This is a genomic window from Bacillus silvicola (assembly GCF_050524305.1).
Taxonomy (GTDB): domain Bacteria; phylum Bacillota; class Bacilli; order Bacillales; family Bacillaceae_G; genus Bacillus_A; species Bacillus_A cereus_AT.
The window spans coordinates 1-57671 of the sequence record NZ_JBNGVC010000024.1 but is presented as its reverse complement, the minus strand read 5'-3'; the positions used below and the strand labels follow the sequence as shown (position 1 = coordinate 57671).

The following is a 57671-nucleotide window of genomic DNA, read 5'->3' as shown; positions in this document are numbered from 1 at the left end:
TCATTCCAGATAGAACTATTATAGGTATCCAAAAAGGTGACACAAAGTCGTTAAAAATTATGCAGGATATATATAAAGGGATTAGCGCTCCTTTCCTTTGTACAGGTTTAAATGAAGCAGAGATGATCAAATATACATCTAATGTATTTTTGGCTACCAAAATATCTTTTATAAATGAAATTTCTCGAATTTGTGATGCATATAACATTGATATTGTTGAAGTGGCAAAAGGAATTGGCTATGACTTTCGAATTAACCCTCATTTTCTTCAGGCGGGAATGGGGTATGGAGGATCATGCTTCCCAAAAGATTTACATTCACTCATCTATACAGCAAATGATAGGCACGTAGCAGTTCCTATTTTACAAGCTGTACAATCCATTAACTCCACACAGATAGATCTCTATGTTGAAAAAATTAAAAAAGCTATAAAAGAACCTTCTTCAAAAAAAATAACGGTTTTAGGAATTGCTTTTAAGCCAAATACTGATGATATTCGTAGCTCCCTTGCCGTAATACTTCTTGAAAAGTTAATCCCTCATGGCTATGATCTACATGCTTATGACCCCAAAGCTTTTCTTCCTTCACATTTAAAAAGACAAGTTACACAACATGATAACCTAGAATCTTCAATTACAAATTCTGATTGCATTATTATCGCCACGGAATGGAATGAATTTAAAACACTTAATTGGAAACAAGTCAAACAAGTTATGAAGGGATGCACAATCGTGGATGGACGCAATTGCATTGAAAAGGATGAAGTAGAAAAATACGGATTACAATATATTGGAGTGGGTCGGTCATGAAAATACTTGTAACAGGAGCCGCTGGTTTCATTGGCTCTCATTTGTGTCAAGCGTTACTTAAAAATAGTGCATATCATGTAGTTGGAATTGATCATTTCATCGGTCCTACTCCAGCAGCTTTAAAAACAGACAATATCCAATCTCTCGAATTGAATTCACGTTTTCAATTCATACGAGAAAATATTTTAACTGCAGATTTATCCAAATTATTACAAGATGTAGATGTTATTTATCATTTAGCTGCTATCCCTGGTGTGAGAACAAGCTGGGGAAAAGATTTTCAGCCTTATGTTACAAATAATATAATGGTTACACAGCAGTTACTTGAAGCCTGTAAACACATAAAATTAGATAAATTTATTCATATATCAACGTCTTCTGTATATGGTGAAAAATCTGGTGCAGTTTCTGAAGATTTATTACCTACCCCTCTATCTCCATATGGTGTTACAAAATTAAGTGGTGAACACTTGTGTCAGGTTTATCACAAAAATTTTCACATACCAATTGTTATTTTAAGATATTTCACAGTGTATGGACCAAGGCAACGTCCAGACATGGCATTTCATAGATTAATTAAACAAATGCTAGAAGATAAACCTCTCACAATATTTGGTGACGGAACACAAACACGTGATTTTACCTATATTGATGACTGTATAAGAGGAACGGTGGCCGCTTTAGAAACAAAAAAAAATATAATAGGTGAAGTTATCAATATCGGTGGAAAAGAACAAGCATCCATTTTGGACATCATTTCTATGTTAGAAAAAATATTAGGTAAATCAGCAACCAAAAACTTTCTAAAATCAGTTCCTGGGGAACCGAAGCAAACATGGGCAGATATATCTAAGGCTAGTACATTACTGCAATATTCTCCAACAGTTTCCCTATTCGACGGACTGGAAGCAGAATATCAATATATAAAACAACTATACAAAGGGGATTAGTTTATGAAAATTGCATATATATGTACAGAGAAATTACCATCTCCCGCGATTAAAGGTGGAGCAATTCAAATGATGATTGATGGGGTGTCCCCCTATATAAGTCAAGATTATGAACTTACTATTTTCTCTATTTCAGATCCAAGTCTTCCAAATCAAAAAACACAAGATAATGTCAATTACGTGTATCTTCCTCAAAAAGAATATGAACAGCATGTTATAAGAACACTTCAAACCAATACCTTTGATATTATACATGTATTTAATCGTCCTAAAAATATACCTCTATATAAACAAGCTTCTCCACACAGTAAATTTGTATTAGGTCTTCATAACGATATGTTTGCTGAACATAAACTATCTATTTGTGAAGGCAATCTTATTATTGAAATGGTTACCGCCATTGTGACTGTTAGTAACTATATTAAACAAACTGTGATTGAGAGATTTCCACAAGCTGAAGAAAAGATTTCCATTGTCTACTCTGGTGTTAATTTAAAACAATCTCCCTCCATCTGGACACCAACAGGACAAAAGATAAGAAATGCATTTCGGACAAAATACGGTATCCAAGATAAAAAAGTGATTCTATTTGTTGGCCGATTATGCAAAAATAAAGGTCCAGACTTGCTCATTCAAGCTATGAAGAAGATTATTCAAACGCATAAAGATACGGTACTTGTAATTGTTGGTGGTAAATGGTTTAGTGATAACCGAGTAAATAAATATGTTAAAAAGCTATATAGAATGGCTAGGCCAATTAAAGAACACATAATTTTCACCAAATTTATTCCTGCAGATCAAATTCATAATATATTTCTAATGGGGGATATATTTATATGTAGCTCACAATGGAACGAACCATTGGCACGTGTTCATTATGAAGCAATGGCTGCTGGAATCCCAATTATTACAACAAACCGTGGAGGAAATGCTGAAGTTATAACAGATGAATATAACGGCTTCCTGGTAGAACAATATAATAATCCAATGGAGTTTGCTAGACTTGTCCATGCTTTGTTATCTCAACGAGAATTTGCACAATGGATTGCTGAAAACGGAAGAAAAATTGTGGAAGAAAACTTTACATTTGAGCATACAGCAAAAAAACTAGATCAGGTATATAAACAAGTAGCAGAATCTACTAATCAACCTGCTAGAAATCTAATACGCCCTCTCAAAATTCTAATTGTTTGAACTATCCCCACTTAACGACCCTGCAGTCTGTTTGAAGTGGGAGATTCCTGCGAACACTGATGTATTCACACAGGCTCTGTCCGCAGTTCTTACGGTGAGAACATAAGTATCTTACACGTTGGCTCACCACGCTTCCTACTTGAGCTTGGCTTTCGCAACTTCGGCAAGCGTGGGGTGATTGAACGTTGAAAATTTTACGGTTGCAACGATTTTTCTGCAACCAATCTCATATCTTCAGTTTTCAAAGAGCAATCTGTACAAGTATATGGTAACAAACATTTTGTCTTACGCCAACCGACATTCATCTCCTACCTATTTGCTGGTGCTATCGCACTTTCACGCAAATTGAGGAAGGAGTCTTCTGTCGGAAAATGATAAAGGCTGCCTATTATGTATATGTTGAAGAACAAAAAACGCTTGGAGAACCAAGCGTATTTTAGTGCTAATTATTTTACGCGTCTTCTTCTTCACCATCGTCATCGTCGTCTTCGTCTTCATCTTCATCGTCTTCGTCTTCATCTTCATCGTCTTCATCTACATCATCATCGTCATCATCATCGTCATCATCATCATCATCATCATCATCATCATCATCATCATCATCATCATCATCATCTACATCATCATCGTCATCATCATCGTCATCATCATCATCGTCTTCGTCATCATCATCATCGTCATCATCATCATCATCATCATCGTCTTCGTCATCATCGTCATCATCGTCATCATCGTCATCATCTTCGTCTTCTTCGTCTTCTTCGTCTTCTTCGTCTTCTTCGTCTTCTTCGTCTTCTTCGTCTTCTTCGTCTTCTTCGTCTTCTTCGTCTTCTTCGTCTTCTTCGTCTTCGTCCTCTTCGTCTTCTTCGTCTTCTTCGTCTTCTTCGTCTTCTTCGTCTTCTTCGTCCTCTTCGTCTTCGTCCTCTTCGTCTTCTTCGTCTTCTTCGTCTTCGTCTTCGTCCTCTTCTTCTTCGTCTTCTTCGTCTTCTTCGTCTTCGTCTTCGTCCTCGTCTGTAAAGATAACTTCTGTTTCATCATCATATTGAATTTCAACCTCTACACCATTATGTGTACCAGATTGAATTATTTCAGCTAGAGATTTTAGAACTTCCTGTAAATCATCATCTGAACTAACACTAAAGCCATTCTCAACATCTAGTTTTATTTTTGCTCTTTTCACATCAGCCATTTACCTAACTCCTTCAATATAGATTTATATATACTATGTCGAAAGAATATGAAAAGATTAATATATTTGCGGAAATTTCATTATTCATTTTCCTTAGCGTTCTTTACTAATTTTGCTATCCACGGGGTTTTTAATGGATGATCGGGAGTAATAATTTTGACTTTTACTTTTGGCTTTTCTATTTGAGTTGGAACGACCTCATTTTGTTCCGGATTTTGTTCTTTTAGTTCTATTGCATTTTGAATCTCTTCATCTTTTACTTCATCAATTATTGTAGTTTTTTGTGGGGATTGCTCTTTTAGTTCTATTGTATTTTTCTTCTTCTTCGTTTTCTTCTTCTTCTTCTTCTTCGTTTTCTTCTTCCTCGTCTTCTGAATCTCTTCATCTTTTACTTCATCAATTATTGTAGTTTTTTGTGGGGATTGCTCTTCTAGTTCTATTGCATTTTGAACCTCTTTATCTTTTACTTCATCAATTATTGTAGTTTTTTGTGGGGATTGCTCTTCTAGTTCTATTGCATTTTGAACCTCTTTATCTTTTACTTCATCAATTATTGTAGTTTTTTGTGGGGATTGCTCTTCTAGTTCTATTGCATTTTGAACCTCTTTATCTTTTACTTCATCAATTATTGTAGTTTTTTGTGGGGATTGTTCTTCTAAATCTAGCAATCCGATTTTGGGTAACTCCTCTAATTCTATTTCCTTAATAATCGCTAAATTCTCTAGCACAGAAGATTCATTTAGTACAATATTTTTTTGCTGCTCATACTCTGACAATTCCCATCCCATTGGCCCTGGTGGAGAAAACACAAATTTCTCTAAGTCTAAAATAGGGATTACTATCTCTTCTTGTTCTGAATTCATCTTATTTCCCTCCGCTATTGCTCTTGATTTCGTGGTAAATATCAGAGAAATTTTGTAAAAATTCTTCTTTAGAGTCTTCAAGTGCAATGATATTTTGCAATGCCCAAATATACTTTTCATCAGACCAAGAACGCTTTTGTCCTAAATAGTATTTATGTGCAATTGCACAGAATAAGTGAGGAAACGATAAATCGGTCCAAAGAACACGATATTGTTTTTCTGATAAGGAATTTTCTGAATCATATGCACTCAACATATGAATTGCTAAATTAGTATCCCAAACTGACATTTTTTTCATCACTTTATTTAAAAAGATACGTAGGTCCCTCACGGGTAAATCACTTGTAATAGAATGTAGCTCTTTCATAAACATAGCATCATCTATTTCTGCAAATCTTGCTAAAGTAAAATCTTGCTGACAAAAACTGTTAGATGCAATAACTTCTTTTGTCCATTGGTCAAAATATGGATCATTTATTTCTTGTAATGCTCTCTGACCACGTGCTAACATTTTATCGACGTACTCTAAAAACATAGTTGAAAATACATCATCTGGAAAGGAGAGTGCAATCCTTTTGTTTCCTTCTAATTCTTGTAATTTCCATCTGTATAATTTATGCCATTTACCTAATCGACCCCGAATTTTACTTTCTTGTATCGGAATATATCCTTCGGATGCTTGATGAAATTTACCTGCATATATTAGTACCTTCTCTAATTGTTCTTTATTATAATAAATAACTTCTTTCCCTTGATGCTTATCATATAGTACATACGCATACTCACCAGATCCAATACAAAAGCCCCCTCTTTTTGTGTTATGAATTTTTGTAATTGGCAATCCATTTTGAAGGAGATGTAAATGTGCTCCAGCAATAAAAAGCATCCTTTTGGGGTGCATATGTGCTTGTTTTAATATTTTTAATCCTTCTTCTGTTTCAACTTCCCAAATTGTTCTCCCACTTCTGCTTGACTGTAAAATGATATTACTTACCTCAAATGGATAAAAGCTAAGGACCTTTTTTAAATGTTCACTCTCTAATCCAGTCGTTTCTTCCAACTTTCATCACCCTCCTCTTAAATTTTATAAAACTTCCCCATACACTTTCATTAAATCCGTGGCAACTCGGTTCCAATTAAATTCTTTTTCGACCTTCGCACGTCCATATTTCCCTATCTGTTTTCTTTTATTTTCGTTATTTAAAAGATTAATTATCTTTTCTGCATATGCATCAGGATTCTCAAAGTCATTGACAATATATCCATTTTTTCCTTCTTCAATAACTTCAGGATTACCGCCTCGATTACTTGTAATAATTGGTAACCCCGCTGCCATTGCTTCGTAATGCACCCTAGCAAGAGGCTCTTGCCACTGTGAAGAGCAAACAAAAATATCTGACATAGCATAAAGTGTTGAAATATCCTTTGGCTTAACAAATTTAATAAAGACTACATGTTCTGGAAACATTGCACCTAAGGTATATAAATGTTTTACATAATTATTTACATTGTTATCTCCAAACCATTTTGAACCAATAAAAACCATTACAATGTCTGGATTTTTCTCAATTATTTTAGGAAGAGCTTGTAGCAAAATATGAGGACCTTTTACTTTGCTCAAGCGTCCAACAAACAAAACTATTTTTTTATTTTGTAAATTCAACTGTTTTAGCACATGACTTTTAACTTTTGTACCATTCACGGTCCACGAAGGATAATATTCATTTACATCTACACCAGAATATACTGTTCTTGTCTTTGCTTTTGCAGTTTGAAAGCGCGAGGTAATTGTTTTTCCTATATAATCACTAACTGTTACAATTTTGGAAGCAGCCGCAATACATGCTTCGCCCTCTTTATCACTTATTTTTTCGTATGCAAACATTTCATTATGCACACTTAACACGAATTTGGTCTGTGGTGCCGCCTCACGTAAAATTGTAATCCAATTGGGACGATTACATAGATGAACCACATCATATTTTTCCTGTTTCAAATGTTTAATAATATAAGGCAGATACTCCTCTTCTGGAAAACGTATATACCTTACACCTTGATTTTTTTCTTCTGATTTTAAATTAGGATCTGTTATAGAAATAACTGTCACATTTTTTCCATTTGAAGCAATAATGGAAGCAACAGAATCTATATAAATTTGAATAGCTCCACCTCGTACAGCTGGTACGGGTAGCTTTTCAGTCGATATTATCGCAATTTTCATTAAATCGCCTCCCTGTTTCATAAAATACAACTTTCTTCATATGTTACGAAGAAACCCTTATGTTTGTGAGTTATCAAGCATTTTTTCATCTTTTATAATTAAATTTGGTAAATAGTACTTTTTTTCTTAAAGGCAAATGGCTAGAGCAAAAATGGTCATGCACCATACAGTAATAAGAGAGTATAAAAGGATGGTGGTATATGTGGAGAATCATAATGAAGAAGCGGTGTATACATTATCGCCCGAAGAGGAGCAAAAATTAGTAGCATTGGCAGAGACAATGATTCAACATTGGGACATTCAAGCGACTACAATCGAATTAATACAAGGTGGACAACTAGCCTTAGTATGGAAAATTCATACTACAGATGGACCATTTTGCTTAAAGAGAATTCATCGCCCTGAAAAAAAGGCTTTATTTTCCATTCATGCTCAAGATTATCTTGCCAAAAAAGGCATGCGTGTTCCGAGCATAATTCCAAGCAAAGTGAATCAGTTATATACAAAACACGGTCCATTTTTATTTGTTGTTTATGAGTGGATTGAGGGAAGACCGTTTGAGCTTACAATGCAAGAAGACCTTGAAATGATTATGAAAGGGTTAGCAGATTTTCATGTAGCTTCTATTGGCTACAAACCGCCACCAGGCATACCTATCTTCACAAAACTGGGACGTTGGCCCAATCATTACATTAAAAGATTTCAGCAGATGGAGATTTGGAAAAATTTATCCGCAACTATGCCGGATGACCCATTTTCACAATTGTATTTGGCTGAAATTGATGCTTTCATTTTAGAAGCAAAACATACACACCAAAGACTATTGGAATCTGAATATACAAAATGGACTGATGAATTACAAACATTCCCCAATTTATGTCATCAAGATTATGGAACAGGAAATTCCTTATTAGATCCAAGCAATCAAATTTGGGTAATTGATTTAGATACAGTTTCTTACGATCTCCCTATTCGAGACTTGCGTAAAATGATTATTCCCCTACTAGATACAACTGGTGTTTGGAATGCAGACCAATTTCAAATTATGATTAACGCATATGAGTCAGTTTCCCCTTTAACAGCAGAGCAGAAGAAAATTATGTTTATTGATATGTTATTTCCATATGAATTGTATGATGTGATTCGTGAAAAATACGTCAGAAAATCACCATTACTTGCTAACGAACTTGCTGAAGCTATGGAATATGAAAGGATAAAGTCAAAAGCTTTAAATATATTAATAGAGGAATTTTAATACACAATACAAACAGTTCTAGGGCAAAGATTACTGTTATCTCTTTTCGACAGAAGACTCCCTCCTCAAAAATGTGAAGGTGTGGAATACCAATTTTAGGTGGGAGATGAATGTCGGTAGGCGTAAGCCTACGTTTTTTCATTTTTACTAGAATCAAGAATAAGAAGCTTTAATTACGAGAACCATTGGTTACGGTTGTTTTAAATTTAATCGGTTTTTTGCTATGTGGAATCATACTTATAAAGAAGCGGGGAAAGGATTAACGTATCATTTTTTCTCTGACGAGCTTACTCAATTAAAAAAGAAAATGGTACGGGAAGAAAATTGTTGTTATATCAAAAGCGTTTATTTTTAGTCAGTTATGTTCGAATTGCATTTACCAAAATAAAGACTTTAAAAATCTTAATCATTGTGAATGTGATTACCTTTCTTGCAGTACACATAACGATAGGGATGTTAACGCAGGACTAAACCTTAAAAACGAAGCTATCCCTCTCTTAACTACAGGGATAGCTTAATCAATTAGAACCGTTAGAAGGTTAAGTGGCTTTTAGTTCAGCAAAGTTCTGTTACGAGGATTATTTAATAGAGGCATAGAACTTACACAGACTGTTCAATTCCAAATTATGATACACTTCCAAACAAAATATGTACAAGCTGACTTTATTTTTGGTAGAGTAGCTATTCCTGATTATGAAAGGTATATTCAAAAAAACTTAAGTGTCCTTGAAAGGTTATGAGAATGAATTGAACTACCCCCACTTAACGACCTTGCGGCTCGTTTGAAGTGGGAGATTCCTGCGAACACCGATGTATCCACCAGTTATCTTAGCAGGCTCTGCCCATAGTTCCTACGGTGAGAACTGGAATGTATTGTACGTTGACTCACCACGCCCCCTACTTTAGCTTGGTTTTCGCAACTTTGGCAAGCGTGGGACGATAGAACGTTGAAGATTTTACGATTGCAACGATATTTCTGCAACCAACCTCATATCTTCAGTTTTCAAAGAGCAATCTGTACAAGTATATGGTAGCAAATATTTTGGCTTACGCCAACCGACATTCATCTCCCATTTACTCACTAGGCTGTGGCCCTTCACGTTCCTTGAGGAAGGAGTCTTCTTGGCTAAAATGATAGATAGCTGTATTTTTCCCTTTCACATGACACTACTCTATTGGGGAATACATGTCCCTCTAAAAAAGAGTTTGTAAAATAGCCCCTTCAATATAGTATTTTTAGCAATTTTCTGTGTGCAAATAAAAAGAGCATCCACAATTGCTAGATGCTCCTATATATATAGTGGCTTCCCCCACACTTTAGTATATGCTTGTCATTCTCAAAAGGTGTAGCAAAAAGAAACCTTATTAGGGGCCTTCTAAAAATATAAGGGGTAACTCTAACGTACAGATTAATATTTCACGATGTCGCTGCTATTATGTGCTTGATATTACTTAATATGCATGAATTTAACATTCCGATCCCTAAAGAGGCAAGGAGTGTCAATCTAAAATATATTGGAATTAACAAAGAAGAAAAAGATAATATTCTTGATACATTTTCGATTTAATTTTGCCATATAATATAAATCAACATTAAAAATCACTCTTTACCCTATTGTTTTTTACATTTTAACGAGAAAACTATTTTACATCACCAATTGCTTGAATAGACTCAAGTCTAACATTAATTTTGTTCGGAAAACCTATAATATTACCAGTTGAATTACTTGCTACTTCTACATTGGGTCCAATAACAGTAACTAAATTTTGACTCACATTCATTACAAAACCTTTAATGTGAATTTCTTCTAAAAACAATGCAGTACGTAAATGAAGCAACTGATAGGCATATAAAAGTTCTCTAATCTCATTTGTTAATTCTGCAAAATTATTACTAGAACTATTCACTACTGAATGATTAGAAGAAGATCCCTTTAATTTTAAAGAGGTGTTAGAGGACATTTTTGATTTTAATAAAACATCAGAAGATTTTTCTGATTCTAATAAAGTATCAAAATTCCTTCCTGATTTAAATGGAGCGATAAGAGGAATCGGATTTATATCAATCAATCTAAATTTACGTTTACCATTATCAGAATTAAAACAAAACTGACACACCTATACCCCTCCTATAATAAGTATGTATTATATAGTAAACACATTATACAAAAATGTACTGGGTATTTATAATACCCAGTACATTTTTAATTTATTATGCTCCTCGATCATCACTTACCGCTAAAATGCTAGCAATCATAACACTAATTTGGTTTGGATTTTCAAGAGTTCCACCGTTCGCATTACTTTCTACTTCAATAGCTTCCCCATTACCACGACGAAGAGTAACAAAATTTGTTCCAATTTGTGTAATAATTCCTTCTACGTGAAATGATGGCAAAAATAATACAACTCTTGCCCCAACCAATTGAAATGCTTGTAACAAAGTTAGAATTTCATTATTATCCATTCTCTATCACCTTCCTTTACTTCTAATTTTGACACCTAACAATGTAACTCTATTAAATTAACTTATTATTAGTTATCAAAATAGAATATGTTCGAGCATAAGAATTGAAATAGACAAGTTGGCAAAATTTTTAGTAATACATTATTAGGACATAATGTTTAAGGGATAATACATAAAAAGATCCTTATTAAACAAATTTCAAAATTACATAAAAATTCCACACTTAACTAGACTCATATACTCACACCATCCTTTCTAGACGAGCATAAGATGTACTGACGAACGAAAGGGGGTAATTTTATGGGTTTTGGTTTTGGTGGAGGTTGTGATTTTAACAGATGTGATCATCATAGACGAGAACATCACAGAAAAGAAGAAAGAGAAGACAATAGAAGAGAAATGAATAACAATCCAGAGTTATTACAATTCTTAAGAACATTAACTCCTGGTACTTGTATTGTTATTCAATATGATTGTCAACCACCTACAAGTGCAACATTCCAAGGTTTTCAAGGAAACAACGTAATCATTTTATCTGACTTTGATTGTTTCCCGGGATTAGCACGTATTGCAATTAACAAAATTAACGTAATCTCTATAAATTCACCTGATTGTGATCGTTTCTGTTGTAAACGTCGCAGACATTGTAAAGAACATGAACATGATCATAGAGAAGATTAATAAGTTTTAATTAAAAGAAAAAGCTTTCCCTTAATTTATAAGCCAATTTGCAAAAAAAACACCTATTAAAATGGAGTGACCCCTGTCAAGTAGACAGTATTCAAAAAACACAATTAAGCAACCTGAGTTCTATATTTATATGGACTCAGGTTATTTAGTTTCTTTTGGAACCTGTGGTGATTATAAAAGTATATATATTTGCGCACAGCAAACTTAACCTCATCAGCTGTGCGGAAAGAGTATAGGTGAAAACACTCTGACTTAAAGTGACTGAAGAAGCTTTCTATACAAGCATTGTCCCAACAGTTCCCCTTTCTGGACATACTAGCCTTCATCTGATATTTTTTGAGTAGTTGAGTATATTGACGAGATGTGTACTGGAACCCCTGATCACTATGCAGGAGAATCCCTTTCACGTTTCGTTTTTTTCTTGCCTTTTTAAGTGTGTCTAGTACTAGTTTCAGGTCATTTCTACGGCTAATTTCATAGGCAACAATTTCATTGTTGTATAGGTCTTTAATAGCGGATAAGTACAATCTCTGTCCATTGAAAATCAAATAGGTAATATCTGTTACCCATTTTTCGTTTGGTTTGGAAGCTTGAAAATCCCTGTTCAGATGGTTATCTGAAATCACGTAAGCCTCTTTCTTCCCGTAATAAGGTCGTTTTCTCCTAATAATGGCTTTGATACCTAGTTCACCCATCAACCTTTGTATACGTTTGTGATTAAAATGAAGGTTATAAGTAGCTTTCAGCCAAACTTGTACTCTCCTGTATCCATAAATCCCTTTAAGTTTTTTATGACACTCCAATACCTTCTTTTTTATTTCGGTATCCTCCAATTGTTTTTCAGAAGGCATCAACTGTCGCTTTATCCATTTGTAGTACCCACCTCTAGTTACTCCAGCGATATCACATAGAATGGTAACTGCATAACCTTTTTCTGATAGCCCTTTGATGGCTTCAAACTTCTTCGTTTTTGGTACAGATTCCACTCCTCCTTTTACATCCCTAAGAGCTTTTTTAACATTTCATTCTCCGCTTCTAATCGTTTCATTTTAGCTTCTGGATCTTCTGGATTGGTTTTTGGTCTACCTATACCTGGACCTTTCGTTTTACCACGTTTTTCTTCTAGTCCTTTGATACCTTCAGCTTCAAAGTGTTTCACCCAACGTCTTACTACCGAGTGATCAATTCCTAATTCTTTAGCAACCGTTTTGTATCCCATTCCTTCTTTCAAGTATAAATCTACTGCTTTTTTCTTAAATTCTATATCATAAGTTACTCTAATTTTGCCCATAGAAAAATCCCCTCCATAGTAAACAGATTAATGTGCTTTCTTTTTACTGTCTACTATAAGGGGATCATATCAAAAAATAGGTGTTTTTTTTTTCTAAATTTACTGAACTGAACATAAATAACAAACCATTTCATATAGCGGACATATACTATTGTAAGGTCGGCATCCAAATGACCCAAATAAATACCCATGCCAAGAAATAAAACTACAAAGTATTTCTTGGCACCTTTTACATAAAATAAATAAATGTATTAAAAATGTACAAACCTAATTAAAAACCTACACATATAATGTATTCTACCTTTCTAATTAACTCTTTAAAGGGATTTATCTTATATAAATCCCTTCTTTTTAAGTATTTAAATACTTTATTTAATCTACATAACATAATAATTCCTAAAAAAATAAGATAAGAGCTTTCCCCTATCTTTTACTTATATTTATTTAAAATGCTATTAAATTACTCGTTGAACACTAATAGCATCTAGGCTTGTCATATTAATATTCGCTGTAGCATCCACCCAAATAAGAAATCCAGCCTCTATGCGAATAAAGACTCCTATTCCATCGATCGGATCTCCACCTGAAAAAACTCTAATTTTGTCGCCTTCCCGTAAACCATTTAATCTTCTTCGTCCTTCAAAATTTCTCAATTCTCTTGCTTCCTCACGGTCTCTGTTTCTTCGGTTTCTTTTACATTCATCACATTCACATCTACGTTCAAAAGACATTTAACATAACCCCTTTTTCCTAAAAAGCTTATTTGTACTATATATTATGAAAGAAATAAATTAATGGAGTAGATGTTCTTCCTCTATCAAGTGCCCAATTAACTAATTTATCAAAAAAAAATTACTAATTTCAACAATTGTACAAGCCATTTTGTATTACTTACATACATTAACAATGAGATGATAATCATCTTATACCCCAAAACCCTAAATTACCTGTTCGGTAACTATCTTTAAAAGATAGAAAAAAGGACAGTTGAAAACTGTCCTTTTTTATTATTTACAAAGATATATATTTGGGAAATTAAACACCTCTTACTAATAAATACATATATTAGGTTCTGGTCCAAAATCAGAATGTTTTTATCAACCAGCTGTTTGGATTAACTGCTTAACAGGTGATTCCGTTAGGAATCCTTGATTCTTTTTTATTTATCATCTTTTTGCACCAGACCCAAATATCCTGCTTCACGCGCGATATGATCTACTAATAACAGAAAATTAAAACCCTTCACCTTACAATTAACAATTAAAAGTAAAAGGTTTCTTTTATAATTACGAAAGACATAAACTAGCTGAATACTTTCCTCATTTAATTATCTAACCGCTTGAACAGTTTGAGGAACAGAAAATGCTTTTTGTAAATGGTGGTCAAACAGATGAAAAAATTTCTCTACTTGTTGAATTAAATTTTTATCATTCCGATTAAATCCCTCACTGAGGAAAAGAGCATGTTCCTTCATAATCCTTAACCAAAATCGATTTTCAGTTAAGGACCTTTCAATAAATAGTTGTTCTGTTAATGATTCTGAAGGTGCTGCTTTCAGTTCTGGTGGAAGCAACATAGCCCGTTGTGTATCCATGATAAAGTGTTCAGGAATAGGCTGATATTTAGACATAAAAACCCTTCCTTCCCCCTTAAAACCAACTACTATGCTATGTATAAAAATAAGTCCAATATAGTGTATTTAGAAGGTATAGTAATTTCTTTTAAGGTTTGTAATTATTAAAATAACAAACAAAAAACCTACACCTTAACAACACAAGGTTTTTTCGCATTAACTTTATTTATCACCTGGGGCGGGCTGATCTACCCCCTTAACACGGTGTTTATGCCCATTATCTTCCGTTGTATAGAAATCGTAATAATGAACATGCATCCCATTCCCAACTGGGATTGCTGGTCCAGAGTATGCCTTGTAATAATGCGTATGTCCATCCTCGAAGACAACATATCCTTGCGTATGATGTATATGTCCCCCATCTTGCGCTGGAATTGGTGGAGATGTTACATCTAAACATTGATGTACGTGCCCCGCTTCAACAGATGTATAATCTACTGAACCATGGTTATGCTTTGGTACAAATCCAGAAACAAAATCATCTTTTCCTACTCTGTCCATTGTATCCATTCCCCTTATACACAAAAATGAATTCTATAAACTAATATGCTACCAATATCAAGATTATCACCAACATTATTCTTCATTGATAGGCCCCTTCTTAATTACGTACATTTACAATTCAAAACTTTAATGAACTGATCTTTCTTCATACCACGGATTTAAGTGAATTAATACCTCTTATACTTCCGAATCCTGTTTCATAATAGTTGTTTTTATCTCTCTACAAATATCGTGTCCTTGCTGGATACTTAAATGTGCAGGAACACTAATCCTAACATCAATCAAAATATAGTGACCATGATCACGCGCACGCATTCTATCAATTCTTTTTACAGATTTCGGGATGTGGGAAAGCCCCTATCGGACTTTAGTCCGCCTTTAGGCATGGGATGAAAGCATCGTTTTTTCATAGAAAAACAGTTGTGTTTTGGTTATACTTGAACGCTAGACAAGCACAAGTCTTTAAAACGCCTATGTGTTCCTTGAAAACAAGATATCATATGGAGTTCGATAGCCGAATTCACGCTATCGGTAAAATGATATGTGTCGTCAAGAACAAGACGCTAAAACATATGAACACGCAACGATCTGTACGGTATGGTTATAGTACCGTAGCTCACGAACCTATACGGTCTGTCGTGAGAGTGGTGATGGCACACCGCAATCTTGCACGTCAGCGATACCAGAAATGGACTTCGCCTTTGGTAGCAAGAATCCCACTGACGTTAGTCAGCTTGCCCCTTTAGGGGGGGGAGTGTCAAATAAGGATGTTCTTGAATTATTTTCGGTTCTGGTGCAAGGATTGCATTTATTTGAAAGAGGTATATAGATTCCTAATGGAATCTATTCTTATCCAGCCATTCCGAATAGTTGATAAATAAACTTCATTTCATTTTGGACAGAATTGTCTCGTAAAATAAGTTGGCCTTTTTTAATGATATGCATCGCTTCTATTCCTGAAAGAATAGATTTAGCTGTACGAAAAGATTTCAATCCTAACATTGAACGAACTCTTTTTTTATAAAACGATGATCTTGCTCTACAATGTTATTAAGGTATTTTACCTGCCTTATTTGGATGCCTACAGGTATCTTTTTCTCTTTCTTCAACTCTTCAATCGCTATAGGATGGGCCGGGGTTTTGCCTACTGTAATCACACGGGGGTTTGAAACATGAAAAGACTGCAAATCTTTCTTGAAAAAACGCTTTGTAGCCCTATGATTTCTTGATTTTCATAAATGAAAATCAATTGTATTTCCTTTTGAATCAACAGTACGACATAGGTACATCCATTGACCTTTGACTTTCACATACGTCTCATCGACTCACCAAGAATCATTGGTTGATTTAAGATGACGTCGTACTCGCTTATCTAATTCGGGACCATATTGATGAACCCATCGCATGACAGTTGTATGAGCGAGGGATAGCCCACGTTCTTCCATCATTTCGACTAAATCACGAAAACTGAGGTTGTACCGTAGGTACCATCTCACGGTTAATAAGTTAATATCCGATTGATAATGTTTCCACTTGAATAGATTTCGCTTTTCCATACCAATCACATCCTTTTTTAGAGTACTAGTATCAGTATGTCCAAGTTTGATAGACCTTTTTCATATACTTCAAAGTTTTTGCACCAGAACCCAGTCAAGATATTTGTAAAAAAGACGTGGAGTTTTGAATAAAGCCGCGATGTTTATAAAAACAAAAAGTTAAGGTGAATTAGGAGAATCTCTATTTTGGAATGAAATTGATCAGGTTGTTTTAGTTGTTTATTTAAAGCGTTTAATACGTATTTATCTGAACAACCAATAAATAATTAAAAAGGAATTGTGGTGATGCTACATGTGAAGTTGCTGAATCTTAGCTTTCATGCTGCAAAAGTTCTTTGAGAGTGAGAAGAACTCTCATGGGCAAGGAACGTAGGATAAAAAGCGTAGAATCGATTATATGGAAAGGGTAAGATCCTATCATTAATATAAATGAATGTAAAATAACTAAAAAGAACTTAAATTCTTGACAGATAGAAAATAAGTTCTTTCTTTGTTAGTGGAGTTTTATTTAGCAGTGTGTTGGAGCACTATATAATATATGTATTTATTAGTAAGAGGTGTTTAATTTCCCAAATATATATCTTTGTAAATAAGAAAAAAGGACAGTTTTCGACTGTCCTTTTTTCTATCTTTTAAAGATAGTTAACGAACTGGTAATTTGGGATTTGGAGTATAGTAAGATGATTATCATCTCATTGTTAATGTATGTAAGTAATACAAAATGGCTTGTACAATTGTTACAATTAGTGATTTTTTTTTTGATAAATTAGTTAATTGGATGTTTGATAGAGGAAGAAAGTCTAATCAATTAATTCATTTCTTTCATAATATATAATGCAAATAACAATTTTTAGGAAAAAGGGGGTATATTAAATGTCTTTTGAACGTAGATGTGAATGTGATGAATGTAATAGAAACCGAAGAAGAAGAAGAGAACGTGAGGAAATAAGAGAACTGGTGGATTTTGAAGGACGAAGAAGATTAAACGGTTTACGAGAAGGCGACAAAATTAACGTTTTTTCAGGCGGAGATCAGATTGATGGAAGAGGAGTCTTTGTTCGTATAGAGGATGGATTTCTTATTTGGGTGGATGCTGCTGCTAATATTAATGTGACAAGCCTAGATGTTATTAGTGTTCGACGCGTAGCTTAATAGCATTTTAAATAATGTAAATTGAACATAATAGAATCCGAAAAAAAGTGATCATGAGGAGGTGAGAGAATTGGGTAATTTTGGAGAGCGAAGAAGATTAGATGGTTTACGAGAAGGCGACAGAATTAACGTTTTTTCAGGCGGAGATCAGATCGATGGAACAGGAGTCTTTATTCGTATAGAGGATGGATTTCTTATTTGGGTGGATGCTGCTGCTAATATTAATGTGACAAGCCTAGATGTTATTAGTGTTCGACGCGTAGTTTAATAGTAATTTAAATAACGTGAATGTGTTGAACGTAATAGAAGCCGATGAAGAAAGACTGTGAGGAGGTGGGAGAATTGGGTAATTTTGAAGGACGAAGAAGATTAGATGGTTTACGAGAAGGCGACAGAATTAATGTTTTTTCCGGTGGAGATCAGATCGATGGAACAGGGGTCTTTATTCGTGTAGAGGATGGATTTCTTGTTTGGGTGGATGCTGCTGCAAACATTAACGTGACGAGCCTAGATGTTATTAGTGTTCGACGCGTAGTTTAATAATACCTTAAATAAATATAGGTAAAAGATAAGAGTGGATAGCTCTTATCTTATTTTTTTAGGAATTATTATGTTATGTATATAAGTTGAATTAAAAGATTACAATCGAATGCATAATCGATCGATCACTTTTTCAGGTGTGCGATTTAATTCCTGAATAAAAGCCTGTACATTTTTTTGAATTTCATAAATCGATGAATAAAAAACATTATGAATGATGTCTGATTTGAGCCATTTCCATACCCCTTCAATTAAATTTAAATCGGGACTGTAGGGAGGTAAAAACACTAATTCTAAGCGATGACAGTGTTTCCTTAAAAGTGGTTGGATGAGCTTCGCATGATGAATACGCGCATTATCTAGAATAAGAGCTATTTTCCCGTTGGGATACAGTTCAAGTACATGCTGAAGAAAACGAAGAAATGCTTCGGCATCATACCGCTCCTCTTCTACACAAACTAACTCACCGGTTTCATAATTAAGTGTACCAATAAGTTTAACACCTTGGTGTTTCCCATAAGTAGGAATACTGCGTTGTTTTCCTTTTAAAAACCATGTATGCTGCAGTGCTTGGTAATCGCGGATCATGGACTCATCTTGAAACAGAAGATGGTCAATCTCCTCGTTTAAAAGTTTTTTTATAGGCGGGGAAGGTAACTTCCCTAAACTCTTGTTGTTTCACCGGGTCTGCTTTCGCTAATGTATACGTCGGTTTTGTGTAACTAAGCCCTAAATCATGTAAAAGTCGAGACACCCCGCGAAGTGTGTAACTTACGTTCCATTCTCTTTTAATGAAAGAAGCGATAATGGATAAAGTCCAATTATGTTTAGCTGGAAATCCAACATCAACGGGTAGATGAGATGCAATCACTTGAACTAACTCCTGTTCTTGTTCAGGGGCTAATTTACGTGGTGCTCCTGTTGATTGTCCCATGAGTAAGCCATGCAATCCTTTTTCTTTGTAAGCATTCACATAATTATAGATTGTTTTTTCAGAACGACCAATCATGTTCATTATTTCTTTTATAGAAAAGCCTTGTACATAGAAATAGATCGTTTGATAACGTTCATACATTCGTTTCGTTTTAGTCGTTTTCATTGCTACAAGTAGGCTTTCTTTTTCGTTTTGGTGTACATGTGTCATTTTGCTCCGCTCCATTTGTCAATATATGTTACTTATTATATTTCGACAAACAGTAGCTGTAACCTTTTAATTCAACTTATATAGATAAAATCTTAGAAAGAAGACGTACCATCAGTACGTCTTCTTTGATCTTAAAGGAATGATAGATAATTCCACCTGTAATCATGTTAGGAGACTTCATTCTAGAGTGGCAATCAATGTTGTAGGGTGGAATTACTATTCTTAATATATACCAAATGACATGTTTTTATGCGGAAGTTGGTTTATTGAGTCCACATAGACTCCAGTTATGGTAAAATATAGAGGACATATGTATAGTGAGATTCCAATTCTATTGATGAATTGGAATCATTTTTTACATTTAATTTTTTGTGGAGAGTAATCACGCATAAAAAGATACACGAATTGATCTAATTCTTGGCTACAGGCAAGAACAATGGGGTCTGTATATTCGTATGCCTTTACCAACTGTCGCAGTTGTTTCTTCTTTTCCTCAATTTGTTTTTGTAAGTGGAGAATATCAGATGTAGACATGGAAAACCTCTCTATTTCTACAGATTGAAATAAACTTTTTTATAGTATACGCAGTTTTTAAAAAATGAAAACGGTCACATAAGATGTGAGATATTCTATGTGTACAAAAGGAGGGCATTTCTTATGAAAGCAACAGGTATTGTACGAAAAATGGATGAGCTTGGTCGATTTGTTATACCGAGGGAAACGAGGCGTACACTCAACATTCACAAAAAAGACCCACTAGAAATATTTGTAGAAGGCGAAACGATTGTTCTACAAAAATATAAATCATATGGTACTTGTCCCATAACAGGAGAAATTTCTTCCCAGAATATCAAACTAGCGGATGGAAAGCTGACGTTAAGCCCAGAAGGGGCCAAACAGCTTCTGGAGGAATTAGAACAGTATCTCGAAAGAGCTTGAGAATAAGGGGGGAATCAAACGTTGGAAAGAAAACCACATGCACTTCAAAAGGAAAGACCAAAAGCTATGGTATCGCTTCAAGAACGGTTATTACAAGAAGCGATGCAAGAGAAAAAGAATGTGACGCTGATTTTATTGAAAGGTCTTCATATTAAAGGAACAATACAAGGATATGATGTATATTCGATTTTGATAGAGGCGGAAGGAAAGCAACAGTTTGTATATAAACATGCGATCTCTACAATTCGATTCTAAAATAAAACCGTAGCATGATTCCTACTGGATTCATGCTACGGTTAAAGAAATATTATTTAGCGTTTACAGCTTCTTTTAATGCTTTCCCCGCTTTAAAGGCAGGTGTTTTTCTCGCAGGAATGGTAAGAGCGTCCCCAGTCTGGAGTGACCCCTGTCAAGTAGACAGTATTCAAAAAACACAATTAAGCAACCTGAGTTCTATATTTATATGGACTCAGGTTATTTAGTTTCTTTTGGAACCTGTGGTGATTATAAAAGTATATATATTTGCGCACAGCAAACTTAACCTCATCAGCTGTGCGGAAAGAGTATAGGTGAAAACACTCTGACTTAAAGTGACTGAAGAAGCTTTCTATACAAGCATTGTCCCAACAGTTCCCCTTTCTGGACATACTAGCCTTCATCTGATATTTTTTGAGTAGTTGAGTATATTGACGAGATGTGTACTGGAACCCCTGATCACTATGCAGGAGAATCCCTTTCACGTTTCGTTTTTTTCTTGCCTTTTTAAGTGTGTCTAGTACTAGTTTCAGGTCATTTCTACGGCTAATTTCATAGGCAACAATTTCATTGTTGTATAGGTCTTTAATAGCGGATAAGTACAATCTCTGTCCATTGAAAATCAAATAGGTAATATCTGTTACCCATTTTTCGTTTGGTTTGGAAGCTTGAAAATCCCTGTTCAGATGGTTATCTGAAATCACGTAAGCCTCTTTCTTCCCGTAATAAGGTCGTTTTCTCCTAATAATGGCTTTGATACCTAGTTCACCCATCAACCTTTGTATACGTTTGTGATTAAAATGAAGGTTATAAGTAGCTTTCAGCCAAACTTGTACTCTCCTGTATCCATAAATCCCTTTAAGTTTTTTATGACACTCCAATACCTTCTTTTTTATTTCGGTATCCTCCAATTGTTTTTCAGAAGGCATCAACTGTCGCTTTATCCATTTGTAGTACCCACCTCTAGTTACTCCAGCGATATCACATAGAATGGTAACTGCATAACCTTTTTCTGATAGCCCTTTGATGGCTTCAAACTTCTTCGTTTTTGGTACAGATTCCACTCCTCCTTTTACATCCCTAAGAGCTTTTTTAACATTTCATTCTCCGCTTCTAATCGTTTCATTTTAGCTTCTGGATCTTCTGGATTGGTTTTTGGTCTACCTATACCTGGACCTTTCGTTTTACCACGTTTTTCTTCTAGTCCTTTGATACCTTCAGCTTCAAAGTGTTTCACCCAACGTCTTACTACCGAGTGATCAATTCCTAATTCTTTAGCAACCGTTTTGTATCCCATTCCTTCTTTCAAGTATAAATCTACTGCTTTTTTCTTAAATTCTATATCATAAGTTACTCTAATTTTGCCCATAGAAAAATCCCCTCCATAGTAAACAGATTAATGTGCTTTCTTTTTACTGTCTACTATAAGGGGATCATATCAGTCTGTGGGTTGCGTCCTTCACGTGCAGCACGTTCTCTTACTTCGAATGAACCGAAGCCAAGTAGCTGTACATGTTCCCCATTTTGTAGTGCATGTTGAATGGACTCTAATACTGCATCTACTGCAAGACTCGCTTGTGGTTTTGTTAGTTCGGATTGTATGGCAACTTGTTTGATTAATTCTGATTTGTTCATAAGGCACCTCTTATTGTTCTGTATACTTGTTTCAGTATAAAGGTGTAAATGAAATGGTGCAAGATAGTTTGTGAGATGTAAATTCTATAACAGAAAAATGTATTATATAGAGGGAATACTCTGTATAAAAGGAATGGGAGAGGAAAAAAGATGAAAACTGCCTTTTACACGGATCCAAAGGAATTAGAACGTGTTGCAGAAGTAGTAAGGGCATTAGCACACCCTGTCCGTCTCCAAATTGTACGTCAAATAATAAAGAAAAATTCATTAAATGTTTCTGAATTACAACGGTATCTCGCCATACCACAACCCACTGTTTCACAATATCTTGGCAAGTTAAAATTACATAAAGTCGTAGCATATGAGCGAAAAGGATTAGAAGTATTTTATCGAGTGGACGATGAAAAAGTGAAACAAATGCTGAAGATATTGCTAGGCTAAACAGATAGATTCGTTTATTTGCCTAGTCATGTGCGGATAAAAATAATGACCGAGGAGGGGATTATTCTATGGGCGAGAATTCACATTACAATTATATAACAATAAAAGAACTTATCTTTATTCATTTATATGTAACAGGGGAAGAAATTCCATCTTCACAAGCATTACAAATACTCAAACAGTTTGCTCCTGAAGAAATACCAGGTACAATCAGACAAACGCGTCGGTATCGCATACGGAAAAATGGAGAAGAATTGTTTGGATACTATAGAAAGAAACATCCGAAATTATTTGATAAGCAAAAGTTATACACGTATGAAGAGTTAAAACACCGAGCGGTGTATTACTGTTCGTCTCATTTGACGATTCACATGTAATTCAGGAAGCGCAGGAGAATGCTCTGCTTACTTAAATACTCCTGAAAATGGTTATTATATCCAATTCATTAGTCGAGAGGGATAAAAAACGAACGCCCAGATTCCTCTCTAACGAAAGATAAGGAGATTCTGAATGCGTTTTATTCTTGGAAGGCAAAGAGCTAAAATACAAGGAGATAAGAGGATGAAAAGATGGGTAGTAAATATTTCAGGTAGAAAGGGATATAAATCAGTGAGGATAGGTGCATATACAAGAAATTATATAAAATTTCACGTACCATAATGTTTATAAAAACAAAACACATCAAAAATGACAACAAGGGTTGCTTCTTCTCTCCTTCCTCCGCTACAATAGATATATACTTTCTTTGCCCATTCCCCCGAAAAAGGGGCATAACAAAAAAGATAGAATATGAAATAAGAAAGGTGACTCACTTTATGAATCAACCTTTAGTGAATTTACGAGTGGATTTTGCTTTTAAGCAATTATTTGGTGTACAAGGACAAGAGGAATTATTGGTTTCTTTTTTAAATGCAATCTTGCATGAATCCTTATCTATACCGATAGTATCGCTAAAAATTGAAGACCCACACCTCCATAAAGAATATGAAGAAGATAAATTATCCATACTAGATATATTAGCTACACTTCAAGATGGGACGAAGGTAAATGTAGAAATACAGTTACGAAATACACAAGAGATAGTAAAACGTTCCCTGTATTATTGGAGTAAATTGTATACATCTCAATTAGAGCAAGGGATGCCCTATCGTTCTTTACGAAAAACGATTGCGATTAATCTATTAGATTTTGATCTCTTTCCTCAATATGATGACATGCATACAGTCGGACAATTTTGGAGTCAACAACACAAGGAAGTGTTACTCGAAGATTTAGAAATCCATTTCATTGAAATTTCGAAATTGCTACAGCAATGGAGAGAAGAAAAAATTAATCCGTGGGAAAATGAATTTGCTCGTTGGTTACTTTTACTACCAGCGCATGAAGATGAGCATTTGACCCACACACTGGAGGACATCGCTATGAAACAAGACCCGATGTTACAAAAGGCAATCCACAAATGGGAAAATATGAGTCAGAGTAGCTCTTTCCGTCTCGCATATGAAGCACGGGAAAAAGTGTTATTTGATGAACAAGCAAAATTAGCACATGCTCGTGAGGTTGGTATAGAAGAAGGGAAAATCCAATTAATCCGTGGCATGCATAAAAATGGCATGGATATAGAAGATATTGCGAAGTTTACGAATATGGAACTGTCGGAAATACGCAATATTTTAGACAACTAAAGTGTACGGTACACTTTAGTTGTTCCACTGGAGCTTCTAAGCCTAAAGAACTAATACTTAAAAGTAAATTGAATATTCAGAAATATATAGACCGAATGAACCTTTTTATGCTACACTTAGCGCAACCGATACTGTACTACCTTTTGCTCCCTGATTTGTATAACAAGTTAGGGAGCTTTTCGTATTTTTCATGTTCTACGACTATTCTTTCTACAGTGCAAAAGGTTCCATCGTTACATTTCTAAAGATAAACTTATACTATTTTAGTATGCCATAGAAATTGATTCTTTTCAAACTATTTTCCATGTGAATGCTGATTTGCATATTCTACATAACGCTTTACTGATAAATGAGAAAGGAATCCTGTTCTTTTTATGATTTTCTCTGTAGACATATTCCTTTCTAGACAGCGTAGAATATAGGTATTCCGTAAGTGCTGTGCTGAAATTCCTTTTCTCAGTTGCGCTCTGGCTACTTCTAATCGAATCATCTTTTGTACAGCAATGGCTGTTAGTGCTTTCGGAGCATCATTGTCATACACCCAACGAAATGTCCCTCGTGTAAAATCAAATGCAACCAATAACGGATCTGTACTATGATATCTAGGACGAACAGGTTCAGGTATCGTTTTATAGTACGTAAATAAACGTATCTTATCCTCTTCCTTTAACATGACCCTTCTCTCAGTCCCTTTGTTATGTAAAACAGTAATCATGTTCTTTCCAAAGTGCACCTGTTTCATCTGTAACGATACGAGTTCTTGTAGTGTGAGCCCATAATCCAAAAGAAGTGATAGGATGGATACATTTCGATCTATGAGAAGCGGTCGAACGGAAAGTTGTTCTTCTGACAATCCTTCAGGAGAAGAAAAAATGTTTTTCAGTTTTTTCTCTTCTTCCTTCGTAATAAAGTCCTCCTTGCGTAGGGACCGATTCGGTGGAGTGATTCCCTGCATTTCTACAATAGGACTTGGAATATCCAAGAACTGATACAATTTCTTTAACACGACTGCAATACGATGAATGGTTTTCTCTCCATACTTTCGTTTGTATATGAGTTCCTGAAAATAGGCTTCAAAATCCTCTTTATCTATCTTGTTCCATACGTTCTTTTCTTGAAAACGATTCGATGTTTGCAGCCATCTTCCAAAGTCCTCAATATCATAGACATATCGTTTAATTGTGGATGCCTTTCTTCCACGACTAGATAAGAAAAAAGAAAAATTTTGTAAGGTATCCTCAAATTCTTTTTTATTCATGTACCTATCACCTCGCTTTTTCTGTATGATCTTATTCCTGTACAATTTTCATTTCAGCTTAGCCGGGTATTTCCAATCTCGCTTATCTTGTTTATCAGGTTTTATTTTTGGCTTCTTTCGCTCTATTTTGTTCTTCACCTGATTTTGTTGTTCTAATGTATCTAACTTTGTTTGCATTTTCTCCATCTGTTCTTTTACTTCTTTAAGCTCCAACTTGATTTCTGATAGCAACCTTAAAATTGCATCACCTTTATTCATAAAAATAACCTTCCTTTTTAGGATGAATATTTTCTCAATATAAAAAAGATTTAATTTTCAGTATTTTTCGATATAATAAAGAAGAATAACTGTCATTATTCCCTTCTCAAAGGACGGACTATGCCAATAGAACCGTTCTTTTTTGTGTTAATATTTTTTATTATCTAGAAATTAATTATACTATGAATTTGAGTGACTTTCATTTCATCTTTTATCTATGGGCAGATTATTTCCATAGTCTGTTCTTTTCGTTCGTAAAGGTACACTTTTACAAACATGCGTAATCTTCATAAAAAATATTTGTAAACCTTCAATTAAAAATTTACGGATGTTCATTAATTTCTCATACGTTTACGAATGAAATTAGACTCCCAAAAACGATTATTTTTGGGACAATTTTATATTGATCGTTTTTTGTTATTTTTTTGTCGAAAACTTCTCCCAAAACTCATAACAAAAACTATATCTCTTATACGTACGTTTATGGTACGATATATACATAAAGAGAGAACATTTCTATAAGGCGGTGAGTATAAAAAGTTAAAATTTCACTATTTAACAACAGAGGTGTAGTGGATCATGAAAATAGGATACGCAAGAGTAAGTACACAAGATCAGAACTTAGATATGCAAGTAGACGAATTACAAAAAAATGGATGTGAACGTATCTATCAAGAAAAAGTATCGGGTGCCAAACAGGATCGACAAGAATTAAAAATAGCTTTAGACATGCTTCGTGACGGAGACACTTTTATTATTTATAAACTTGATCGCCTAGCTCGATCTGTTAAACAGCTATATGAGATTATGGATATTATCCGCAAAAAAAACGTCCATTTTATTTCCTTGAAAGATAACATTGATACCTCTACAGCTTCAGGAAGAGCTATGTTCGGTATGTTTGCCGTTTTTGCCGAGTTTGAAAGAGATATTATTCGTGAAAGAACAGTTGCCGGATTAGATGCAGCAAGAGCAAGAGGAAGACAAGGTGGAAGACCTAAAAAGGATGAAAAGAAAATTCAGCAAGCTATCGAATTATATCAATCTAAAAAATTTACAGTTAAAGAAATCAAAGATATGACTGGTGTTTCCAGTTCCACCCTATATAGGGAAATGAAAAACGAAGAAGAATAACGAAAAAAGCCCTCTTCTAAAAATGAAGTGACCCCTAAAAGTTAGACATGGTTATTTCATTAGGCAGCGTTTTGGGCGTGGGTCCGGTATTGTATCGGACTCATACCCTTTAATTTTGCCTTAATTCTCTTATGATTATAGTAAGATATATATTTTGCTAGTTCTTGTTCAAAATGTTCCATATTCTTAAAGTCTTTTCGATATAAAAATTCAGATTTCATAATACCAAAGAAATTTTCGATAACTGCGTTATCGTAACAGTTCCCTTTCCGAGACATACTTTGTGTAATACCACGTTTATGAAGAGAATCACGGTATTTTTTCATTTGATAGTGCCAACCTTGATCGGAATGAATAAGGAGGGCATCCTCATCTGTTAAGCGTTCAAAGGATTGGTCTAACATATTAGAAACAAGGGCGTAGGTTGGCCTTGAACCAATTGTATACGTGATAATTTCACCATTAAACAAGTCCAACATTGGCGATACATATAATTTCTCTCCAAATAATTTAAACTCCGTAATATCCGTGACCCATTTTTCGTTTGGCCTTTCTGCTTTGAAATTACGTTCTAAAATATTAGGGGCAATCTTTCCAACAGTTCCTTTATAAGAGCGATATTTCTTCATACGGACCAAACACTTTAATCCTAATTCTTTCATAATGCGTTGTATCTTTTTGTGATTTATTTTATGTCCACGATTAGTAAGTTCATCACGAATACGGCGATAACCATAACGGCCTTCATGTTCATGATAAACAGCTTGAATTAATACTTTCAAATCTGCATCTGGATCCGGACGTTTGGCATTTTTTAACCAATAATAATATGTGCTACGTGGAATATTGGCAAGCACTAAAAGTGATTGTACCGGAAATTGATGCCTTAATTCATAAACTACTTGCGCTTTGTCTTTTTTTGTGACTTCTGTTTGTTTTGAACTAAGGCATTCAACTTTTTTAAATACGCATTCTCCATACGTAACCTTTCTAACTCCTCTTGGAGTTCTTCAATGGAGCCTTCGACTGGTGATTGCTTTTTCACTATTTTGTGATTTTTATTATTCATAGACGGATGCCTCTTTTCTTAAAGTTGTAGGGCATCCAATCCTTCTGTTTCATAAGCTACTTTCCATTTACGAACCGTTTCATAAGATGGAATATTAAAAATTGCCGCTGTTTCCCTGATAGACGTCCTATTTTCAATCATATAGTTAAGTACGTCTAGTTTAAATTGCGTAGAGTAAGATGTATAGCGTTTTTCAAAAGCTTTTTCACCGGAATATTCATATCGGCTAATCCAGTGATAAAATACCCGCTGATCCACGCCTATAGATTTAGCAATGCTTGTCCCGCCTTCTGGGCCTTCTAAATATCGTTTTACTGCTTGTATTTTTTCTTTTGAAGAAAATTTAGCCATAAAAAAACTGCACCTCCAATTGTTAGTCGTGTCTAACAATTGGGGTGCAGTTCAAAAACAAAGGGGACCTTTTTTCATAACTGCTCCTCATAATATAATGAACAGCTATCTTACATGATCTATTAAGACGCTGGAATCCCGCACTTTTTAATTATAGAAAGGAAAAATATGACTTTATATAATGATGCATAGTTAGAAATTATGCTAATATGAAAGTATAGAATTCTGAAAATATAGAAAGGTGTGATTTTTATTAACTGGGAAAACTTTTATAGAGTTAAAGCAGTTTTAATCCGTATGCTTTTTGAATTATTCGTATTAGGCACGATCATTATAATAACCCATATATTTATGAAAACTATTTATGATGTGAATTTAATGAATTTACTACAACCTTTTTGGAATAACATATCTAAGGATCTTCTTTATACAGCAATAGTCTTACTCTTATCTTTAGAATGCTATAAACGGTATCAATCTTTACGGGATTTTCAAAGTTTAAAAAGACTAAGATATAAATATGAACACTCTATAGAATTAATTGAATTTCATAAATTATGGTTAGAAGGTCGAATAGAAACGCTTAGATTTAAAATGAATACACTAAAATATTTTTCGCTTGTTCCAATTATGTTTTTATTATCCCGTGATTTAATTATCAAGTATATGAACCTTTCTTTAAGTGCATATTCAATCATTTTGTTAGTTACAGTGCTAGTTTATACAGCCTGGTTAATTAGAATTTACAACCAATATGTTACTGTACAAAAAAAATAACTAATTATGAAGAAGAAATATTAATGATTAAAAACCCTGAACTATTTAACCTTAAAAACAAAGAATTAAAAAGAAATATGAAAATGGATAACTGGAAAAATCCATTACCAGTGAGTCCTCGAAGGTCGCAATCAATATCGGAAGAAAATGAGTAATAGCGCATAGAGGCGGAGGTGGAAGATGGAAAAGCATATACAGTTAGAATTGTTTGATATAAAGAAGGATGATGAACAATTTTTTCGTTCAGATGAATTTGCAGAAGCACTTGCAATGGTTTGGGGATTTGGTTCACAGAACACTACATATTTCGTTTTAAGGTCCCCAAATAAAGAAATTTTGAATCGTTTTAAACAAATAGTGAGGAATCCAGTTTCTATGTTTGATAGGGATATAGATAAAGAATACGGAACATATACACAGTGGAATTTAGTTTATAATTCAAATCACCCTTTTATTTTACAAATAAAGAAACTTGGATGGACACCAAAAACACATCAAGTCCGAAATTATCCGGTAGGAAATTTTAATGAAGATGTGTTTGTACAAACTTATATACGTTTACACTATACATTAGATACAATATGCGCACGTAAACAATATATAAGACCAAGAATTAGAATTAATGGTTCTAAAAATGTTTTATATGGTATTAGCACTTTTCTTGAACAGCGTCTTGGTATTGGGAAGAAGAAACCTCAAAAGCATCAAAAATCTACCACTACAAGTACGATTTATATAAGTCCACTATAAAATATCATCATGTATAAATCGTTTCCGGATACCCGATAATGTTTGTAAAAAGCATAAGGGGAGAAAGATACGCTATGCCACATAAAATACAAAAATCACAACCTTTAACAATATCAGATTTACGAAAATTAGAGAAAAAAGAAAAACAAACTTCTCGTCAACGACGTATTACAGCTGTTCGAATGGTAATGGAAGGATATACAATGGTGGACGTAGCGGCCATACTTGGTATGCATCGTCAAAGCGTTGCTCGTTATGTGAAAAAATTCAAAGAACACGCACTAGAAGGATTACTTACTCGCAAACAAATCCCAGGTAAAAAGCCGTATTTAACTAAGCAACAACAGGGAGAATTGAAGCAACTCATTTTAAATACAACTCCAGCGGAGTTGCAATTCGGTCAAGAAGCTTTCTGGAATACACGCAATATCCAATACGTCATCAAAGAGAAATTTGCTATTTGTATGTCGCGTGAAGGCATCCGTAAAATGTTACATCGGATGAATTTTTCCTATACAAATGCTACTTATGTATTGAAAAAAGCGAATAAAGAAAAACAAATACAGTTTCAAAAACAATTAGATATGATAAAAAAAACTTAATTGATGAAAATACTGTACTCTTATATCAAGATGAATGTCACTTTAGAGATAGTCAAACCGTTCATGCTACATGGTTTGCAAAAGGGAAACAAAAGAAAATTGCAGTGTTAGGAAAGCGTATTTCAACGTCTTTATTCGGTACGATTGATGCAATCACTGGTAAATTTCTCTGTACAAAAGCAGAGTGCTGTAATGCTGAAACGGTTCAGCAATTTTTAACATATGTGTTAAAAGAATATAAAAATAAGCACGTTGTTAACAATTCTTTTTCTGGTTGAGTGAGGGAAAAATATTGACAGCGATCTTCATAGGTAAAGTTCGGTATAGAATAAATCGTTTGTATTTCATCTTCATTAAGAATTCTCAACCGTTTTTGGTTCGTTGTATTTTTTTCGATATCCATAATATTTGTCCTCCCTGTGACATAGCATATATAGCTCGTTATATTCCCTAAATTTCAGATTTTAGGGAAATCTTTAGGAACCCCCATTTTCCTAGTCTAGTACGTTCCCTATTTATTCTCCCTAAATGTAAGGTTATAATCAAGAGGAAATCTACAGGAAAGAGGAATTTAAATGGGGAATGTTTATGGATATGCTCGCGTGTCAGCTGCACATCAAGATTTAGAAATGCAAATCGAAGAATTACAACGATATGGTGTCGATAAGCTATTTTGTGAAAAGATATCAGGTAAGAATGTGAATGACCGTACAGAATTTAAGCAGTTACTAGAAGTAGTGCAACCCGGTGATACGGTGGTTGGTTACAAATTAGATCGAATGGGACGATCCATATCTGATGTGTTGAAGACCTACGAATCATTTACTGAGAGGGGGATTCATCTCGTTTGCATATCTGACGGGATTGACACACGCCGGAACAACGATATTATGACCAAAGCAATGGTTACGCTGTTGGGGCTGTTCGCGGAAATGGAACGTAATTTCATTCGTGAGCGGACGATGGCCGGTAAGCTCAGAGCGAGGGAACATGGAGTAAAGTTTGGACGTAAAGGAAAAAACAAGGATTTAGTAGATCATGCCATTGATCTTTGGAAAACGAGAAAATACACGATTAAGCAAATTGAGAAAAAGACGACTGTAACAAAATCAACATTATATCGTGAGATTGAAAAACGTGGGCTAATGAAAGAATCTTAACTTCGCTGTATCTATTCTTACGAATAGAATCACTAAAATGTCTCTGAATCAAATAGGGCAGACTGATTCAGAGACATTTCCTTTTATGGAATAAATCCTTAATGTACCTTTTGGAGGGGATGGGCAAGAAACCCCAATATGGACATGAATAATAAAAACAAGAGCGCCCTTGTTATATAGGATGATTACTATACAAAAGTAACGAGTGTAATTTTATTTTATGTAGTAACATGTTGGAATACGAAAAAAGACACTCTCCTCGTTGAAAGTGTCTTTTCCTATGCGGATTCTCCGATAACATTCTTAATATATATGTGAAAAAATATTATATGACTAAAAAATAAAAAGACGCCTTTTTAAGTTGAAAGCGTCTGTTTTATATAAACTTCTCTCGGTGTCTGTTTTAATATATGCTGTGTTAGGAATAACTATTACATCCTCATAATGGTTTTATAAAAAGCTTCAGCTTGTTCTTCTCCATGATCTAATAAATTTAAATATTCATCAAAAAAATCAAAGATGATAGAAACTTGATGGTCATATAATTTCATGTGGTTGACGACGTACATCGTACCTTCAGCTGCTAGATCATACGTATATGTAGTCCGTTTACTCATCCATTCTTTCCATATGGATAACGCAAGTTCGATACATTCTTTATCTGATGCAAAGCGTTCATACTCCCATTTCATTAACATATAAGTATCCTCCTCTTCATTCTTCGAACATTTCTTCGTAGGTACTCTTGTAAAAATTAAATAGTTCCTGACCTTTTAAATCTTGAATCAACTTGGTTAGTTCTTTTTGTGTAAATTTAGGAGAAAAACCAGTTGCAATATGTGCTAACTCTATTCTCTCCGAATAATAGCAAATATAAGCTAAGTCATATTCTTTGAGTTTACGCATCTATTCTCCTTCCTGATTAGATCAATTTGAATCATTTAGTTATGCTATTGTATTAATTTTATAATGATAGCGCTATATTGAACATCCTTAATGTGAATTATACATTTGATAAACATATGGATAGTACCGCATGCCCATCAACAATTTTTCCTCCGGCGAAAATGTAACAAAAATGAATGTTTATGTTACAAAATCGATTAGTAAGGTTAATCCTTCAGTGGGACTAAGCAAACTCGTTGTTATCATACATAAAGTTGTTTTACCATCACCAAATGGTCCAGATAATCCAAAACGTTAACTACTACTAATTTGGAGTAGTTAACGTTTTGGAGAATGGGCGAAGAGACCCCCTATCTTATGTAATCTTTGCTTATTCTTTGCACCAGAACCAATGAAAAACCAATCATTTTATAAAAAATACAAACCACCAGTGCTTACTTTACATATCTTATTAAAGGAATATGCATCGTCATATACTCCGATTTTTTATCACCAAAATAATTTTAAAGGAGCGAATCACTTTTGAACGAACAAAATTCAATAGAAAGCTATCTACAAGGATTGTTAAAAAAGCGTGCAAATCTACAATCAAATGCGAATTCTCTTCACCCCCCAAAAAACTTGGAGGATATCCTAGAAGAACTCGTAGTTGCGTTTCCATCCGGCTGTTTCTGCCCCCCATCACAGCAAACCATCACCCAAATCGAAAATGCATTAAACGATTTATTAGTATGGAGTACATGTGCACCTATCTGTAATAATTTAAAACTAGAATTACAAGATACAATTAATGCTGTACAAAATCAATTAGATGCGAATCCATTTTCATGCTGTGCTACAATCATGGCATTGCAAGCACTAGAAGTTGTATTAAATCAAGTACTTGCAGCATTACAACTAGGCAGATCTCAACAAACAAATTTATTAACCCTATTACAACAATTACAAGCACTTTTTGCTGGATATATAGCATGTCTTGCTTGTGAACCGGGGGCTACCGGACCAGCTGGAATAACTGGGGCTACTGGAGTTACCGGGCCAACTGGAATAACTGGGGCTACTGGAGTTACCGGGCCAACTGGAATAACTGGGGCTACTGGAGTTACCGGGCCAACTGGAATAACTGGGGCTACTGGAGTTACCGGGCCAACTGGAATAATTGGGGCTACTGGAGTTACCGGACCGACTGGAACAACTGGGGCTACTGGGGTTACCGGACCGACTGGGACATTTCCACCTGCCTATGCTGAGATTGTCTCGAAGGCTCTTCAGACTGTCGCTGATTTAACTCCTATACAATTTCTTTCACCGTTTTCTGTTGTGTCTAATAATGTCACATTTAATGGAATTGATACTTTTACAATTGAAGTACCTGGCACTTATTTTTTTACTGGTGCTATGATGCCCGCGAGTAATCAGGCTGGACCATTTGGTGTCGGGGTAGTATTCAACGGTGTACAATTGGGGCCGACTGGAACAAATTATGGTGAATCCGCAGGGCAAGAAGTCATTTGTTTTGGATTTTCAGTTGAAATCCCAGCAGGTACAAAAATTCAGTTATTTAATTTTAGTGGACAACCGGTTTCAATAGGTGGAACCCTGACCCTAAACCTCAAATTTGATGCAGTACGTTTAGCTTTTTTCCGTGTTTCTTAGATGTTTTTGCAGAATAAAAGTGCAGAGAATTGCAGCGAAGTTTCTTGCAGAAAACTTTATTTAGAGAAGAGGGCATGATAGCCTGATTTGATACGCCAGCCATTGATACGTATGGGTTCTTGTTGAACGATTTATGCCTTTAAAGGCTTCGTGTCAAATTGCTCCCCCCCCCCCGAAAAAGGGTATTAAAATCTCTTAAGTTTATGGGCATGTATAGTGAGGCCTATTGGAAGTTTTGCAGAATCTTATACATCACAAGCTGATCATGGTAGACCGCCTGCACCAGCATACGAATACGTTGATGTTTATACTGATCATGAAGAACATATTTAAATACCTAAAAAGGAGGGTGCTAACAGCGAAGCCACTGAAAATCCTTCGGATTTTTGTGCAGATTAAAAAATGATAATAAAAAAACGACGCTATAGTTCAGAATATGAATTGTAGCGTCGTTTTTTGCATGAATCAGGGCTATCAGTTCATTATTTTAATCCATTAATTTCAATATTCTTTTTAAATTCACTGTAAAAATAGTCATAGCCCCTTGTAATTCCATGCCAATGAGACCCGAGGATTTCGCAACATCATACCCGTGTCTATGTTTTAATTCACTATTTTTAGCCTCTATTTTATAACGTTCTTTGGATTTCCCCTTAAAATAGTTGGTTTCTTGAAATTTGGCTTGTTCTGTATGTTCATTAGATTTAATAGTTACAGAATAAGTCTTACTTTTAGCACCTTTTTTATAGCACCCTTCTTTAAACGGACAGTGTTTACATGTTTCTACATCAAAATAGTATGTGTCAGTTTGGTTAGAACTTACCTTTTTCGGTTCTGGTGCAAAGATAATCAAATATAAAAAGAGAATGACAGACTCCGTTAGGAATCCACTGTTACGCAGTGAGACCGAAGAGATTATTGATGAATTGTATCTGGTTTCGGACAGACTTCTCTCCCTGAAAAGTTTGTCCTTTTTTGATCATATGCATAGCTTCGATTCCAGCTAGCGTCGTTGACGCGGTTTGGAAAGACTGAAATCCGAGCATATACCTGACTCGTTTTTTGATAAATCGATGGTCTTGTTCGACCATATTGTTTAGATATTTTATTTGTCGTAACTGGATTCCTGATGGTAGGTTCCCTGCTTTTTGTGATTGTTTCACGGCTTTTGGATAGGCAGGATTTTTATCAACTGTGAGCACACGAGGTTTTGAGGTATGACAAGAAGCTAAGGCTTTTTTGAAGAAGCGTTTAGCTGATTTTGTTTTTCTATTTTTACTCAAATAAAAATCAACAGTGTTTCCTTCGGAATCCACCGCACGATACAAGTACATCCATTTTCCTTTTACTTTGATATAGGTTTCATCGACACGCCAGGAATCATTTGTTTTCTTCAAATGAGGACGAACACGTTTATCTAGCTCCGATCCATATCGATGAACCCAGCGCATAATCGTTGTATGAGCAATGGACAAACCACGTTCCTCCATCATTTCTACCAAATCTCGATAGCTTAAACTGTACCGGAGGTACCATCTAACTGCTAATAGAATCATTTCCGGCTCATAATGCTTCCATTTAAAATCCACTGGTTTTGTCATCGTCATAACCGTCCTTTATTTATGAATATTTCTAGTGTACACAACGACAGTATTTTTTGCACCAGAACCCGATGTACTGTGTATTCATCTAACACATATGTTTTTTGTTGTGCTGCCAATAGAAGAGTATATTGTTCTTGAGCCTCCTCTAGTTGCCCATCAATCATGTCAGTAATCAGCGACAGGGAACTGATTGGCTGCCAATTGGGTTCAGGTGTCTTTGTCATATTAATTTTGCTCCTTTCTTGTTATGGTGTTGTTTTCATCATAACAAAATTAAAATGAACAGGCTTCATTTCATCTGAAAATCACAGAATAAATCCGTTAATCTTGTAGAATCATGATAAAGATTCTGTGAGTTATGGATTCCCAAACTGTGAATCGTTAAAATAGCGATTGTGCAGCAATCTAATATAAGATATACCCATTCTGGAAGAGCATATTGTAGTACATAAGTGAATGGTTAATAATGTGTGGTAAATTTACGTAGGTTAGAATTAAATAATGGAGTTATCCAAAAGATAGACACTAATTAAGAATGTGCCTATCTTTTTTTATTTGTGTAAGTTTGCCTCTTCTAAACTTTATTTTGTACAATGATAATGAGAACCGTTAGAGACAATAAAGGACGGGTGATATAATACATGAGTAATAAATTAGTCAATTTACGAGTGGACTTCGCTTTTAAACAATTATTTGGCGTGAAGGGGAACGAAGAACTCTTAACAAGCTTTCTCAACGCGATTTTACAAGAATCCCTATCTGCACCCATTCAAACATTACAAATCGAAGATCCACATCTTCATCAAGAGTATGAAAATGACAAATTATCCATACTAGATATACTTGCTACACTTGATAATGGTACAAAAGTAAATATAGAAATACAGGTTCGAAACACACAAGATATGGTTAAAAGATCGCTGTACTATTGGTCAAAATTGTATACATCTCAAATTGAAAAAGGGATGCCATATCGTTCTCTTCGAAAAACAATTGCAATTAATTTATTAGATTTCCGTTTGTTTCCTAACTTTGAGGATATTCAAACCACAGGTCAGTTATGGAGTCGCCAACAACAACAAGTATTACTGGACGATTTAGAAATTCATTTCATTGAAATTCCAAAATTGCTTCAGCAATGGAGAGAAGAAAAAATTAATCCATGGGAAAATGCATTTGCTCGCTGGTTATTACTTTTACCGGCACATGAGGATGAATATTTAACCCATACATTGGAGGAAATTGCGATGAACCAAGACCCAATGCTACAAAAGGCAATGAATAAATGGGAAGACATGAGTCAAAACAGTTCCTTCCGATTACAATATGAAGCCAGAGAAAAGGTTTTATTTGATGAACAGGCAAAATTAGCTCATGCTCGTGAGGAAGGAAAAATGCAATTAATTCGTGGTATGCATAAAAACGGAATGCCTGTAGAGGATATTGCAAAATTCACAGGATTACGTGTAGAAGAAATAAGAGAGATTTTACAATCATGAATATATAGAAATAGCACTTACAGTGTTTGTAGGTGCTATTTTTGGTTCTGGTGCAAAGATAATCAAATATAAAAAGAGAATGACTCCACTGTTACGCAGTGAGACCGAAGAGATTATTGATGAATTGTATCTGGTTTCGGACAGACTTCTCTCCCTGAAAAGTTTGTCCTTTTTTGATCATATGCATAGCTTCGATTCCAGCTAGCGTCGTTGACGCGGTTTGGAAAGACTGAAATCTGAGCATATACCTGACTCGTTTTTTGATAAATCGATGGTCTTGTTCGACCATATTGTTTAGATATTTTATTTGTCGTAACTGGATTCCTGATGGTAGGTTCCCTGCTTTTTGTGATTGTTTCACGGCTTTTGGATAGGCAGGATTTTTATCAACTGTGAGCACACGAGGTTTTGAGGTATGACAAGAAGCTAAGGCTTTTTTGAAGAAGCGTTTAGCTGATTTTGTTTTTCTATTTTTACTCAAATAAAAATCAACAGTGTTTCCTTCGGAATCCACCGCACGATACAAGTACATCCATTTTCCTTTTACTTTGATATAGGTTTCATCGACACGCCAGGAATCATTTGTTTTCTTCAAATGAGGACGAACACGTTTATCTAGCTCCGATCCATATCGATGAACCCAGCGCATAATCGTTGTATGAGCAATGGACAAACCACGTTCCTCCATCATTTCTACCAAATCTTGATAGCTTAAACTGTACCGGAGGTACCATCTAACTGCTAATAGAATCATTTCTGGCTCATAATGCTTCCATTTAAAATCCACTGGTTTTGTCATCGTCATAACCGTCCTTTATTTATGAATATTTCTAGTGTACACAACGACAGTATTTTTTGCACCAGAACCCTTTTTTGTATAAATCATACCACAGATTTCAGACAGGTTCTTATGAAGTAGTGATATTCCAAGGAACCGTTCCGGTTTCTATGACCTGGCTTATAGCTTGTAAGACAGATTGTTTTTGTTTTTTCATGGTGCTAATAAAACTTCGTATCTGACAAAAGGATTCTGCACCTTTCTTAGAGCCTGTTTATAGTCTTATCTTTTTATTAAAATAGCGATAAATCCTAGGAGAACCATTTGTTTACTTGTTTCTAGTTTTCTCTCTACATTTTTGAACAATCGTCTGTATTTTTCTAACCAAGCAAATGAGCGCTCTACGATCCATCTTTTAGGGATCACTTGAAATTGATGCAATTCGGACCGCTTGGCAACTTGTACTTCAGCATTCAATAGCTTTTGAATTTCTTTTTGAAACTTTTCTCCTGTGTACCCACCATCCGTGAGGATGGCTTCTATGGTTTCTTTCAATTCAGGATATTACTCGTACATTTCGAGTGCGCCTTTTCGATCTGTGACATTGGCAGTGGTAACATGGATTGCATGGGGAAATCCAAGAATATCTACACTGATATGTCGTTTAATACCAGAAACTTTCTTACCACCATCATAACCTTTTTGTTCAGCCGTATCTGCATTCTTAACACTTTGGGCATCGACAATATTAAAGCTAGAGCTTTTGGGGCGATTCACTGCTTCCCTTATTTGCCCAACAATTTTTTTAATAAGGTCTCTAATAGACTACTACCTTCGGCATTGGATTTACTCCATTTTGCATAGTAGCGGTAAACATTTTGCCATTTGGGATAATCTTTTGGTAAAGCACGCCACTGGCAGCCTGTACTCAGAACATAGAGTAGTGCATTGAACACATCATAAAGGTCATACTTTCGCGGACTTGTGCGTTTGCTAAACGTTTCTAGTTCCTCACGAATGATCTCGAATTTTTCACGGCTGATATCACTTGGATAAGACATACACTCATCTCCTGTTTTTGCATACATCCTAACATATTTATAAGAGCCTGTTTATAGTCTTATTTTTTTATTAAAATAGCGATAAATCCTAGGACAACCATTTGTTTACTTGTTTCTAGTTTTCTCTCTACATTTTTGAACAATCGTCTGTATTTTTCTAACCAAGCAAATGAGCGCTCTACGATCCATCTTTTAGGGATCACTTGAAATTGATGCAATTCGGACCGCTTGGCAACTTGTACTTCAGCATTCAATAGCTTTTGAATTTCTTTTTGAAACTTTTCTCCTGTGTACCCACCATCCGTGAGGATGGCTTCTATGGTTTCTTTCAATTCAGGATATTGCTCGTACATTTCGAGTGCGCCTTTTCGATCTGTGACATTGGCAGTGGTAACATGGATTGCATGGGGAAATCCAAGAATATCTACACTGATATGTCGTTTAATACCAGAAACTTTCTTACCACCATCATAACCTTTTTGTTCAGCCGTATCTGCATTCTTAACACTTTGGGCACCGACAATATTAAAGCTAGAGCTTTTGGGGCGATTCACTGCTTCCCTTATTTGCCCAACAATTTTTTTAATAAGGTCTCTAATAGACTACTACCTTCGGCATTGGATTTACTCCATTTTGCATAGTAGCGGTAAACATTTTGCCATTTGGGATAATCTTTTGGTAAAGCACGCCACTGGCAGCCTGTACTCAGAACATAGAGTAGTGCATTGAACACATCATAAAGGTCATACTTTCGCGGACTTGTGCGTTTGCTAAACGTTTCTAGTTCCTCACGAATGATCTCGAATTTTTCACGGCTGATATCACTTGGATAAGACATACACTCATCTCCTGTTTTTGCATACATCTTAACATATTTATAAGACTATAAACAGGCTCTAAGACTATAAACAGGCTCTTACTTCGAAATGTCCCAGACACTTTCTGTTTTACTTTTGTCATCCGAATATCCCGTTCCGCTTGATTGTTATCAAATGGAATGTCTGGATGTCCTAAGAACGCTAGAATTCTGTCAGCGTATTTGACGAAGCGATTCCATAAATTTTGAGAAGGCGTTTGCTTTCCTTTCTTTTTTGGTTTTGCAGAAAGAACCTGTTGTTCTTTCAATATGGATTGATAAATGGTAAACAGATTCTTTTGCGCCGCTTTTGGCATGGTACTTTCGTATTACTTTTTCATCGTCAAAGCTTGCGTTAGAAATTTCTGCATCTGTTGTGCCCATTTTTCTCCCGTACTATCTATAATTCCTTGCAAATCTCGTAAGAGATGGGCATTACATAAAACGTGACGACAATCTGTATACGCATCATACGATTTCCAACCATCATGCATCGCGATTCCAGAAAAAGATGGCAAGATTTCTCCCGCATCCATTGCTTCTTTTCCACGTTTTTGATGAATATGTTGAAATGTTACCTCCGGTGTACTGGCAGTATGTAACCATTGTGTTTTATTTTCTACACGCATGCCGGTTTCATCAAAATGGACAACAGGAGACTGAAGAATCTTTTCCTTTACTTCTTTTATGAATGGCTGCAATTGAGAAGCGAAAGTCTGTGTATGATTCACCAAGGTCCCTTCGCTTATAGAATGTCCAAAACAATCCTGAAAGGATTCTTTTGTTCGTTTCAAAGAAAGGCATTGATAATGCGTTAAATAGGGAATCAGTCTTTTTATATTCGGGCCATATTGGACAGGACGAGAGACTGTAGAAGGAAACTGGACTTCTTGGATGGCATGGCAATGTGGGCATTCTTTCTGTTCTACTTTATGTTCTGTCACTTCTATCTGGATAGGTGGTAAGTCATAAACTTGGCGAATGCGGTATCCTTTTACAGGTTCGTGGTTCAAGGAATTATTACAACAAGTACAATATGTAGGAGAATACGTAATCGTATGATCTGGAGTCGTTGTCAAACCAAGAGTATGTCCTTTGTGGCCCAACTGTCCACCAGTTTGACGATGAGACGGTTTGCGTAAACTTTTTGTAACAGGTTTACGCAAACCATCTGTAGAAGGTGGTTTATGACTATTTTTGGAGTTTTTTTTAGAACGATTTTCTAATTCCTCTATGCGTCCTTTTAAATCCTGTATTTGATTTTCTAAATGATGAACTAAATCACAAATAGCTTGAGGTCCTTTTTGATAAACGGCTAGAATTTCTTGTTTTTCCAACATAAATATCACCTCCTTGTATGATATATCTAGTATTCACACAAAAAGTACATATCAAACTAGTAAATTAAAAAAGCCTCGGTGAGGAATCTGAGTAGTTACAATATTTGTTTCTATTGTAAGAAACGTGAGTGTTTTCAGTGGTAATACTAATTAGCAGGTAAAGGTTGGGTTTTTCGCAACTGTTCCTGACTTTGCCGAAAAACGGGGTGTTGGTTTGGTCGTAGTGGAGCAGGAGATAGATCTACTGGACGTAACGATAGACAAGATTTCCATTGTTGCGGATTTCAGGGAAGGTTTGAGGAAATCGGATTTTATACAATCAGTCACGAACACACAGATCTATGACAGACAGCCATATACTTCACGTAACTTTGGTTATCAAGAAGTGTTAAAATCAGAGTTTCTTCAAGTAGGTTATATAGAACTTGCAGGCGAAATGAAAGGGATAGACATAGATCTACAAAAATTAATATTTCATAGAATACGGCTAGAAATGGAAATCGAACGGGAAAGTAAACGCCGTGAGCATGGAGAAGCGATGCTATCAAATGAGGAATATCAGAGGTTATTCGAAAATAAGGAAGATATACAAGCGTTAATCGAACAAACAAATGAAGAGGGAATGCTTACAGATCGACATAAAATAGAGTATCATAAAAAACACATTGAAGTATCTTTACGTGAATTGCAATCGATCTTACAGTCGACAGCAGATGAGATAGATGAAATATATGCAAATGTAGATTTTTCAATTCAGTCGATGCGACGGTATCATGAAAAGCACTTGTACGCTCTTCATGAAAAAAGGAGAATCTTACAAAAGCAAATTCAGACGAAGCAAATAGAGTTGGAAATGGATGCAGAAAAGATGTGCTTACTTGATGAAGAAGGATTTCTTCCCTATACAAAAAAGACAACCAGAAAGCATTTGATAAAGGCAGTACGATTTGAATTTAATCCAAAATATATGAAATGCAATCCAATCGTGAACGAATCTATACGACATGTTTTGGGGTTACTAGAGAATATAGAAGTCACAGGTATACATATTGCACTCGATTATGCTGTGAACATATCCGATCTCAAAATAAGAGATTTATCCAGCAAAACGGAATATATGATACTCAGTCGTGATAAAACATTAGAAACACTCTATATAGGTGTAAGATCATCTGATAATTGTTTATGTATTTATAATAAGAAGAAAGAAGCGGAACAAAATGGTTCCATTGATCCGTATCCGGATATAGAATATGTAACACGTTTCGAAGCGCGCTTAAGAAAGAAGAAGACCTTAGAACTATGGGAAGAGGATTGGACCCCCTTTGACAACATAATTGTGAGTACATTACAGCAATTGGGACAAATGAATTTGAAATTGAATGATAAAATCATTCTTGATGCAATTATGAGTGATAAGTACGGAAGGTATTGGGGGATGATGGACAAGTATCAAAAGACAGCCTGGAGAAAAAAAATGAAGGATCTTGTCCCGAAAAAGTTAGACATAGCAAAAGATTTTTCCAAAAAAAAGAAGTCACTTAGTGAGGAACTAAATGACTTACTCAATGGTTCGATGCTCCATACAATGTTCACAAATATAGAGCCAAGCAATTAAGCATGAATAATCTACTCAAACTGTATCATGATGTGGGGTTGAAAGCAAGTGAATCCTACTTGAGAAATGAAAGTGAATCATCTGACTACATCTATAAAGAGAAGGAATATGACATTTTTTATGTAGGAATGATGTTCGGTTCGGATATATTTTTTTGTACGAATACCTACTAGGTTCTTAACACGTAAGATGTGTTGTGAACAAAAAGAGGAATGAATGATGGCTATAGAATGTCATGAATCTGAATATCATTCTTGTGAAAAAAGAAATATATATGGGGATAGTTGAGGTTATCCTACAATGGCTTGTTATACAGACGGGATTCTTCATTTTTTACGACGAGTAAGCCCAGGTACTTGCATTGTGTTACAGTATGATGGGCAACGCCCTACCACCACGACATTTCAAGGATTCCAGTACGGTGAAATCATCTTATCTGATTTTGGTGGTTTTCCTATGCTCGCACATCTTGCGATTCAGGCAGTAAATGTGATTGCTCTTGGGTTTCCTGTTTGTAAGCGTCCAAAAATCCACAGAGATTGTGATTGTGTAGATGCGTAAATAAGGTATGTTTGACTGGAAACAGATTTTGTATGTTGTGAAGATCAAAATATATTCCCCCCCAATAGAAAAAAAGCGGGGTATAATGTAACAGGGAAATCTATACGCGTCCTAACGTCTCCTGTATTTTCAGGGGATTTTGTTTTGTAAAATCTTTGTTATTCTCCTCATCGTTATCGTGTATTTCGGATTGAAAGATGAGGGCTGCATTCAACTTTCGTCACTACTAGCCCCCATCGTTATATTCTTCTAGCAATGAGCCTAATAGAATTTCTTTTTGAATGACGAGTTTTAATATATGTTCGATGGCTTGCATATTTCCGCTCTCAATCGTTCCTCGTAATACGTCTGTCAGTGCTTGCTCCATGTTTATAATTGATTGCAATGCGGGACAAGATGACACGGTTACCGAGAAAACTTGTGCGATATAAGTCAACCCCCCTCCTCCGGCAGGGGATGCCACAACGGATGTTGTGGCACTTTTATCGCCTGGACGAACGAAGGGACTCACATCCACCTCTAGTGTATCCCAGAATCCTCTTACTGCATCCATTCCCTCTATACCATCTTGCTCATGAAACGCATCTGTAGAGCGGAGTGTAGCCGTGGGACCTGCGACGACTACGCTGTTACATATCGCCTGATTTCCAGGAGAAGTAGCTTGACTGTCTGCGACGATATAAAAAGTTTTGGCCTCTGGAAATTCCGTTATTTGAAAACCAGAAAAGGTTGTCGAGACGGTATGATTATAGAAAGTAACCCCCCCATCGTGGATGATAACGGTTTTTAACAATAAATTGGGATTGGTAAAGATCAGGATAAGGGAAGCACCTTCCAAAAGTGGAAAAGTTGCTTTTACAAATGGAGAGGAACTGTCGGTATCTCCTGAAGGAAATCCAGTTAATATATTGAGACCATCTGTGACGATTTCTGTCACATCCGCACGAAATACATCCATACTTCCCGCATTCCCACAAGGTGGAGCGATAGAGGAGGCAATGGATTCTCCGGTAATGGGAACACCATTGCATACACCCTGTGCGTTCACAGTCTGGAAATTCAAACGAAGCACAGCCCAATATAGAAAAGCTTTGTAAATCGTAGAACCTTCTGGAATGGACCCTTTCATATTGATTGTTCCGAAACCACGATTCCGCATTCCTATACCTTTTGCCACACAATCTCCTTGTATCGTTTTCTGAAAAAAGGGAGTCAACGGTACCGAAGGTTCCATAATAGACTTCACATCACGATGACAAGCGCTTTTAGAATGTCGCTTTGACATGATACATCTCCTTTGGATTTCACTTGTTGCATAACGGTATTGATTCTTCATGGATAGGAAAATGTGGTTACCCACATTTTATGGAGAGAATTAACATGGGTCATCGAAGGAAGAAAATTCTTCTACTAAAAGTTCCAGGATGATTTCTTTTTTGATAACGAGCTTTAATATTTTTTCAATGGTTTTCGTATTTCCACTTGCTACAGCCGCTTTTAATGCGTCTGCGAGCGCCTGTTCCATATTGGCAACGGCTTGCTTAAAATCATGGTTTGATGTCATACTTTAAGCTCCTTTCTGCATGATGGTAGATGGTACGTGTTATCTTTATAATATTTAGGTTATGCATAGGTATCAAAATGGTTATAGCGGCATCAAAATATTACATAGGGATATCCTGTATGCTCATCAACAGATAGAAAAATAATCGCTTACATTACACGCCTGGAAAATAAAACGACGACCTACTACCATAGATCGTCGCTTGTTGGAAGTTTAGGATGACTTCTGTATTTCATTCGTTTTTTATCAATACCGAAGGTTAGTCAATATCTCGACAGCGTCTTGGACAAGATGCTACAACGGATATTGCATTAATTTGATCAACAGCGATATGGGTAAAGGCTGCACAGTCATCAAAATTATCAAGATCACTTACAATCAGCGTGCAGCCATCAAATGAAACCTCTTGAAAAATAGCATTTACGGGATCTTGAAAACCAAATTGGATACGAATACAAGTTCCTGGACTTAATTTTCGTAGCAACCGAAGAACGCTATTATGTCTACAATGAAAGCGACAACCATCATCAAAATCACAGCGACGGCGACGGCGAAAACCATCATCAAAACGGCACATAGTATGGCCCCCTTTTTTTTCTATCTGTACATCGTATGAAAGAATCTCGTAATTGGTATGGGTATCCGTTGAGTTCGTAAAATAGAAGAGGATGGGGAGCGTTCTACGTCTTTTTTTAAAAACATACATTATGTTGTATGACAAAAAAATGGTATGCAAGGATTGGCAATAAAATAAAGATGTATAGGATGTAGTATGTTTCATGAAATAAAGAAGGGAAATCGAAAACATTATTAGAATATTTTGTATGAGAAATGCATGACCCCTAACTTGTGTGTCATGTTTCTTTTGTTGAAATAGAAGAAATGATGCAAGACAAACCCTTCCGGTTTCTGACAAAAAAATAGGCTTGTTGTAAAGCTTGTAACACGAACTCTTTTGTCATTGTACGATTTTGATTGGTTTTTTTTACTTTGAATTGTTAATTTCATACATGATCATGTACAGGATCATAGTGTTTCGAGTTGGTGGTTGCTTTATATGTTTTTACATCTGATGATTGTAATCCTTATTTTCTCATAATAAACGCTATTACCTCATAAGAGATACGAAGAATGACCAAATATTGATACCTCCATCTCACTCGTAAATGACTTATGAGATAGAGGTATCAATATTTCTGCCGAATACCAAAAGGCAAGGAAGTGTTCGGTAACATGCTATCTACAAATATAAGAATCTCATAAAACTAGATACTCTTGGGTTTGTAGGTACATCCCATCCCTAAAAACCTAACTGAATCATACAAGGAGGCGAGGATATTGAAAGCAGGGCAGTACGGTAGAGAGTATGAAATGATGCAAACTGGAAAACATCATCCACTTCCATTGGAAGGCATGAACCAGTCCGCAGCAACCATAGATAATACGGAACAAGTCCAATCGAGCGTGTCATTTTGTTCAATCGTACAGGTGCCAAATGGCTTTGTGTACGTACCGAACGGTACTCGAAAACTCGCATATAGCCTGTCTGGCTTAGCTACTGTAAAAGAAACCTCTCAGAAAACCATTACAGTAGACAATTGCGGACCGGTGGATGTGACACTGAATCTTTTGAAAGTGGTGGGAAGCATCGCATATATAGTCAATGCACAAGTGCAGGGAGAGTGCGGGGAGAAACAGGGTGCTTCTTCAGGACGTGATAATCAAATTGAGATGAGTCATACGGGGCATATTCCAGTGAATACGGTACTGAAGTTTAGTGTAGCAGATCTTCCAGATTATCAAATAGAAGAAAAAAATGTCATAATTTCAGCATTTGACGTCACGCCGGTGCAAGAGCAAGAAAATCAGTTTCTTCGTTTTACAGGAATATTGAATTTTCAGAATGTTCCGAAGTAGAGTTCATGTTAGAAACTTACAGAATGAGGAAATGATTACCGTACATATGATATGTCATTATCTTGAAACCAGTCCTGATTTTTCATTTCTTTCATTTTAAATCTGTATGTAGTGCAAAAGAAGAACAAATATGGAAGAGTATATGGAAGGATGCAGATGAAATCGAATCAGCCTTCTTGATGGGAAGGCGAGAGAAGGATTGGGGGATTATGAATGAATCAAATGGATCATAACAATGAATATGAAGTCATGGATAGTGGTAGCATGTATCGCCAGCCAAGGTATCCACTTGCGAATGCATCAGGTTCTGAACTGCAAAATATGGGGTATAAAGAGTGGATGGAGATGTGTCCAGATGTAAAACGAGAAATTCTCGGACAGATAGGAATCCGCCCCTATCAGATAGATGAATGGGAGGCTGTTGGAAAGACACTAACGATAGTTACGGGGACAATTGCTGCAATCGCAGGTGTGGCTTCAGCTTCGTTTCCACCATTAATAGTTGTAGCGGGCGTATTCGCAATTATTTCTTTGCTTCTAGATGTGTTGTGGCCGGACTCTGATCCTGCATCTGCGGATTCGCAAAGCACATGGTATGAGTTCATGGATGCTGCAGAAGTGATGGTAGGTAAGAAAATTTCAGAAGTGGTAAAAAGTAGAGCCGATGTTCAATTAAGAATTGTACAGTCACGAATTCAAGATTATCAACAGGCAGCCTGTAATTTCCAAAAATACCCCAATGATGCAAGGTATCAGGAGTTAATAAGGGATGCATTTGATGATGCTGAAGATGCATTGAAAGACGCCATAAAACTCTTTAGTGAACCAAGGTATGAACTCCTACTGTTATTCAATTATATGCAGGCAGCCAATCTTCATTTGCTTTTGTTAAAGGATGTTGTAAGATTTGGAGAAAGCTGGGGATTCCCACAGCAAAGAGTGGATCAATATTATACGAACACGGGTGTAGGTAACCCAGGCATGGTACAATTAATAGTACAATATACAAACTATTCTATGAATCAGTATGAGAGAGGGATAAGGGATAAGGAAGAAGAAACAAAGGGGTCGTTCCACTATCAGGAGGAGTATTTTACGTATCGTACAAATATGACTATGTTGGTGTTAGATCTTGTAGCGCTATGGCCAACATATGATCCATACAGGTATCCGTTAGCTACAGAAGTACAACTCACGCGAAAAGTATTTTCAGCTTGTATTGGCGTTCCAGCGGGGAATTTTGACAAATGGCCTATCGAAATGGGTATGACATGGGATAGCGCTCCTACGCTATTTCGGTGGTTGCAGCTGTTCACTGTTGTAGGTTATCGCAACGCCGACGTTGCTCAACACTTTGCTGGAGTAAACTCAATCTATCGGACCACCAATTCTCCTTATGATATTACGGTCGGGACTGGGAACTCCCCAAGACCTGAGGATAGGATCGAATGGAGAAGTTATGGTGGAAGGTATAACTACGTTCTCGGTAACAGGATCAGTAGTGGACGCCTAAACTACATGAGATTCTTTGATTATACTGGAGGTTCTTTCTATGCCGGATACTCCGGAAGTCCTTTGAGCTACGATACTTATTTTGGAACTCCTTGTAAGGATGTTCCTTTAGAAGCTAATGACCCTGATGTTTGCCAGCCAAATCAATGGCAGGAAAACCCAACCGGTGTTTGTTTTTCAAGCCAATATGGTACTAATAACTTGAATGCGGTTATCCCAGATGGGTACTCGTATATAAATCCCGGTAAACCATTTGCAACTAGTTTTGCTTTTGCCTGGCAATCTAATACATGCGACCCCTCAAATTACCTAAGGCGAGATAAAATTGCCCAAATCCCAGCCGTCAAGGGGAATCGACTAGGACCTAATGATTCTTACGTAATTAGGGGTCCTGGTTTTACAGGAGGAGATTTAGTAGAGCTAAGACCAGGGCTAGTAACAGGGGCAGGGGGAGTATTAGAAGTTCATCTATACAAACCTGTAGGCGTGAACTATGACATGCGATTTCGTTATACGACTGCTACATTTACTCAGTTACAAGTTGTGGTGCTAGATTCAAATCTGAACCCAATAAGAACCTTGCCAACCTTCTCGATGAGCCAAACAACAAATCAGGAATCAAACCTCTTGCGACCTGAGTCATTTTTGTACACGTACACTGAGCGCCTAACCTTAAATCAGCTCGAGAGCATAACGCTCAGAATCACAAACATTGGAACGGGGAAGGTTGTTCTCGACAAAATTGAATTCCTTCCAGTTGGAACAGGGGTGGAAGTGTATGAAGCAGAGAACAGTTTAAACAAAGTACGGAAGACAGTGGGTGCCTTGTTTACGAATGATGCGAAAAATGCGCTGGAATTGAATATCACGGAGTACCAGGTAGATCAGGCCGCAAGACTCGTAGAGTGTATGTCTGATGAGATGTATCCAAAAGAAAAAATGTGTTTACTCGATCAGGTGAAATGTGCGAAGCGACTCAGTCAAGCACGCAATTTGTTAAATGCTGGCGATTTTGAATCTTCCGAATCGTTCGGAGAGAATGCGTGGAAAACAAGTAGTCAGGTAGTTCTTGCATCCGACAATCCACTCTTTAAAGGCCGTTATCTCCATATGTCAGGTGCGAATTATTCCCCGTTTCATGATCAGGTATTCCCGACATATGCGTATCAAAAGATAGAGGAAGCGAAGTTAAAACCATATACACGATATATGGTACGAGGATTTATTGGAAATAGTAAAGATTTAGAAGTGTTTGCCGTAAGGTATGATAAAGAAGTGCACAAAAATATGAACGTACCAAATGATAGTATACTAACCAATCCATGTACGGGAGAATACCCATTAAAACAAGGTTCCTATCCTGTGATGATAAACCAGGTCATCCCGCAAAACATGTCCTGTGGTCCATGTGAAGATGGCTCACAGATGATGATGCAACAAACCAGTATGGTATGTGCAGATCCACATGAATGGGAGTGTCACATTGATACAGGTGAGCTTGATATCAATCAGAATCTGGGCATATGGGTTGGCTTTAAAATTGGAACGACAGATGGCCTAGCGACACTAGATAATATAGAAGTAATCGAAGAAGGTCCGTTAACGGGAGAAGCATTAACTCGTATGAAAAAACGAGAATACAAATGGAAACAAAAGTGGAACGAGAAATACATGAAAATCGAAAAGGCTGTGCAAGTCGCACAACGTGCGATTCAAGGCTTATTCACACATGCAGATCAAAGCCAATTGCAAGCCTCCGTCACATTACAGCATATTATAGACGCGGAGAAATGGGTACAAAACATTCCGTATGTGTATCATCCATTCTTAGTCGGAGCTTTACCAACCGTACCAGGAGAAGCCTATGATATCTTCCAACAACTGTCCGGTGCCGTTGCGAAAGCACGGGTGTTATATGAACAACGTAACGTGCTAAGAAATGGAGACTTCAATGCAGGACTATCGAACTGGCAGGGAACTGAGGGGACGCAGGTACAACAGATAGGGAATACATCTGTGCTCGTCATCTCAGATTGGAGTACAAACGTTTCCCAACAAGTATGTGTCCATCCTGAACATGGCTATGTGTTACGTGTCACAGCGAAAAAAGAAGGTTCAGGGGAAGGCTATGTGAAAATCAGTGATGGTACGGAAGAAAATACAGAAACACTGAAATTTATAGCGGGAGAAAGTGCAACAAGTTTGGTACCACCGATGACGCCGTCTCGTGAATCCTATTATGAGCAAGACATGACGAACTACCCAGCAGAACAAAGTGGATCGCAGACATATGCAAACGGGAATCAAATGAATTACCAATCAGAGAGTTTTGGAATCAATCCGTACGGTGATGAGGATATGATGAACGATCCAGCATCTTATGCGGGAACAGATTGTGGATGTGGCTGCAGTAAAAAGGCATCGATGAGTTATCCACCTAACAACTATGAAATGAATGCCTATGCAGGTAACACAAGCGGGGCCAATCCTACCGGATCAAGTTGTGGATGTGGTTGCCATAGAAAAGTATACACAAGTGAAGATAACATGACTACGTACGCTTCCGAATCCCTGTCTGGTTATATCACGAAAACAGTTGAAATCTTCCCAGAAACGAATCTTGTTTGCATTGAAATCGGAGAAACAGCGGGAACATTCCTAGTGGAAAGTATTGAATTGATTCGAATGGGTTGCGAATGATCGAATAAGTAGCAGACTCCCTGAAGTAGTAGGGAGCCTGTTTTTTATGATATACATCTTAAAATCATTTTGATGTGCTGAAATACGGATTCTTTTTATGGAGGGTTCTTACAATTCATAGCGCTATATTATCCTGTATGCTGAGTAACAGACAGAACAATAATTGCCTGCATTACACGCTGGGAAAATAAAACGACGACCTACTGCTATAGATCGTCGTTCGTTGGAAGTTTAGGATTCCGCCTGCATTTCATTCGTTTTTTATCCATACAGAAGGTTAGTCAATATCTCGACAGCGTCTTGGACAAGAAGCTACAACGGATATCGCGTTAATTTGATCAACAGCGATATAGGTAAAAGCTGCACAGTCATCAAAATCATCAAGATTACTTACAATCAGCGTGCAGCCATCAAATGAAACCTCTTGAAAAATAGCATTTACGGGATTTTGAAAACCAAATTGGATGCGAATACAAGTTCCTGGACTTAATTTTCGTAGCAAACGACGAATATGATTATGTCTACAATCAAAGCGACGACGGCGAAAATCGTCATCAAAATCATGATCAAAACGGCACATAGTATGGCCCCCTTTTTTCCTTTTTCTATCTGTACATCGTATGACAGAACTTCGTAATTGATATGGGTATACGTTGAGTTCATAAAATAGAAGAGGATAGGAAGCGTTCTACTTATTTTAAAAAATCCCCCATTTAATGATAGGTCAATAAAATAGATATAGAAAAAAAACAAGTCTGCAGCTATTTTAGAAGACGCAGAACAGGTGAATCCTCATATTTCTTTCTGTTGTAGCATAAACATGCCAGATGGAAAGAAAAAAGTGATGTATGGTTTATCTCAGCTATCAAAAGGAAGTCAATTTCTTCGATTGATAGAAACGCTAACTTTTTAGCATAGCCCTCTTATCCCACTATATTGGTATGGGATAAGAGGGCTAAAACTGAAATGGAGGATTGTCGATGAATCAAAAATGTAATCATAATGAATATGAGACACTGGATAGTGATAGCATGCCTTGTCAGCTGAGGTATCCACTTGCGAATGTACCAGGTTCTGAGTTGCAAAACATGAATGATCAAAATGTGATGAACATGAGTGTTGGAAGGGCCTACAATATAGCGCAACAGGCAAATGTAAATGAGGCTGTCTCTACAGCGTTAAGTGTTACTGAAGCTACTCTTTCAAACACCGGAACAGCTCGTAGTAGTGTAGCACTTGCAGCGAAAGGTATTGCTGCCATTTTTAAAATCCTCTGGAAACAACGTAAACAACAAACGCAATGGCGACAATTCATGGATGCAGTAGAATACCTTATAGATAAAAATATTACAATTGCCGTACGAAGCAAAGCTATTTCAGAATTAGAAGGTGTAGAAGCTACCCTGGAGTTATATCAGGAGGCAGCCCAGGATTGGAATCAAAATCCTAGTAATGCAGCTACTCAAGCACGGGTACTTTCACAATTCCGTATTACGAATTCGTTTATGGAGTATGCTATGCCCTCATTTCGAGTGCTGGATTTTGAGGTTCCTTTACTAACCGTGTATGCACAAGCAGCTAATTTACATTTGCTCTTATTACAAGATGCAGTTAACTTCGGAAAGGACTGGGGGATGACCCCGGCAGAAGTTGTGGATTTTAATACTAGGTTTCGAAGACGTACAGCAGATTACACGGATTATTGTGTGAATACCTATAAGGTAGGTTTAGACAAAGCCGTCGCCTTAAAACCGAATATAAAAGACTATAATAAATATCCATATTTAAAAGGGTATACCACTAGTGGATCTACGACTGATTTTTACATTCCCGTGATTCATTGGAATCTTATGAATGATTTTCGAAGAGACGTGACTCTTATGGCATTAGACTTGGTAGCAATATGGCCAACATATGATATAGAAAAATATACAAACCCCAATGGTGTGAATATTCAATTATCAAGGGAGGTCTATTCAACAGCGTACGGTAAAGTTGAAAATAAATCGCAAAATTGGGAAGTTATCGAACGTAATTTTGTGCGGTCACCTCATCTCGTTACGTGGCTAACAAACTTAGCCTTTTATATGTCATCAAATCCTGGCTATTTTGATTTGGAGCAATATGCAGGGATAAAGAGCAGGCTGTCTCTCACAGGCAGTAATTCCACCTGGGAGGAAGGGCTGTCACCTGTTCAGGCATATTCTTCGATCCAGAACGTTACATCTAATGACATTGGTGGCCTGAGAATAACAACTAATGAAGTCACGTGTGCATTTGATTTTAAGAATCCTATAGGTGCAAGGATTAAGGCTTTTGGAAAATGTTATGAGTCGTCCTTCGGGGGGCAGTATGCGTATGTACATGAGGCAAGTATATCTCCTCCTTCCAGTTCTTATCCAGCCACGCATCGCCTATCCTATGGAAATGCAATGGAATCTAAACTTGCAAGTGGCACTAAGGGGTTAAAGTGTGTAGGATTATTTGGATTTGGCTGGTTGCATAACAGCTTAACACCAGAAAATACAATAGTATCTGATAAAACGACTCAAATTCCGGCGGTGAAAGGAAATGCCGTAGATAATGGCGCTACGGTGGTAAGAGGTCCTGGTAGTACGGGAGGGGATCTTGTAAGATTACCTGCGTATAATCAGCAATGGACACAATTGCGTGTGAAAGTAAGACCGTCCGCCACTGCACGAACAAGAGGATATAAAGTTCGAATCCGATACGCAAGTGAAGGTAATGCCAATCTATTTGTAGGGAGGTATGATGATTCTTACGGATGGCGGGAAAACGATAACTATCCGGTTGAACGAACGTTTTCCGGAAGTATGACATATAGCGCTTTCACTTACTTGGATACCTTCAATTTTTCCGCAAATGAAGAAGAATTTAAAATAGAGCTACGTTGTAATAGTGGTGGCCCTATCTATATTGATAAAATTGAATTTATTCCAGAACCAGAACCACCAACGCCAGAACTACCAGTAACTCCTGGTATCTATCAAATCGTGACAGCTTTAAATAATAGTAGTGTTGTAGATATGGATCCAAGCACTAAGAATGTTCACTTATGGCAAAATGGTAATGCTGCTAACCAAAAATGGAGGTTCGTTTATGATTCGGGTCAAGGAGCGTATCAAATTAAAAATATAGCGGATGAAAATTTAGTATTAACTTGGCAGCGGTCGGAAGGAGATAATGTGAGAGCAGTCTCTAATGCAAACCGTCCAGAGCAGTATTGGATCATTCAACAGAGCGTTGTAGATACAGAATATGTTTTTTTACAAAATAAGTCTAATCAAACTAGAGTATTAGATGTAAGTGGTTCTGGTACTGCAAATGGAACAAATATTGGAGTATACACTAATAACGGCACCACAAATAAAAAATTCAAACTTACTAGGTTGAGTTAAAACGATGTAGTGTAATTATTTTTGGTTAAAATATACATTTAACACGCATCTTAAAGCAAAGCTCACGAAGGAGGATGTTCAATGAATTACAATGTGACAAAAGCGCGAGAGGCGGTCCATGCCTTGTTTTCGAATCCAACGACCTTACAATTGAACGTCACAGATTATCAGGTGGATCAGGTGGCAACATTAGTAGAGTGTCTATCTGATCAAATCCATCCAAAAGAAAAAATGTGTTTGCTGGATCAAGTGAAATGTGCAAAACGCTTGAGTCGGGAACGGAATCTATTAAACTATGGAGATTTTGACTCTTCAGATTGGTCTGGCGTAGATGGATGGAACATAAGTGCTCATGTATACACGATAGCGGATAATCCGATCTTTAAAGATCATTATCTCAATCTGCCAAGTGCAAATCATCCCATATTGAGTGATAAAATATTTCCAACGTATGCATATCAAAAGATAGAGGAAGCAAAGTTAAAACCATATACCCGCTACATCGTACGAGGATTTGTGGGGAATAGTACAGATTTAGAAATATTCGTCGCGAGATATGATAAAGAAGTGCATAAGAAAATGAATGTACCGAATGATATCATCCCAATCAATCCGTGTACAGGAGAATCTTTATTGCAATCAACTCCGTATCCCGTTATGTCAAGCAATAGGATGCCGCAAGACATGTGGTGTAATCCATGTGAGAATGGATATCAGACTGCAGCCGGGATGATGGTTCAACAGACAAATATGGTGTGTCAAGATCCACATGAATTTAAGTTCCCTATTGATATAGGTGAGCTCGATATGGAGCGAGATCTAGGCATCTGGGTTGGGTTTAAAGTGGGAACGACAGATGGTATGGCAACACTAGATAATATAGAAGTGGTAGAAGTAGGACCGCTAACGGGAGATACCTTAACTCGTATGCAAAAACGAGAGCCAAAATGGAAGAAAAAATGGGTAGAGAAACAAATGAAGGTTGAAAAGGCGGTACAAATCGCACGAGATGCGATGCAGACGTTATTCACAAATTCTAATCAAAATCGTTTGCAAACGGCTATCACATTACAGGATATTTTACGTGCGGAACAATTGGTGCAGAACATTCCATATGTATACAATGCATTCTTACAAGGGGATGTATCAGGAGTACCGGGTGTAGCGTATGCATATGACATGTTTCAACAACTTTCCGACGTCGTTGCGACAGCCCGGTGGTTATATGATCAGCGAAATGTGCTGATTAATGGGGGTTTCACTGCGGGATTGTCAAACTGGAATCGCACAGAAGGTGCAGACGTACAACAGATTGGAGAGGAATCTGTGCTCGTGATTTCAGACTGGAGTGCAACCATTTCGCAACAGGTGTGTGTGGAACCAGAACATAGCTATGTGTTACGTGTAACGGCAAGAAAAGAAGGATCTGGAGAAGGCTATGTGACGATTAGTGATGGTACGGAAGAAAATACAGAAACATTGAAGTTGATAGCTGGTGAAGGGGCGACAAGTCCGGCCGCATCTAATAACCGTTCTACACTTCGCGAACGCTATACTGAGCGTAATATGGTGACCTCTTATACAGAAGCATATGGAACAAATGGGTATGTTAGAAATCAAGATATGTCGAACTATCCATCAGACAATTATGGAAGAAATGCATATCCTGGCGCTACTCCTATGAATGATCAATCAGAGAGTTTTGGATTTACTCCGTACAGTGATGAAAATAGTATGATGAATGATCCATCGAACCATTACGAAATGAATGCATACCCTGGCAATATCAATATGCCAACGAATCAAGGGGCGGTGTGCAAATGCGGTTGCAATAAAAACGCATATCCGAATGAGAATATGACGATGAGCAACTATTCACCAAATCATTATGAACCCAATGTATATCTTAGCAACACAAACATGACCAATCATCAGGGAATGGGCTGTGGATGTGATGATAGCGTCGATGAATATCCGATGGTAGAAGAAAGTACCCTTGACCTTTCTGATTATGTAACGAAAACGGTGGAAATCTTCCCAGAAACGAATCGCGTGTGTATTGAGATTGGAGAGACAGCGGGAACATTTATGATAGAAAGTATAGAATTGATTCGAATGGATTGCGAATGATCCATTAGGTAGCAGGCTCCCTGAAGTAGTAGGGAGCCTGCTTGTTATGATATAAAACGTGAAACAATTTTTATGTGTAGAGAGGAAAATTGCTTCTATGGATGTTTCTTACAATTAACGACGCTCGCATTCTCGTGGAAGATCACATGGAATGGAACCCAGCGTAATTACATTAATCTTATCAACTACCAGATGCGCAAGTCCTGGAAAACAGTCAAAGTCAGATAAAATCACAAGTCCATTTTGAAAACCTTGAAATGTTCCTGTTGTTGGTGGTTGACAGTCGTATTGTATGATAATACATGTACCAGGGCTTAAGCGTCTTAAAAAATGTAGAATGCCATTTGTATAGTAACCTGCACTATAATTTTGATAAATCTCATTCTCGAGTGGTCTTTGCTCACATTGACAATGATTGTGTTCGTTTTTCATTTTATCAGGCCTCCTTATGTTTACAGTGCACTCTATGTCTGTAGAAACAATTGGGTGTATGTACCATAAAAAAAGGTAACTACTCAGCCTCCAAAAGGAGGCTGAGTAGTTACCCTTTTATTCTACATCTATACCAATCGGGCTATCTTCCACTACGATTGTATCCACCACAACATTATCTTTTACCTTGATCACCGATACATTATTTGAACCAAAATTTGCTACATAAACAAATTTTCCATCCGAAGTAATCGTGATCCCTCTTGGCTGAAGGCCAACAGGGATCGTTGTAATTACAATATTTTGTTTTATATCAATGACAGACACAGCATTCGCCCCAAAGTTT

General features: G+C 36.4%; 55 protein-coding genes and 11 pseudogenes (1 of these 66 running past the window's edge). 29 read left to right on the top strand and 37 right to left on the bottom strand.

Annotated elements, in window-relative coordinates; translation table 11 throughout:
• The 3 genes in view from ACP6L7_RS35625 to ACP6L7_RS35615 are tightly spaced (at most 3 nt apart) and all read left to right on the top strand, a layout consistent with a single transcriptional unit that may run on beyond the window.
• On the top strand, positions 1-809 hold the 3' portion of the coding sequence (locus tag ACP6L7_RS35625) for a UDP-glucose dehydrogenase family protein (protein ID WP_430529868.1). 481 nt of this gene lie to the left of the window's left edge; only the last 809 of its 1290 coding nucleotides appear in the window; its start codon lies beyond the left edge, outside the window; its stop codon occupies positions 807-809.
• Positions 806-1759 (top strand): NAD-dependent epimerase/dehydratase family protein, encoded by a 954-nt coding sequence (locus tag ACP6L7_RS35620; RefSeq protein ID WP_264541436.1) that lies wholly within the window; start codon positions 806-808, stop codon positions 1757-1759. Before ACP6L7_RS35625 ends, ACP6L7_RS35620 begins: the two co-directional genes overlap by 4 nt.
• A 3-nt stretch (positions 1760-1762) precedes the next feature.
• Positions 1763-2953, top strand: a complete 1191-nt coding sequence (locus ACP6L7_RS35615) for a glycosyltransferase family 4 protein (RefSeq protein WP_264541437.1) — start codon at positions 1763-1765, stop codon at positions 2951-2953.
• A 451-nt stretch (positions 2954-3404) separates the two neighbouring features.
• Here ACP6L7_RS35615 and ACP6L7_RS35610 read toward each other — a convergent pair whose 3' ends face one another.
• From ACP6L7_RS35610 to ACP6L7_RS35595, 4 genes and pseudogenes are all read right to left on the bottom strand, one after another.
• Positions 3405-4142, bottom strand: a complete 738-nt coding sequence (locus ACP6L7_RS35610; protein ID WP_430529867.1) for an AAA family ATPase — start codon at positions 4140-4142, stop codon at positions 3405-3407.
• Positions 4143-4498: 356 nt separating this feature from the next.
• Positions 4499-5005: pseudogene (locus tag ACP6L7_RS35605) on the bottom strand (hypothetical protein); the annotation flags it as partial.
• 1 nt (position 5006) lies between these two features.
• Complete coding sequence (cotS, locus tag ACP6L7_RS35600; RefSeq protein WP_012260011.1) at positions 5007-6065, bottom strand: spore coat putative kinase CotS; 1059 nt, start codon at positions 6063-6065, stop codon at positions 5007-5009.
• A gap of 24 nt (positions 6066-6089) precedes the next feature.
• Positions 6090-7226 carry a glycosyltransferase family 4 protein gene (locus ACP6L7_RS35595; protein ID WP_097833036.1) on the bottom strand — a complete coding sequence of 379 codons (1137 nt, stop codon included), beginning with the start codon at positions 7224-7226 and terminating at the stop codon, positions 6090-6092.
• Between the two features lie 151 nt (positions 7227-7377).
• Between ACP6L7_RS35595 and cotI the strand changes: the two genes are divergently transcribed.
• Positions 7378-8481, top strand: coding sequence for a spore coat kinase CotI (gene cotI / locus ACP6L7_RS35590; RefSeq protein WP_016119603.1), 1104 nt, complete (start codon positions 7378-7380; stop codon positions 8479-8481).
• Positions 8482-8780: 299 nt separating this feature from the next.
• Positions 8781-8999 (top strand): annotated as a pseudogene (locus tag ACP6L7_RS35585) (zinc ribbon domain-containing protein); the annotation flags it as partial.
• 1123 nt (positions 9000-10122) lie between these two features.
• On the opposite strand, the gene ACP6L7_RS35580 reads toward ACP6L7_RS35585, so the two are convergent.
• Together ACP6L7_RS35580 and ACP6L7_RS35575 are read right to left on the bottom strand one after the other, a co-directional pair.
• Complete coding sequence (locus ACP6L7_RS35580; RefSeq protein WP_430529866.1) at positions 10123-10599, bottom strand: hypothetical protein; 477 nt, start codon at positions 10597-10599, stop codon at positions 10123-10125.
• 94 nt (positions 10600-10693) lie between these two features.
• Complete coding sequence (locus ACP6L7_RS35575; protein WP_264541442.1) at positions 10694-10948, bottom strand: hypothetical protein; 255 nt, start codon at positions 10946-10948, stop codon at positions 10694-10696.
• A gap of 300 nt (positions 10949-11248) precedes the next feature.
• On the opposite strand from ACP6L7_RS35575, the gene ACP6L7_RS35570 reads away from it, so the two are divergent.
• On the top strand, positions 11249-11629 hold the full coding sequence (locus ACP6L7_RS35570; protein ID WP_430529865.1) for a hypothetical protein: 381 nt from the start codon (positions 11249-11251) through the stop codon (positions 11627-11629).
• 113 nt (positions 11630-11742) lie between these two features.
• Here the strand turns inward: ACP6L7_RS35570 and ACP6L7_RS35565 are convergent, their stop codons facing one another.
• The 7 genes and pseudogenes from ACP6L7_RS35565 to ACP6L7_RS35535 all read right to left on the bottom strand — a co-directional run bounded on the left by ACP6L7_RS35565 (position 11743) and on the right by ACP6L7_RS35535 (position 16622).
• Positions 11743-12624 carry an IS3 family transposase gene (locus ACP6L7_RS35565; protein WP_430528867.1) on the bottom strand — a complete coding sequence of 294 codons (882 nt, stop codon included), beginning with the start codon at positions 12622-12624 and terminating at the stop codon, positions 11743-11745.
• Between the two features lie 8 nt (positions 12625-12632).
• Positions 12633-12929 (bottom strand): transposase, encoded by a 297-nt coding sequence (locus ACP6L7_RS35560; RefSeq protein ID WP_000516528.1) that lies wholly within the window; start codon positions 12927-12929, stop codon positions 12633-12635.
• A 455-nt stretch (positions 12930-13384) separates the two neighbouring features.
• Positions 13385-13660 carry a hypothetical protein gene (locus tag ACP6L7_RS35555; protein ID WP_327819350.1) on the bottom strand — a complete coding sequence of 92 codons (276 nt, stop codon included), beginning with the start codon at positions 13658-13660 and terminating at the stop codon, positions 13385-13387.
• 458 nt (positions 13661-14118) lie between these two features.
• Positions 14119-14559, bottom strand: a pseudogene (locus ACP6L7_RS35550) (DUF2935 domain-containing protein); the annotation flags it as partial.
• Positions 14560-14724: 165 nt separating this feature from the next.
• Complete coding sequence (locus tag ACP6L7_RS35545) at positions 14725-15063, bottom strand: YmaF family protein (RefSeq protein WP_097833031.1); 339 nt, start codon at positions 15061-15063, stop codon at positions 14725-14727.
• 180 nt (positions 15064-15243) lie between these two features.
• Positions 15244-15399: pseudogene (locus ACP6L7_RS35540) on the bottom strand (cation transporter dimerization domain-containing protein); the annotation flags it as partial.
• A 516-nt stretch (positions 15400-15915) separates the two neighbouring features.
• Positions 15916-16622, bottom strand: a pseudogene (locus tag ACP6L7_RS35535) (IS6 family transposase).
• A gap of 873 nt (positions 16623-17495) precedes the next feature.
• Here ACP6L7_RS35535 and ACP6L7_RS35530 point away from each other — a divergent pair.
• The 3 genes and pseudogenes from ACP6L7_RS35530 (at position 17496) to ACP6L7_RS35520 (ending at position 18314) form a co-directional block, all read left to right on the top strand.
• Complete coding sequence (locus ACP6L7_RS35530; RefSeq protein WP_097833030.1) at positions 17496-17774, top strand: hypothetical protein; 279 nt, start codon at positions 17496-17498, stop codon at positions 17772-17774.
• 52 nt (positions 17775-17826) lie between these two features.
• Positions 17827-18042: pseudogene (locus ACP6L7_RS35525) on the top strand (hypothetical protein); the annotation flags it as partial.
• A gap of 74 nt (positions 18043-18116) precedes the next feature.
• Entirely contained in the window at positions 18117-18314 is a 198-nt protein-coding gene (locus ACP6L7_RS35520; protein ID WP_097833029.1) for a hypothetical protein, read from the top strand.
• 99 nt (positions 18315-18413) lie between these two features.
• On the opposite strand, the gene ACP6L7_RS35515 is transcribed toward ACP6L7_RS35520, so the two are convergent.
• Together ACP6L7_RS35515 and ACP6L7_RS35510 are read right to left on the bottom strand one after the other, a co-directional pair.
• Positions 18414-19458, bottom strand: a protein-coding gene (locus tag ACP6L7_RS35515; RefSeq protein ID WP_430529657.1) for an IS630 family transposase whose coding sequence is annotated in 2 segments (ribosomal slippage) — positions 18414-18962 and positions 18964-19458 — 1044 coding nt in all. Because the reading frame shifts where the segments join, the coding sequence is not laid out codon by codon here.
• 348 nt (positions 19459-19806) lie between these two features.
• A complete protein-coding gene (locus ACP6L7_RS35510) occupies positions 19807-19992 on the bottom strand; it encodes an aspartyl-phosphate phosphatase Spo0E family protein (RefSeq protein ID WP_430529864.1) in 186 nt (61 codons plus the stop codon).
• 123 nt (positions 19993-20115) lie between these two features.
• On the opposite strand from ACP6L7_RS35510, the gene ACP6L7_RS35505 reads away from it, so the two are divergent.
• Together ACP6L7_RS35505 and hfq are read left to right on the top strand one after the other, a co-directional pair.
• Positions 20116-20397, top strand: coding sequence for an AbrB/MazE/SpoVT family DNA-binding domain-containing protein (locus ACP6L7_RS35505; RefSeq protein WP_078205736.1), 282 nt, complete (start codon positions 20116-20118; stop codon positions 20395-20397).
• A gap of 21 nt (positions 20398-20418) precedes the next feature.
• Positions 20419-20652, top strand: a complete 234-nt coding sequence (gene hfq / locus ACP6L7_RS35500; RefSeq protein WP_043938451.1) for an RNA chaperone Hfq — start codon at positions 20419-20421, stop codon at positions 20650-20652.
• A gap of 52 nt (positions 20653-20704) precedes the next feature.
• On the opposite strand, the pseudogene ACP6L7_RS35495 reads toward hfq, so the two are convergent.
• The 4 genes and pseudogenes from ACP6L7_RS35495 to ACP6L7_RS35480 form a co-directional block, all read right to left on the bottom strand.
• Positions 20705-20791 (bottom strand): annotated as a pseudogene (locus ACP6L7_RS35495) (HU family DNA-binding protein); the annotation flags it as partial.
• 43 nt (positions 20792-20834) lie between these two features.
• Positions 20835-21716, bottom strand: a complete 882-nt coding sequence (locus ACP6L7_RS35490) for an IS3 family transposase (RefSeq protein ID WP_430528867.1) — start codon at positions 21714-21716, stop codon at positions 20835-20837.
• A gap of 8 nt (positions 21717-21724) precedes the next feature.
• The gene (locus ACP6L7_RS35485) at positions 21725-22021 is read right to left on the bottom strand and encodes a transposase (protein ID WP_000516528.1); all 297 of its coding nucleotides are present in this window, start codon (positions 22019-22021) and stop codon (positions 21725-21727) included.
• A gap of 53 nt (positions 22022-22074) precedes the next feature.
• Positions 22075-22287 (bottom strand): HU family DNA-binding protein, encoded by a 213-nt coding sequence (locus tag ACP6L7_RS35480; RefSeq protein WP_430529863.1) that lies wholly within the window; start codon positions 22285-22287, stop codon positions 22075-22077.
• A gap of 150 nt (positions 22288-22437) precedes the next feature.
• Here ACP6L7_RS35480 and ACP6L7_RS35475 point away from each other — a divergent pair, with 150 nt between their 5' ends.
• The 3 genes from ACP6L7_RS35475 (at position 22438) to ACP6L7_RS35465 (ending at position 24413) form a co-directional block, all read left to right on the top strand.
• Positions 22438-22728: an ArsR/SmtB family transcription factor gene (locus tag ACP6L7_RS35475; RefSeq protein ID WP_006919890.1), complete on the top strand. Its 291-nt coding sequence runs from the start codon at positions 22438-22440 to the stop codon at positions 22726-22728.
• Positions 22729-22796: 68 nt separating this feature from the next.
• Positions 22797-23105: a hypothetical protein gene (locus ACP6L7_RS35470; protein ID WP_427281338.1), complete on the top strand. Its 309-nt coding sequence runs from the start codon at positions 22797-22799 to the stop codon at positions 23103-23105.
• 438 nt (positions 23106-23543) lie between these two features.
• A complete protein-coding gene (locus tag ACP6L7_RS35465; RefSeq protein ID WP_430529862.1) occupies positions 23544-24413 on the top strand; it encodes an Rpn family recombination-promoting nuclease/putative transposase in 870 nt (289 codons plus the stop codon).
• A 295-nt stretch (positions 24414-24708) separates the two neighbouring features.
• On the opposite strand, the gene ACP6L7_RS35460 is transcribed toward ACP6L7_RS35465, so the two are convergent.
• Together ACP6L7_RS35460 and ACP6L7_RS35455 are read right to left on the bottom strand one after the other, a co-directional pair.
• Positions 24709-25671 carry a tyrosine-type recombinase/integrase gene (locus tag ACP6L7_RS35460; protein ID WP_430529861.1) on the bottom strand — a complete coding sequence of 321 codons (963 nt, stop codon included), beginning with the start codon at positions 25669-25671 and terminating at the stop codon, positions 24709-24711.
• Between the two features lie 48 nt (positions 25672-25719).
• The gene (locus tag ACP6L7_RS35455; RefSeq protein WP_098259403.1) at positions 25720-25929 is read right to left on the bottom strand and encodes a hypothetical protein; all 210 of its coding nucleotides are present in this window, start codon (positions 25927-25929) and stop codon (positions 25720-25722) included.
• A 579-nt stretch (positions 25930-26508) separates the two neighbouring features.
• Between ACP6L7_RS35455 and ACP6L7_RS35450 the strand changes: the two genes are divergently transcribed.
• On the top strand, positions 26509-27063 hold the full coding sequence (locus tag ACP6L7_RS35450; protein WP_430529860.1) for a recombinase family protein: 555 nt from the start codon (positions 26509-26511) through the stop codon (positions 27061-27063).
• A 59-nt stretch (positions 27064-27122) separates the two neighbouring features.
• Here ACP6L7_RS35450 and ACP6L7_RS35445 read toward each other — a convergent pair.
• A pseudogene (locus ACP6L7_RS35445) lies at positions 27123-28483 on the bottom strand (IS3 family transposase).
• Positions 28484-29440: 957 nt separating this feature from the next.
• On the opposite strand from ACP6L7_RS35445, the gene ACP6L7_RS35440 reads away from it, so the two are divergent.
• From ACP6L7_RS35440 to ACP6L7_RS35425, 4 genes are all read left to right on the top strand, one after another.
• Positions 29441-30010 (top strand): hypothetical protein, encoded by a 570-nt coding sequence (locus ACP6L7_RS35440; RefSeq protein WP_430529859.1) that lies wholly within the window; start codon positions 29441-29443, stop codon positions 30008-30010.
• A gap of 74 nt (positions 30011-30084) precedes the next feature.
• On the top strand, positions 30085-30612 hold the full coding sequence (locus tag ACP6L7_RS35435; protein WP_430529346.1) for a helix-turn-helix domain-containing protein: 528 nt from the start codon (positions 30085-30087) through the stop codon (positions 30610-30612).
• A complete protein-coding gene (locus ACP6L7_RS35430; RefSeq protein ID WP_430529901.1) occupies positions 30588-30890 on the top strand; it encodes a transposase in 303 nt (100 codons plus the stop codon). The genes ACP6L7_RS35435 and ACP6L7_RS35430 overlap by 25 nt, the downstream gene beginning before the upstream one ends.
• A gap of 297 nt (positions 30891-31187) precedes the next feature.
• Complete coding sequence (locus ACP6L7_RS35425; protein WP_430529858.1) at positions 31188-31772, top strand: recombinase family protein; 585 nt, start codon at positions 31188-31190, stop codon at positions 31770-31772.
• 431 nt (positions 31773-32203) lie between these two features.
• Here ACP6L7_RS35425 and ACP6L7_RS35420 read toward each other — a convergent pair whose 3' ends face one another.
• Together ACP6L7_RS35420 and ACP6L7_RS35415 are read right to left on the bottom strand one after the other, a co-directional pair.
• Complete coding sequence (locus ACP6L7_RS35420) at positions 32204-32470, bottom strand: hypothetical protein (RefSeq protein ID WP_430529857.1); 267 nt, start codon at positions 32468-32470, stop codon at positions 32204-32206.
• A 16-nt stretch (positions 32471-32486) separates the two neighbouring features.
• Positions 32487-32678: a hypothetical protein gene (locus tag ACP6L7_RS35415; RefSeq protein WP_086396259.1), complete on the bottom strand. Its 192-nt coding sequence runs from the start codon at positions 32676-32678 to the stop codon at positions 32487-32489.
• Between the two features lie 130 nt (positions 32679-32808).
• Here ACP6L7_RS35415 and ACP6L7_RS35410 point away from each other — a divergent pair, with 130 nt between their 5' ends.
• Positions 32809-32976, top strand: coding sequence for a hypothetical protein (locus ACP6L7_RS35410; protein ID WP_430529856.1), 168 nt, complete (start codon positions 32809-32811; stop codon positions 32974-32976).
• A gap of 224 nt (positions 32977-33200) precedes the next feature.
• Complete coding sequence (locus ACP6L7_RS35405; protein ID WP_430529855.1) at positions 33201-34334, top strand: hypothetical protein; 1134 nt, start codon at positions 33201-33203, stop codon at positions 34332-34334.
• Between the two features lie 487 nt (positions 34335-34821).
• On the opposite strand, the pseudogene ACP6L7_RS35400 reads toward ACP6L7_RS35405, so the two are convergent.
• The 3 genes and pseudogenes from ACP6L7_RS35400 to ACP6L7_RS35390 all read right to left on the bottom strand — a co-directional run.
• Positions 34822-35145, bottom strand: a pseudogene (locus ACP6L7_RS35400) (transposase); the annotation flags it as partial.
• An 82-nt stretch (positions 35146-35227) separates the two neighbouring features.
• The gene (locus tag ACP6L7_RS35395) at positions 35228-35935 is read right to left on the bottom strand and encodes an IS6 family transposase (RefSeq protein WP_430529854.1); all 708 of its coding nucleotides are present in this window, start codon (positions 35933-35935) and stop codon (positions 35228-35230) included.
• 2 nt (positions 35936-35937) lie between these two features.
• Positions 35938-36162, bottom strand: a complete 225-nt coding sequence (locus ACP6L7_RS35390; RefSeq protein ID WP_430529853.1) for a hypothetical protein — start codon at positions 36160-36162, stop codon at positions 35938-35940.
• Positions 36163-36579: 417 nt separating this feature from the next.
• On the opposite strand from ACP6L7_RS35390, the gene ACP6L7_RS35385 reads away from it, so the two are divergent.
• A complete protein-coding gene (locus ACP6L7_RS35385; protein WP_430529852.1) occupies positions 36580-37437 on the top strand; it encodes an Rpn family recombination-promoting nuclease/putative transposase in 858 nt (285 codons plus the stop codon).
• A gap of 91 nt (positions 37438-37528) precedes the next feature.
• Here ACP6L7_RS35385 and ACP6L7_RS35380 read toward each other — a convergent pair whose 3' ends face one another.
• The 4 genes and pseudogenes from ACP6L7_RS35380 to tnpC form a co-directional block, all read right to left on the bottom strand.
• Entirely contained in the window at positions 37529-38236 is a 708-nt protein-coding gene (locus ACP6L7_RS35380) for an IS6 family transposase (RefSeq protein ID WP_430529851.1), read from the bottom strand.
• 261 nt (positions 38237-38497) lie between these two features.
• Positions 38498-39276: pseudogene (locus tag ACP6L7_RS35375) on the bottom strand (IS5 family transposase).
• A 59-nt stretch (positions 39277-39335) separates the two neighbouring features.
• Positions 39336-40114 (bottom strand): IS5 family transposase gene (locus ACP6L7_RS35370; RefSeq protein WP_430529850.1). Its coding sequence is split into 2 segments (ribosomal slippage): positions 39336-39841 and positions 39841-40114, totalling 780 coding nucleotides; the frame shifts between segments, so codons are not numbered across the junction.
• Positions 40057-41472, bottom strand: a pseudogene (tnpC, locus tag ACP6L7_RS35365) (IS66 family transposase). Before tnpC ends, ACP6L7_RS35370 begins: the two are co-directional and overlap by 58 nt.
• Before the next feature lie 223 nt (positions 41473-41695).
• On the opposite strand from tnpC, the gene ACP6L7_RS35360 reads away from it, so the two are divergent.
• Both ACP6L7_RS35360 and ACP6L7_RS35355 read left to right on the top strand, forming a co-directional pair.
• Complete coding sequence (locus ACP6L7_RS35360; protein WP_430529204.1) at positions 41696-43090, top strand: replication initiation factor domain-containing protein; 1395 nt, start codon at positions 41696-41698, stop codon at positions 43088-43090.
• Positions 43091-43390: 300 nt separating this feature from the next.
• The gene (locus tag ACP6L7_RS35355; RefSeq protein WP_430529169.1) at positions 43391-43651 is read left to right on the top strand and encodes a hypothetical protein; all 261 of its coding nucleotides are present in this window, start codon (positions 43391-43393) and stop codon (positions 43649-43651) included.
• A gap of 226 nt (positions 43652-43877) precedes the next feature.
• Here ACP6L7_RS35355 and ACP6L7_RS35350 read toward each other — a convergent pair whose 3' ends face one another.
• The 3 genes from ACP6L7_RS35350 to ACP6L7_RS35340 form a co-directional block, all read right to left on the bottom strand.
• The gene (locus ACP6L7_RS35350) at positions 43878-44936 is read right to left on the bottom strand and encodes a hypothetical protein (RefSeq protein WP_430529168.1); all 1059 of its coding nucleotides are present in this window, start codon (positions 44934-44936) and stop codon (positions 43878-43880) included.
• A gap of 90 nt (positions 44937-45026) precedes the next feature.
• On the bottom strand, positions 45027-45215 hold the full coding sequence (locus ACP6L7_RS35345) for a hypothetical protein (protein ID WP_430529167.1): 189 nt from the start codon (positions 45213-45215) through the stop codon (positions 45027-45029).
• A gap of 259 nt (positions 45216-45474) precedes the next feature.
• Positions 45475-45792: a hypothetical protein gene (locus ACP6L7_RS35340; RefSeq protein WP_430529166.1), complete on the bottom strand. Its 318-nt coding sequence runs from the start codon at positions 45790-45792 to the stop codon at positions 45475-45477.
• Between the two features lie 761 nt (positions 45793-46553).
• Here ACP6L7_RS35340 and ACP6L7_RS35335 point away from each other — a divergent pair.
• The 3 genes from ACP6L7_RS35335 (at position 46554) to ACP6L7_RS35325 (ending at position 51344) form a co-directional block, all read left to right on the top strand.
• Positions 46554-47132: a hypothetical protein gene (locus ACP6L7_RS35335; RefSeq protein WP_430529756.1), complete on the top strand. Its 579-nt coding sequence runs from the start codon at positions 46554-46556 to the stop codon at positions 47130-47132.
• 62 nt (positions 47133-47194) lie between these two features.
• Entirely contained in the window at positions 47195-47365 is a 171-nt protein-coding gene (locus ACP6L7_RS35330; protein WP_430529755.1) for a hypothetical protein, read from the top strand.
• On the top strand, positions 47346-51344 hold the full coding sequence (locus ACP6L7_RS35325) for an insecticidal delta-endotoxin Cry8Ea1 family protein (RefSeq protein WP_430529754.1): 3999 nt from the start codon (positions 47346-47348) through the stop codon (positions 51342-51344). Before ACP6L7_RS35330 ends, ACP6L7_RS35325 begins: the two co-directional genes overlap by 20 nt.
• A gap of 277 nt (positions 51345-51621) precedes the next feature.
• On the opposite strand, the gene ACP6L7_RS35320 is transcribed toward ACP6L7_RS35325, so the two are convergent.
• The gene (locus ACP6L7_RS35320) at positions 51622-51924 is read right to left on the bottom strand and encodes a hypothetical protein (protein ID WP_430529753.1); all 303 of its coding nucleotides are present in this window, start codon (positions 51922-51924) and stop codon (positions 51622-51624) included.
• Positions 51925-52324: 400 nt separating this feature from the next.
• Here ACP6L7_RS35320 and ACP6L7_RS35315 point away from each other — a divergent pair, with 400 nt between their 5' ends.
• Both ACP6L7_RS35315 and ACP6L7_RS35310 read left to right on the top strand, forming a co-directional pair.
• Positions 52325-54763, top strand: a complete 2439-nt coding sequence (locus ACP6L7_RS35315) for an insecticidal delta-endotoxin Cry8Ea1 family protein (protein WP_430529752.1) — start codon at positions 52325-52327, stop codon at positions 54761-54763.
• 81 nt (positions 54764-54844) lie between these two features.
• The gene (locus tag ACP6L7_RS35310; RefSeq protein WP_430529751.1) at positions 54845-56893 is read left to right on the top strand and encodes a hypothetical protein; all 2049 of its coding nucleotides are present in this window, start codon (positions 54845-54847) and stop codon (positions 56891-56893) included.
• Positions 56894-57007: 114 nt separating this feature from the next.
• On the opposite strand, the gene ACP6L7_RS35305 is transcribed toward ACP6L7_RS35310, so the two are convergent.
• Together ACP6L7_RS35305 and ACP6L7_RS35300 are read right to left on the bottom strand one after the other, a co-directional pair.
• Positions 57008-57325 (bottom strand): hypothetical protein, encoded by a 318-nt coding sequence (locus tag ACP6L7_RS35305; RefSeq protein ID WP_430529162.1) that lies wholly within the window; start codon positions 57323-57325, stop codon positions 57008-57010.
• Between the two features lie 117 nt (positions 57326-57442).
• Positions 57443-57671, bottom strand: a 229-nt coding sequence (locus ACP6L7_RS35300; RefSeq protein ID WP_430529849.1) for a YncE family protein, incomplete at its 5' end; no start/stop codon positions are given.

What these genes read in the sequence shown, in the direction of transcription:
- ACP6L7_RS35620 (WP_264541436.1), top strand. Translation starts at nt 806, where the DNA reads ATGAAAATACTTGTAACAGGAGCCGCTGGTTTCATTGGCTCTCATTTG.
- ACP6L7_RS35615 (WP_264541437.1), top strand. Translation starts at nt 1,763, where the DNA reads ATGAAAATTGCATATATATGTACAGAGAAATTACCATCTCCCGCGATT.
- ACP6L7_RS35610 (WP_430529867.1), bottom strand. Translation starts at nt 4,142, where the DNA reads ATGGCTGATGTGAAAAGAGCAAAAATAAAACTAGATGTTGAGAATGGC.
- ACP6L7_RS35595 (WP_097833036.1), bottom strand. Translation starts at nt 7,226, where the DNA reads ATGAAAATTGCGATAATATCGACTGAAAAGCTACCCGTACCAGCTGTA.
- cotI (WP_016119603.1), top strand. Translation starts at nt 7,378, where the DNA reads ATGGTCATGCACCATACAGTAATAAGAGAGTATAAAAGGATGGTGGTA.
- ACP6L7_RS35575 (WP_264541442.1), bottom strand. Translation starts at nt 10,948, where the DNA reads ATGGATAATAATGAAATTCTAACTTTGTTACAAGCATTTCAATTGGTT.
- ACP6L7_RS35570 (WP_430529865.1), top strand. Translation starts at nt 11,249, where the DNA reads ATGGGTTTTGGTTTTGGTGGAGGTTGTGATTTTAACAGATGTGATCAT.
- ACP6L7_RS35560 (WP_000516528.1), bottom strand. Translation starts at nt 12,929, where the DNA reads ATGGGCAAAATTAGAGTAACTTATGATATAGAATTTAAGAAAAAAGCA.
- ACP6L7_RS35555 (WP_327819350.1), bottom strand. Translation starts at nt 13,660, where the DNA reads ATGTCTTTTGAACGTAGATGTGAATGTGATGAATGTAAAAGAAACCGA.
- ACP6L7_RS35545 (WP_097833031.1), bottom strand. Translation starts at nt 15,063, where the DNA reads ATGGACAGAGTAGGAAAAGATGATTTTGTTTCTGGATTTGTACCAAAG.
- ACP6L7_RS35530 (WP_097833030.1), top strand. Translation starts at nt 17,496, where the DNA reads ATGTCTTTTGAACGTAGATGTGAATGTGATGAATGTAATAGAAACCGA.
- ACP6L7_RS35510 (WP_430529864.1), bottom strand. Translation starts at nt 19,992, where the DNA reads ATGTCTACATCTGATATTCTCCACTTACAAAAACAAATTGAGGAAAAG.
- ACP6L7_RS35505 (WP_078205736.1), top strand. Translation starts at nt 20,116, where the DNA reads ATGAAAGCAACAGGTATTGTACGAAAAATGGATGAGCTTGGTCGATTT.
- ACP6L7_RS35485 (WP_000516528.1), bottom strand. Translation starts at nt 22,021, where the DNA reads ATGGGCAAAATTAGAGTAACTTATGATATAGAATTTAAGAAAAAAGCA.
- ACP6L7_RS35480 (WP_430529863.1), bottom strand. Translation starts at nt 22,287, where the DNA reads ATGAACAAATCAGAATTAATCAAACAAGTTGCCATACAATCCGAACTA.
- ACP6L7_RS35475 (WP_006919890.1), top strand. Translation starts at nt 22,438, where the DNA reads ATGAAAACTGCCTTTTACACGGATCCAAAGGAATTAGAACGTGTTGCA.
- ACP6L7_RS35470 (WP_427281338.1), top strand. Translation starts at nt 22,797, where the DNA reads ATGGGCGAGAATTCACATTACAATTATATAACAATAAAAGAACTTATC.
- ACP6L7_RS35465 (WP_430529862.1), top strand. Translation starts at nt 23,544, where the DNA reads ATGAATCAACCTTTAGTGAATTTACGAGTGGATTTTGCTTTTAAGCAA.
- ACP6L7_RS35460 (WP_430529861.1), bottom strand. Translation starts at nt 25,671, where the DNA reads ATGAATAAAAAAGAATTTGAGGATACCTTACAAAATTTTTCTTTTTTC.
- ACP6L7_RS35455 (WP_098259403.1), bottom strand. Translation starts at nt 25,929, where the DNA reads ATGAATAAAGGTGATGCAATTTTAAGGTTGCTATCAGAAATCAAGTTG.
- ACP6L7_RS35450 (WP_430529860.1), top strand. Translation starts at nt 26,509, where the DNA reads ATGAAAATAGGATACGCAAGAGTAAGTACACAAGATCAGAACTTAGAT.
- ACP6L7_RS35440 (WP_430529859.1), top strand. Translation starts at nt 29,441, where the DNA reads ATGGAAAAGCATATACAGTTAGAATTGTTTGATATAAAGAAGGATGAT.
- ACP6L7_RS35435 (WP_430529346.1), top strand. Translation starts at nt 30,085, where the DNA reads ATGCCACATAAAATACAAAAATCACAACCTTTAACAATATCAGATTTA.
- ACP6L7_RS35425 (WP_430529858.1), top strand. Translation starts at nt 31,188, where the DNA reads ATGGGGAATGTTTATGGATATGCTCGCGTGTCAGCTGCACATCAAGAT.
- ACP6L7_RS35420 (WP_430529857.1), bottom strand. Translation starts at nt 32,470, where the DNA reads ATGTTAATGAAATGGGAGTATGAACGCTTTGCATCAGATAAAGAATGT.
- ACP6L7_RS35415 (WP_086396259.1), bottom strand. Translation starts at nt 32,678, where the DNA reads ATGCGTAAACTCAAAGAATATGACTTAGCTTATATTTGCTATTATTCG.
- ACP6L7_RS35410 (WP_430529856.1), top strand. Translation starts at nt 32,809, where the DNA reads ATGCCCATCAACAATTTTTCCTCCGGCGAAAATGTAACAAAAATGAAT.
- ACP6L7_RS35395 (WP_430529854.1), bottom strand. Translation starts at nt 35,935, where the DNA reads ATGACAAAACCAGTGGATTTTAAATGGAAGCATTATGAGCCGGAAATG.
- ACP6L7_RS35390 (WP_430529853.1), bottom strand. Translation starts at nt 36,162, where the DNA reads ATGACAAAGACACCTGAACCCAATTGGCAGCCAATCAGTTCCCTGTCG.
- ACP6L7_RS35385 (WP_430529852.1), top strand. Translation starts at nt 36,580, where the DNA reads ATGAGTAATAAATTAGTCAATTTACGAGTGGACTTCGCTTTTAAACAA.
- ACP6L7_RS35380 (WP_430529851.1), bottom strand. Translation starts at nt 38,236, where the DNA reads ATGACAAAACCAGTGGATTTTAAATGGAAGCATTATGAGCCAGAAATG.
- ACP6L7_RS35355 (WP_430529169.1), top strand. Translation starts at nt 43,391, where the DNA reads ATGGCTTGTTATACAGACGGGATTCTTCATTTTTTACGACGAGTAAGC.
- ACP6L7_RS35350 (WP_430529168.1), bottom strand. Translation starts at nt 44,936, where the DNA reads ATGTCAAAGCGACATTCTAAAAGCGCTTGTCATCGTGATGTGAAGTCT.
- ACP6L7_RS35345 (WP_430529167.1), bottom strand. Translation starts at nt 45,215, where the DNA reads ATGACATCAAACCATGATTTTAAGCAAGCCGTTGCCAATATGGAACAG.
- ACP6L7_RS35340 (WP_430529166.1), bottom strand. Translation starts at nt 45,792, where the DNA reads ATGTGCCGTTTTGATGATGGTTTTCGCCGTCGCCGTCGCTGTGATTTT.
- ACP6L7_RS35325 (WP_430529754.1), top strand. Translation starts at nt 47,346, where the DNA reads ATGAATCAAATGGATCATAACAATGAATATGAAGTCATGGATAGTGGT.
- ACP6L7_RS35320 (WP_430529753.1), bottom strand. Translation starts at nt 51,924, where the DNA reads ATGTGCCGTTTTGATCATGATTTTGATGACGATTTTCGCCGTCGTCGC.
- ACP6L7_RS35315 (WP_430529752.1), top strand. Translation starts at nt 52,325, where the DNA reads ATGAATCAAAAATGTAATCATAATGAATATGAGACACTGGATAGTGAT.
- ACP6L7_RS35310 (WP_430529751.1), top strand. Translation starts at nt 54,845, where the DNA reads ATGAATTACAATGTGACAAAAGCGCGAGAGGCGGTCCATGCCTTGTTT.
- ACP6L7_RS35305 (WP_430529162.1), bottom strand. Translation starts at nt 57,325, where the DNA reads ATGAAAAACGAACACAATCATTGTCAATGTGAGCAAAGACCACTCGAG.